This window comes from Mycobacterium sp., from assembly GCF_052143115.1.
Taxonomy (GTDB): Bacteria; Actinomycetota; Actinomycetes; order Mycobacteriales; family Mycobacteriaceae; genus Mycobacterium.
In genome coordinates this window covers 1-52098 of the sequence record NZ_JBKQTQ010000126.1, presented here as the reverse complement: position 1 = coordinate 52098, position 52098 = coordinate 1, and the positions used below count along the sequence as shown (strand labels likewise).

Sequence of the window (52098 nt, the reverse complement as noted above, 5' to 3'; positions counted from 1 at the left end):
AACCTGGTGCCTTCCACGCTGAACAAGCAGTGGAACGTGACGATCTACAACGCCTCGTCGACCCCGTACACCCTCAAGATCATGACCTGGGTGACGGCGCTGATGGCTCCGCTGACGGTGATATACCAGGGCTGGACGTATTGGGTTTTCCGGCAGCGGATTTCGGCTGACTGCATACCGCCGGCGACCGGCCTGGCGAGGCGGGCGTCCTGAGCAGGAGCAGCCGGGGGCCCCTGGATCCGCGACTGTGGCGGGCGTCAGCGGGGCTCCGCCGTTTCCTGGCCGCAACGACGGTTTGCGGTGTGGTGATCTCCGGTTGCGCGATCGGCTCGGCGATCCTGTTGGCGCACATCGCTTCCCGGGTCATCACCGACCCGGCTGCGCGCAATTTGGGCCAGTGGGTGCCGACGTTATCGAGCCTGTTGGCGGTGTGGGCGGTGCGCGCCGTGGCGCGCGGGCTGCAAGCCCGGCTGGGCCAACATGGGGCCAGCGCGGTGATCGCCGATCTCAGCGGTCAGGTGCTCGCGGCCGTCACCGCTCGACAACCCAGGCAGCTGGCAGTCGAGCGTGATGCCGCGGCGGCGGTGGTGACTCGCGGGCTCGACGCGTTGCGACCGTATTTCACCGCGTACCTGCCAGCATTGCTACTGGCTGCGATCCTGACTCCGGTGAGCGCGGCCGTGCTTGGGCTCTACGACCTGAAATCGGCCGTGATCGTGGTGATCACGCTGCCGTTGATCCCGATCTTCATGGTGCTGATCGGTCTGGCGACCGCTGACCGGTCCGCGACCACGCTGGCTGCCATGGCCACCCTGCAGGCTCGGTTGTTGGACCTGATCGCCGGGATTCCCACGCTGCGGGCGCTCGGCCGTGCCAGCGGGCCCGAGCGCCGCATTTCCGAGCTGGCCGCCGCCCACCGGCGCTCAGCCATGGCCACACTGCGGATCGCGTTCCTTTCGGCGCTGGTACTGGAGCTTCTCGCCACCCTCGGCGTCGCCATGGTCGCGGTCAGCATTGGCCTGCGTCTGGTGTTCGGCGAGATCAGCCTGACCGCGGGTTTGACCGTGCTGTTGCTCGCGCCCGACGTTTACTGGCCGCTGCGTCGCATCGGCGTGGAATTCCATGCCGCCCAGGATGGCCGGGCCGCCGCCGACAAGGCGTTTGCGCTGATCGAGAACTCCGCAAGCCCGGTGCCGGGTTCTCGGACGGTCTCGGCGCGGGGGGCTACGATCGTTCTCGACGGGCTCAGCGTTGCAGGTCGCGATGGGCTCTGCCCGCATGACCTCAGCGCTGTGATCCAGCCGGGTCAGGTAACGGTGCTCACCGGTGCGAACGGTTCGGGCAAAAGCACCACACTGCAAGTCATTGCCGGAATCACCGCAGCCACCGATGGTGGTGTCGCCGTCGCCGGAGTCGAGATCGTGGATCTCGAACCGACCGCGTGGTGGCGGCAGGTGTCCTGGCTGCCGCAGCGCCCGGTGCTCGTCCCCGGGACCGTCGCTGACAACCTGGCCCTGTTCGGCGCCCTCGCCGATCTTGAAAGCGCCTCTGCGGCATCTGGATTCGATCAAGTATTGGCAGAATTGCCGGACGGTATAAGCGCCATCATCGGAAGTGGCGGAGTGGGCCTGTCGCTCGGTCAGCGTCAACGCCTCGGCTTGGCCCGCGCGCTAGGCTCACCGGCGCCGGTGTTGCTGCTCGACGAGCCCACCGCCCACCTGGACACCGCAACCGAGGCCCGAGTGCTGCGGGCCATTGTCGACCGGGCCCGCGCCGGCGGCACCGTGGTGGTCGTCGGCCACCGCGAACAGGTCGTCGGAATCGGTGATCACGTCATCGAGATGGCCGGCGCGGGGAACGTCCACCATGCTCGGGTCTGATCCCCTGCCAGCCGCGGTGCGGCTGCTGCGCCCGCGGATCCCGCGCTTGCTGCTGGCGGTTGCGCTTGGGGTGTTATCGCTGGGCAGCGCTCTGGCGCTGGCCGGACTGTCGGCCTGGTTGATCACCCGCGCGTGGCAAATGCCACCGGTGTTGGATCTGTCGATCGCGGTGGTGGCGGTGCGCACCTTCGCGATTTCCCGTGGCGTACTGCATTACTGCGAACGGCTCGCCAGCCACGACACCGCGTTGCGGGCCGCTGGCACTGCCCGCGCGCTGATCTATTACCGCCTGGCGCACGGTCCTGCCGACATCGCCACTCGATTGCACAGCGGCGAACTGGTCTCACGAGTCGGCGCTGATGTCGATCAGCTGGCCGACGTACTGGTGCGCTCCCTGCTCCCATTCAGCGTCGCGGCCGTGCTTGCGGTGACGGCGGTGGTGGTCGTCGGGATTATCTCGCCGTCGGCTGCGGCGATCTTGGCGATCTGCCTCCTGGTCGCAGGCATTGTTGCGCCATGGCAGGCGTCGAGGGCTGCCACTGCCCAGGAAGTTGTTGCACGCCAACATCATTCCGATCGTGACGTGTCGGCGATGCTGGCCCTGGAGCATGCGCCCGAGCTGCGAGTTGGTGGTAGGTTGCGCGATGTCGTCACCGAGTCGCAGCGCCGGCAACGCGATTGGGGCGAGGCCATTGACGCCGCGGCCCGACCGGCCGCGTTTGCGGAGGCCATTCCCACGGCGGCGATCGGCGTCAGCGTGCTGGGGGCCGTGGTGGCGGCCATCGGGATGGCGGGCTCGGTTGCACCCACCACGCTGGCCGTCCTGATGCTGTTGCCGCTGTCAGCATTCGAGGCGACGACTCCGTTGTCCGCCGCTGCCATTCAGTTGACACGCTCACGGTTGGCGGCACGGCGCCTGCTCGACCTGACCCCGGCTGACCCAGCCGTGCCGGCCGCGCATCCCAGACCCATTTCCGCGTCCCCGCCATCCCATCCGTTGCCAGCCGGGCGGCTGCGCAGCGAGGACGTGGTTGCCGCACACCCGGGTTCTAGGGCGCCGGCCGCGGTGACGGTCGACCTGCCGCCGGGCGCCCGACTGGCCGTTACCGGCGCCAGCGGCTCGGGTAAGACGACGCTGCTGATGACCCTCGCAGGTCTGCTGGCGCCGTTGCGCGGCGACGTCACCGTTGACGGATCACCGCTGCGCCTATTTAGCGAAGACGAAATACGCCGCGCTATAGGCTTTTTCGCCGAAGACGCGCATATTTTTGCGACGACGGTTCGGGACAACCTGCTGGTGGCGCGGGGCGATTGCCCGGATCATGAGCTGGGCGTCGCGCTGCACCGGGTCGGCCTGGACGCCTGGCTGGGCGGTCTGCCGAATGGCTTGGACACGGTGCTGTCCGGCGGCGCTCAGGCATTGTCGGCGGGCCAACGCCGGAGACTGCTGCTCGCCCGAGCGATCATCTCACCTGCACGGATCGTGCTGCTCGACGAACCGACCGAGCACCTGGATGCCGCTGACGCCGAAACCATTCTGCGCAGCCTCCTGGATGCCGACGGTGGCCTGGTGGCCGCAGAGCGGACGGTGGTGGTGGCTACTCATCACCTGCCCAATGACATTTGCTGTCCCGAACTACGCATCGGCGCCGACGGGTACTCTGGCGAATAGTCGCCGAGGACGCCCGATCTAGAAAGCGAGCCATGACCGAACCTCCGGACAGGCCGACAGACAGACGCGAAAACCCCCAGGGAACACCGCAAACGGCGCCGCCATATCCATATCAGTACCCATATCAGAACCAGCACGGCCCATACCCCGGCGGCTATCTCCCGCCAGCGCCCTACTACGGTTACCCGCCACCGCCGGTGGGGCCCAAAAACGGACTGGGTATCGCCTCGCTGGTGCTGGCGATTATCGCGCTGCTGTGTGTCTGGTCGGTCTTCGTCGCCGTCGTCCTGGGACTCGTCGCGGTGGTGGTCGGGTTCTTCGGGCGCGGACGTGTCAAGCGTGGTACCGCCAACAATGGCGGTGTCGCGATCGCCGGCATTGTGCTGGGTGCGCTCGCGATCGTCGTCGGCTTGGCGTTCATTGCTATCTGGACGGCGGTCTGGAAGGACGTCGGTGGCGGCGACTACATCGACTGCATGCAGAATGCCGGCCCAGACCGCATCCAGCAGCAACGCTGCGCAGATCAGTTTCGGCAAAACGTCCAAGACCGGCTGAGCGTCACGCTGACGCCGACACCGGTGCCGTAGACCGTTAAAGGCCGCGTCGACGCGGCATGAACTCGAGCGACAGCAACACGTAGATCAACGGCAGCAGCTGAGTCAGCGATACCAGCGCATACCGCCGCTGGTCCGGCGAGCGGAATTTGCGCAGGTATCGATATAGCGACTCAAGCGCGATCAACGGATCCAGCAGATGGATCAGCCAATAGAACACGCTCTGCACCCGTCCACGCTGCTTCTCGTCGAAGATCTCCGGGAAGGCCGCGAATGCCAAGGAGACCCGTTGCGCGCCAGCATCTTTGGCCGCACTGATCATGTCGACGCTAAGGCGTTCATCGATCCCGTTGGGCGCACCACGGCGACGCCACGGCACGTCAAGGCTGATATCGCTACCGCCACCGGCGGTGGCGTAGCGGTGGAAGCCCTGCGCCCGCCCGGATCTGTCCCTGGCGATGATCAGCTGTACGCCCGGGTACCGGCCCTCCAGCACGCCGTCCAGATTCATGCAGAATCCGCGATCGGTGTGCGCCCCGCTGTCTGATACCCGCAGCACCTCGGTGAGCTCAGCGCGCAGCCGGCTGTCGAGTTTCTGCTCGGCGACGATCTCGGTGGTGATGCCGCAGTTGTGCGTGCGTTTGACTGCCTGACGCACGTTGCGGAACGTGCGCCCGACCATCTCAAAGCTGGACACGTCGATCACGACATCCCGACCGATCGGTATCGCTCGCAACGATTGGCCGAGCACCTTCGGGTCGTTCCAGAGGTGAAGCCGTCGCTCACTACAAGCGAGCACGACGATCCGCCAGCCGTGGGTGTGGCACATGTTGGCGAAGTCGGCGACCAGTTGAGGGAACTGCGCCCCGTCACCGACCGGATCCCCGCTGACCACCGCGTAGCCGAGTCGTGTCCGGTAAGCGAGCGCCGCGCTGCCGTCCGCGCTGAACAGGTAGCACTTGCCCGCCTGCATTGCGAACGGCGCCAGCGGATCGCCGCTGGTGGCTTTGATCAGGGCCCACACTCGAGACAGGTCGCCGGGATGCCGACGCGCTGACGTGGGCCACATCAGCGCGAGGCCGGACCCGGCGATCAGCACGTCACCGAAGAGATCGAAAGACAGCACGTGCGCGCCAATCCCGGCGAACAGGACCAGAGCAGCAACTGTTGCGTGCCGCGCCGTGACCGGGCGACCCAGGAAAATGCCCCGCGCGATCAGCGTCACTGCGGCCACTACCGTCAACGACCATTCCAGCCGGCCAGTCGCATGCCAGCCCGCGTGGTCGTGGCTGCGGGCGATCACCGCCATTAACCAACACGCGGCGCTGAGCAGAGCTAAGGCGCCGACCCAACGGGCCGCCGGCGAGTTGACGTCAACGACAACCCGTTCGCGCGCGCGGACGTCGGGCGCGACGCGGATCGACAATTCGTCCACAGCCCACCTCCGGCTGTTACCCCAAAGGTTACGCTTTCAACGGGTTATGCCGCTGTGGCGCGGGACTGCCGCAATCGAATCGTTGCCGCCGCGCCTATCCCCGTGAACCGGGGAAATACTTCACCACGCCTTCCTGCACCACGGTGGCGACCGGCCGCCCGGAGCGGTCGAAAAAATAGCCGGTCCCAAGCCCGCGTGAATCGGTGGCCACCGGCGAAGAGGTGGAATACAACACCCAGTCGTCGAAGCTGACCTGGCGATGAAACCAGACCGAGTGATTGACGGTCGCGGCGAAGATGCGGTCGAACCCCCAGGAGAGCCCGTGGGTGGTGATGATCGAGTCCAGCACGGTGGTGTCCGAGCAATAGAGCATCGTGGCGGTGTGCAGTGCGGGATCGTCGGGCATCACACCGTCGGCTTTGACCCAGACTCGGTTGTAGTCGAGCCGCTCGCCTTTATCCCGCATCACCCAGGATGGGTCGTTGGTGTAGCGCCATTCGATCGGTTGCAATGCGTTGACGAACAACGGAACGGTGTCCTCGTACCCGCTCAGCAGCTCCTTGATGGAAGGCAATGTCTCGGGATCGGCGACCTCGGGCGGTTCGACGTTGTGCTCGAGGCCGCGACCGCCGGACAGGTAGGAGATCATCACCGTCGCCAGCAGGGTGCCGTCCTGAGTGACCTCGATGCGCCGGTTCGCGAAGCGACGCTCGTCGCGCAACCGCACCACCTGGAATTCGATGTCCTTGGCGGTGTCCCCGCCATTGATGAAGTGCACGGACAGCGCGTTGGGCGGCAAGTCGCGGGTCAGCGTGCGGCTGCCCGCGACGAATGATTGCGCCATCATCAGTCCGCCGAATGTCCGAGGCGGGTTCTTACTGGGATGAGATCCGATGAAGACGTCGTCGCCCATGTGATGGAGGTCGAGTACCGCCATCAGTTCGTCGAAGTCAGACACCGGCTTAGCCTAATTGCCCTGCTCCTCAGCCCTCCGCTACGCGGAACGCATCGTCACCGCGCGGCCTAATTGCCCGGCTCCGCCTAATTTCCCGGCTAAACGTCTTCTTCGCCGATGCGGTGCACGTGGATCAGGTTGGTTGAGCCCACGGTGCCCGGAGGCGCGCCCGCGACAATCACCACCAGGTCGCCGCGTTTATAGCGGCCGAGCGCCAGCAGCGACTTGTCCACTTGGCGGATCATGCCATCGGTGGTCTGGATGATGGGGACGATGAACGTCTCGGTGCCCCACGTCATGGCCAGTTGGCTGCGCACTTCAGGCAGCGGGGTGAACGCCAGCAGCGGCAGCGGCGTATGCAGCCGCGCCAGTCGCCGCACGGTGTCTCCGGACTGGGTGAACGCGACCAGGGCCTTGGCGTCGAGCCGCTCACCGATATCACGGGCAGCGTAACTGATCACTCCGCGCTTGGTGCGCGGCACGTGGGTCAGTGGCGGGGCGGCGGTCGAATTCTCTTCCACCGCGCACACGATGCGGGCCATCGTCTGGACCGCGGCCAGCGGATGCTTGCCGACGGCGGTTTCCCCGGACAGCATCAGCGCGTCTGCGCCGTCGAGCACGGCGTTGGCGACGTCAGAGGCTTCGGCACGTGTCGGCCGCGAGTTTTCGATCATCGACTCGAGCATCTGCGTCGCCACGATGACGGGTTTTGCGTTCTCCCTGGCCATTTGGATGGCCCGCTTCTGGACCAACGGGACCTCTTCGAGCGGCAGCTCAACACCAAGGTCGCCGCGCGCGACCATCACGGCATCGAATGCCAACACAACGGCTTCGAGGTTGTCGATAGCTTCGGGCTTCTCAAGTTTGGCGATGACGGGCACCCGCCGGCCGACCCGATCCATCACCTCGTGAACCAGCTCGACATCGGATGGCGAGCGCACGAACGAGAGCGCCACCATGTCGACGCCCAAGAGCAGTGCGAACTCGAGATCGTCGACGTCCTTCCCGGACAGGGCGGGAGCCGACACGCTCATCCCGGGCAGCGACATTCCCTTGTTGTTGCTGACCGGGCCGCCTTCGGTAACCGTGCACACGACGTCGTCGCCGTCGATGTCGTCGACCACCAAGCCGACGTTGCCGTCATCGACCAGAACCCGGTCACCGGGCAGGGCGTCTTGGGCCAAGTGCTTGTACGTGGTCGAAACCCGGTCGTGGTTGCCCGGGCAGTCGGCGACAGTGATCCGCACGGTTTCGCCGTCGGCCCAGTACGTCGGTCCGTCAGCGAAACGGCCGAGCCTGATCTTCGGGCCTTGCAGGTCGGCGAGCACGCCGACCGCGCGCCCAGTGGCATCAGAGGCGGCGCGCACCCGGTCGTAGGAAGCTTTGTGATCACTGTAGTCGCCGTGGCTGAAGTTCATTCTGGCGACATCCATTCCGGCTTCAACCAGCGCTCTGACTGATTCGTCAGTACTGGTGGCCGGACCGAGGGTACAGACGATCTTGCCGCGTCTCGCCACGACGACACAGCATAGTCGCGTTAGCTGATCATCTCCCGACAGTTATCGATCCGGCAGCGGGCTAACTGGTGAGTAGCGTCGGAACCAATGGGAAACCCGGCAGGTTACGCAGCACTGTCCACGCCACCATCGCAACCAGGACACTCGCCACGGCCGGTACCGGTAACAGGGGTTTTCCAGAGCGGCGGCGCAGCAGAACCCATCCGGCCAACATCGGGATACCGATGAGCAGGAAGACGTTGTCGGTGATCGCAGCGGCCAGGTCGCCGTGCAGTACGTCGTGCATCATCCGTAGGCCTCCGCAGGCGGGGCAGTTCCACCCGGTGAGCAGCCGAAACGGGCAGACGGGGAAGATGGAGTCCGGCTTATGCGGGTCTACCAGGCCGATGTAACCGAGCGCGCCCGCCAGTACCGCACCCGAACCCACCGCGACCGACAGCCGGCCAACCCTCGGGTTACCGCGCCGAGCCGGATTGGTCACGCATGTCAGCATGCCATCCGGCGCCGCGCCGTGTTCGCTATCGCCGCGACCTGGGATTGAGCCGTCGTAGCCGCCAGCCCCACCGCGTCGCGGTCGAATCGGTCGGCTCCGGGTTCAGACTTGACACCGGCTCCTCCGCTGATGTGCTCTCGTCGCCGGCCGATTCTGTGAGTTCCACCGCTTCGGTGGCTTTCGGCGCGGGGCTTTCGGTGTCGGATACGTCGGCCGTTTCGGTTTTCTCGCCCTCGGCGCTCTCCGCGTCGGAGTCCACGACATCGCCAGCCGTCTCGTCGGTGTCGGATACATCAGCCGCTTCGGCCTTCTCCCCCTCGGCGCTCTCCGCGTCGGAGTCCACGACATCGCCAGCCGTCTCACCAGGTGTCGTCTGGTCACGGGCGTCCGTGACCTGGACCTCGGGTGCGTCGGGCTCTGCCGCCTCCGCCTCCTCCACGATCGCTGCAGCTTCAGGTTCGTCGACCGCGATCGTCTCCGCCTTTTCCATATGCGCTGCCGCGTCATCGACGGGTGCTGTCGCCACTGTCGACTCATCAGGCGCGTCAGCCGGGGCGGCGACGGGGCCGACGGACTCCGAAGAGACCGTGGCGGCCTCTTCAACCGAGTCCGGTACCAATCGATCAGCAGCTGAACCACTGAGCGTCGCCGGGTCCTCGCGGCCCTTGGGCGCCAGGATCAGATACACCACCGCGCCGATGAAGACAAAAGTCGCTGTGAAGGAGTTGATCCGGATTCCGGCGATATGGGTGGCCGCATCATCACGCAACAGCTCGACGCAGAAGCGTCCGATGCAATACCCGGCGACATACAGCGCGAACAGCCGACCATGCCCAATCGTGAAACGCCGATCCAGGTAAATCAGCACGGCGAACACCAGCAGGTTCCAGAGCAATTCGTAGAGGAACGTGGGCTGCACAACCATCGCAAGCTGTCCGGTAGACACGCCATCAAGCGAATGCACATCCACGAATCCGGCCGGGTCACGCCGGTAGAAAATCTCCAAACCCCACGGCATCGTGGTCTCGCGGCCGAAGAGCTCCTGGTTGAAGTAGTTTCCCAGCCGGCCGATCGCCTGGGCGAGAACGATACCGGGAGCGATCGCGTCGCCAAAGGCGGGAAGGGGAATGCCGCGACGCCGGCAGGCGATCCACGCGCCCACACCGCCCAGGGCGACCGCACCCCAGATTCCCAAACCGCCGTCCCAGATGCGTAGCGCCGCACCGAGTCCCGCGCCACCCTCACCGAAATACGTCCGCCAATCAGTGGCCAGGTGGTACAGCCGGCCTCCGATGAGTCCGAAAGGTACGGCCCATAGTGCGATGTCATAAATCACACCGCGCTCGCCGCCACGGGCCTCCCATCGCCGATCACCGATCAGCAGCGCGGCGACGATGCCGATGATGATGAACAATGCGTACGCGCGGATGGGCACCAGCCAGATGTGCCAGACTCCGCGCGGCGGGCTCGGGAAATACGCGATTACGGTCGTGGTCATAACCCGGAAATCCTTTGGCGCACACCGACCGCCAGCTCCTCCGTCAGCGCCCGTAACGTCGGCAAACCCTTAGTCAATGCAGAGACAAGCGCCGAACCCACGATGACACCGTCGGCATAGCCGGCGATTTGAGCCGCCTGTTCCCGCGACCGCACGCCCAGGCCGACGCCGACAGGGATGTCAGAGACCGCCTTGACTCGACCTACCAATTCAGGTGCTGCCTGCGATACCGCATCGCGGGCGCCGGTCACACCCATGATCGACGCCGCGTAAACGAATCCGCGCGATGCGTCGACCGTCGCCGCCAACCGCTGCGGCGTCGACGACGGCGCGACCAAAAAGATGCGATTCAGGTGGTGGTGGTCGGACGCCGCCAACCACTCGTCAGCCTCATCGGGAATCAGGTCCGGCGTAATCAAACCATGCCCGCCGGCCGCGGCGAGGTCGCGCGCGAATGCGTCAACCCCATAGCGCAACACCGGATTCCAGTACGTCATCACGACGGCACGACCTCCGGCTGCACTGATCGCCTCAACGGCGGTCAGCGTGTCGCGAACTCGTACACCTCCGCGCAACGCAACCTCTGACGCCGTCGCGATGGTCGGGCCGTCCATACCCGGGTCCGAATAGGGCACGCCGACCTCGATGAGGTCGCACCCGGATTCGATCAACGCCGTCATCGCATCGATCGACGTCCGCACATCCGGGTATCCGGTCGGCAGGTAGCCGATCAGCGCCGCTCGATTATCGCGCTGGCACGCCCCGAAAAGCGCAGTCAGACTGCTTGTTTCGCTCTGCTTGACGATCATGATCGGCTGCCACCCGCATCATCGCCGTCCTCCACCAGGCCGAACCACTTCGCGGCTGTCTCGACATCTTTGTCGCCGCGGCCAGACAAATTCACGACGATAACTGCCCCGCTGCCCATCTCGACGCCCAATTTGACCGCCCCGGCCACCGCGTGCGCCGATTCGATCGCCGGGATGATGCCTTCCGTCCGGCAGAGGAGCCGAAACGCGTCCATCGCCTCGCTGTCGGTGATTGGCCGGTATTCGGCACGCCCGTTGTCTCGCAGCCACGCGTGTTCGGGGCCCACACCCGGATAATCCAGGCCGGCCGAAATCGAATGCGATTCGATGGTCTGCCCGTCCTCGTCCTGCAGCAGAAACGAGAACGATCCCTGAAACGCCCCGGGCGACCCGCCGGTGAACGTCGCCGCGTGGCGGCCGGTCTCAACGCCGTCGCCGGCAGCCTCGAAGCCGACCAGCCGCACGCCCGGGTCGTCGAGGAAGGCGTGGAAGATCCCGATGGCGTTGGATCCACCACCGACGCACGCGGTGACGGCGTCGGGCAGTCGTCCGGCCTGATCCTGGATCTGCACACGCGTCTCGAGCCCGATGACCCGCTGGAAGTCGCGGACCATCGTCGGGAACGGATGCGGTCCGGCGGCTGTGCCGAAGCAGTAGTAGGTGCTGTCAGCGTTGGTGACCCAGTCGCGGAACGCCTCATTGATCGCGTCTTTGAGTGTCTGCGAGCCCGATTCGACCGAAACCACCTCGGCGCCCAGTAGTCGCATCCGTGCCACATTGAGTGCCTGCCGCGCGGTGTCGACGGCGCCCATGTAGATGACGCAGTCGAGGCCGAGCAGCGCGCAGGCGGTGGCGGTGGCCACCCCGTGCTGGCCCGCACCGGTCTCAGCGATCACCCGCGTCTTGCCCATCTGCCGGGCCAGCAGAGCCTGGCCCAGTACGTTGTTGATCTTGTGAGAACCGGTGTGGTTCAAGTCTTCTCGTTTGAGAAATATCCGTGCGCCGCCGGCGTGCGCGCTGAGCCGAACAGCCTCGTAGAGCGGTGACGGCCTGCCGGTGTAGTGCACCTGCAACTTATCGAGAGCGTCCAGGTATTCCTGGTCGGTGCGTGCCTTCTCGTAGGCGGCGGTAACCTCCTCGATCACCGCCATCAGGGCCTCGGCGACATACCGGCCCCCGTACACACCGAAATGACCCCGGGAGTCGGGATCGTGGTGGGTGGGCTCGGCGATCGCCGCGCTGGAACGCGGAAGTTCCGGGCGCAAAATGTCTGCCATCACGAAGGCTCAACGCGCAAGCGGCTCATAGGGTTCAACCATTTCCGTGCATGCGCCTCATGAACGCCTAGCCTAATTGCCCGGCTCCTCCTCATTGCGCTACGCGTCCCCCTCGCTGCTGCGCAGCTGAGGGTACCCCCACTGCATCGTCGCCGGGCTAGCGGGCCGGCTTCGGACACGACGGATGCCTTCCCGCGGTGACGAGGTCGGCAACGGCTGCACGGGGATCGCCGCTGGTGACGACGCCCTCGCCAACCAGGACAGCGTCCGCGCCCGCGCCCGCGTAGGCCAGCAGGTCGGCGGTGCCACGCACCCCGGATTCGGCGACCCTGATCACGTCGGTGGGCAGCCCGGGCGCGATGCGCGCGAAGGAGTCTCGATCCACTTTCAGCGTCTTGAGGTCTCGGGCGTTGACGCCGATCACCCGCGCCCCGGCCTGCAGCGCCCGGTCCGCTTCGTCCTCGGTGTGCACCTCGACCAGTGCGGTCATGCCTAGCGACTCGATGCGCTCCAACATCGACTCCAGCGCAGACTGGTTCAGCGCCGCGACGATCAGCAGCAGCATGTCGGCGCCGTGCGCGCGTGCCTCATGAATCTGGTAAGGGCCCACCACAAAGTCCTTGCGCAGCACGGGCACCGACACCGCCGCGCGCACCGCGTCGAGATCGTCCAGCGAACCGTTGAAGCGTCGTTGTTCGGTCAGCACGCTGATGATGCGCGCACCGCCGTCCTCGTACGCGCGCGCCAATTTGGCCGGATCGGAGATCGACGCAAGTTGTCCCGCCGACGGGCTGGCGCGCTTGACTTCTGCGATGACACCGATACCGGGCTCGCGCAACGCGGCTAGGACGTCCAGTGGCGACGGCATGGCCTCGGCGGCCGCCTTGATCTCGGACATGCTCACGACAGCCTCACGAGCGGCGACGTCTGCGCGGACTCCTTCAATGATGGAGTCGAGCACGTTTGCCGAACTCATGCTTGTCGGTTCCTTCCCCACGGCTGCCAGCAGATCGATGGCGTCCTTCGAAGGGTAGCGACCGTCGGCGCGCGGTCCGTCACCGACCCTCGGTGTCAGCTTCGTGTCGCGCTTCGCGATCCGGCCGCGCCGCCGACTCGTGCGGTTGATCGGCCGGGTCCTGGGTTGGGTCCTCGCCTTCGTCGAGCGCATCCCAGATCATTCGCTCCGACATGGTCTTCTCGTCGCGCTGCTGCGCCAGCGACCGGCGAGCAGCGGGCGTCACGTATTTCGTGTCTGCGCCGCGAGTCGAGGCCGCCGCTCGCATCAACAGGACGGCACCGACCAGCGTGCACACCACGGTCGCGAGGGTGATCGCCGGACCCGGGTAATGCCGCTGGCTGCCCACCAACCACAGCACCGGGATGTGTGCGAGGTCGGCTGCGCGCACGGCCACGTCGGGAATCACCAACAGGCTGATCGCCAGATATCCAGTCGCCAAGCTCGCGATGGCCACCAGCATCCCAAGTATCCGCAGCGGCCAGCCACGCACGGCCAACGCGGCGACGGCGGTAACCAGCAGCACCAGCGCCAACGGGACCAGCGCCGACGACCATGCTGCGCCGGACAGCGCGATGAGCTTCGGCGGGCCCAGCCCGTCGAATGTCCGCAGGTCGACCCAGGTCAGCCGCGATGCCGCCCACAATCCGGCGGCGGCGGCCACCAGCAGGGCCTGCGCTATCCGGATGGTCCGCCGGCCCGGGCGGTCGGGCTGGGCATCAGCCATCCTGGCTACGTTAATTGCCCGTCTCGCCCCCTCGCCGCTCCGCGGCTGGGAGGTACCCCCACCCCGGGCGTTCCACGGCCCCCATCGTCGACGGGCGCATCCGGGGCGGTCAAAGTCTCAGCCGCCGCGATCGCCTTCAGCACCGCCCGCGCCTTGTTCGTCGCCTCGGTGTGCTCGTAGGGCCCGTTGGAGTCCGCCACGACTCCGCCGCCGGCCTGAACGTAGGCGGTGCCGTCACGCATCAGAGCCGTGCGGATCGCGATCGCGAAGTCGGCGTTACCGGCGAAATCGAGGTAGCCGATCACGCCACCGTAGAGGCCACGACGGGTCTTTTCCACCTCTTCGATCAATTCCATGGCGCGCACCTTCGGGGCACCGGACAGCGTTCCGGCCGGGAAGCAGGCCGTCACGGCGTCCAGGGCGGTGCGACCCTCGGCAAGCATCCCGGTCACCGTGGACACCAGGTGCATGACGTGGCTGTAACGCTCGATGTGGCTGTAATCCTCGACGCGAACGGTGCCCGGCACGCAGACTCGACCCAGGTCGTTGCGGCCCAAATCGACCAGCATCAGGTGCTCGGCGCGTTCCTTCTCGTCGGCCAGCAGCTCCTTTCCGAGCAGCTGATCCTCTTCTTCGGTCTGCCCCCGCCACCGGGTTCCGGCGATCGGATGCGTCGTCGCCCACCGATCCTGCACGGTCACCAGCGCTTCTGGACTGGACCCCGCGATCGAAAACGCCGTTCCGCCAGCATCATTCGGTACGTGAAGGAGATACATGTACGGGCTGGGATTCGACACCCGCAGCATCCGGTACACGTCGATCGGCTCGACATCGGTGTCCATCTCGAAACGCTGCGAGGGCACGACCTGAAATGCCTCGCCGCATTCGATTTCATGGACGAGATGCTCGACGATCGCTCCGTATTCCTCGACAGTGCGCTGCGCGCGGTGCCGCGGCTCGGGTCGGGTGAACGTGGCTACGGTCGAGGGTAGCGGCTGACCCAGCGCGGCGGTCATCACGTCGAGTCGGGCGATCGCGTCGTCGTAGGCCTCGTCAACCCGCTCGTCGGTGCCGTTCCAGTTCACCGCATTGGCGATCAACGTGATGGTGCCCTCGTGGTGATCAACGGCTGCCACGTCGGTGGCCAGCAACAGCAGCATGTCCGGCAAGTTGAGGTCATCGACGGCCAACTCGGGCAATCGTTCCAGCCGTCGCACCAGGTCGTAGGCGAAGAAGCCCACCATCCCGCCGGACAACGGCGGCAGCCCCGGCAGCGCAGCGGTGGCCAGCAACTCCAGCGTGGCGTGCAGGGCTTGCAGCGGGTCTCCGCCGGTGGGGGCATCCCGGGGCACCGCGCCGAGCCACACCGCCTCGCCGTCACGCACCGTCAACGCCGACGGCGCACCCGCCCCGATGAATGACCACCGCGACCATGACCGGCCAGTCTCGGCTGACTCCAGCAGGAAGGTGCCCGGCCGGTTGGCGGCCAGCTTGCGGTACGCGGACAGCGGCGTCTCGGCATCGGCCAGGACCTTGCGGGTCACCGGCACCACACGATGCTCGGCCGCCAGCGCGCGGAAATCGTCCCGCGAGGTGGTGGCGACGGCGGGGTTGGCGTGCACCCTTCTATCTTCCAAGTGGCCTCCCCGGATGCCGCAGCGACCCCCGGCGTAACCTAACGGCCATGAAAACCGGTGACACCGTGGCCGACTTCGAGCTTCCCGACCAGACTGGCAACCCGCGCAAGCTCAGCGGCCTGCTGTCCGACGGGCCAGTGGTGCTGTTCTTCTACCCGGCCGCGATGACACCCGGCTGCACCAAGGAGGCCTGCCACTTCCGCGACTTGGCCGGAGAATTCGCTGCCGTCGGGGCCAACCGGGTCGGCATCAGCGTTGATCCCGTTGCAAAACAAGCCAAGTTCGCCGACACGCAGGGTTTCGACTACCCGTTGCTGTCCGATACCGACGGAGCGGTCGCTGCCCAGTTCGGCGTCAAGCGAGGACTGTTGGGCAAGTTGCTTCCGGTCAAACGCACCACCTTCGTCATCGACACCGATCGCAAGGTGCTCGACGTGATCTCCAGCGAATTGAGCATGGACACCCACGCCAACAAGGCGTTGCAGACGTTACGGGCACGCGGCTAACCGGCGCCTTTGTAGCATGCTGGCATGCCGCTGAACCAGGGAGATGTGTTCGCCGGGTACACGATCGTGCGGCGGCTGGGATCCGGCGGGATGGGCGAGGTATATCTGGCCCAACATCCGCGGCTGCCCCGCCGGGACGCCCTCAAGGTCCTCCCCGCCGCCCTGACCGCGGACCACGAGTACCGGCAGCGATTCAGCCGCGAAGCGGACCTCGCCGCGGAGTTGTGGCATCCCCACATTGTCGGCATCCACGACCGCGGCGAGTTCGAGGGACAGCTGTGGCTGTCGATGGACTATGTCGAGGGAACCGACACCGCCGAGTTGCTGCGCAGCCGGTACCCATCCGGGATGCCGAAAACCGAGGTATTCGAGATCGTCACCGCAGTCGCTGACGCGCTCGATTACGCCCATCTACGAGGATTGCTGCACCGGGACGTCAAGCCCGCCAATATCTTGCTGACTGATGCCGATGCTCGGGCGCGACGGATCCTGTTGGCCGACTTCGGAATCGCCCGAGAGATCGGTGATATCAGCGGTCTCACCGCCACCAACATGGTGGTCGGGACTACCGGCTACTCGGCGCCCGAACAACTCATGGGTTCAGACATCGACGGGCGGGCCGACCAATACGCGCTTGGTTGCACTGCTTTTCAGCTGCTGACCGGGGCAGGGCCGTACCAGAACTCCAATGCGGCGGTGGTCATCAGCCAACACTTGTCCGCGCCGCCCCCGCAGATCGGCGAACGACGGCCGGACCTAGCGGGACTCAACGACGTGATTACCACAGTGCTGGCAAAGGCGCCCGGTGATCGCTACCCCAGCTGTTCCGATTTCGCGACAGCACTCACCGGCCAACCGGGCGTCGGCGCAGCACAGACGATTGCCGGCCGCGCAGCCGCCGCCCCCACGACGCGCGTTACCGCGCCGCAGGAGTCCGCACCGCCGAAAGCGCGGCGCCGCGGATTGCGGTCGGCGGTAGTGATGTCCGCTATCGCCACGCTCTTGCTGCTCGTGGTGGCGGGGGTTGTGGGGGTAGAACTGCTGCGCCACCGCGCGAACGAGCCGGGCAGCGGCGCCACCATCGGCACAAGCCAGTCGGGCAACGGCGCCAACCCCGGCCCGAGCCAGCCAAGCAACGGGGCCCCCGCGGCGCCATCGTCGATCCAACTCACGAGGTACATCACCGATCCGTCAGGCGTGTTGACCCCCGCCGGCCGCACCGCGGTGGAGGGCGCCATCTCGAAGCTCTTCACCGAGCGCAACGTTCACCTTTGGGTGGCGTATGTCAACGATTTCTCCGGGCTCACCCCGTTCAGATGGGCTGAGGACACCATGCGCGCCAACGGATTCAGTGATACGGACGGTCTTCTGGCCATCGCCACCGCCAACCGAACCTTCGCGTTTCGACCGCCGGTCGCTATGACCAACGGGACCAACGGAACTCGCGTCAACGCTGAGCTCATTCGGAAGGATCGGATCGCGCCCGCTGTGCGAAGCGACGAATGGGCCCGCGCGGCGGTAGGGGCTGCCAACGGACTGGAGACCGCCGGCTAGCAGCGCGCTCACGGCACGCTATCCCACTCCTCGTCTGTCACATCGGGGATGCAGTGGTAGGCGATCACCGCAGTTCCCGGGTTCGCGACGCCGCCGTTGATGTTGAGGCAGGGACCGAGCGCACTCGTGACCTGGGCGTTGGGTTGGATGTTCCAAAGCTGGTTGTTCGAATTGGTCTGACAGGTCGAGAGGATTACCGGGGTGGTATCTGCCGCGTTACTGATACTCAGGCAAGCCCCGGGGAAGGCAACGCTCTCGATCTGACCGGCAGAGTTGAAGTTCCAGAGCTGGGATTTCGACCCATCGCATGGATTGACCATCGTCGCAGTGTTGTTCCCACTCGGGGCGTCTAAACACCAATTGCCCAATCGGCTCTTCAACTGGACCGGGTCGGCGGCACCCGCCACACCAGCGCTCAACAGGGCGATACCGAACACTGCGCCGCCCACGACAAGGGCCCTGTGCACACCGCCCATCAACCGCGATTCACGCATCTCCGCTCCATCCACTCGCCTTGGTCCATCGTCACGCCCCAAAACGGCGAAGGCTAGCCCTCGCTGGGCCGCTGACGTTGCCGTCAATACAGGGCGGCCGCACAGCAGCTAGTAGTCGCATTCGCGTAGCAACTACCCCGTCAGGCCTTGTCCGACTCCAGCAGCACGTCGGCGTCGAAGCAGCTGTGATCGCCGGTGTGGCAGGCGCCGCCCACCTGGTCGACCACCAGTAGCACCGCGTCGCCATCACAATCCAGCTGCACCGAGTGCACGTGCTGGGTGTGGCCGGAGGTCGCTCCTTTGACCCACTGCGCGCCGCGGGACCGCGAAAAGTACGTCCCTTTGCGGGTTTCCAGCGTCCGGGCCAGCGCCTCGTCGTCCATCCAGGCGACCATCAACACGTCGCCGCTGCTGCGCTCCTGGACGACGGCGGTGAACAGTCCGTCGGCGTTGCGCTTGAGACGCGCGGCGATAGCGGGGTCGAGCGTCATCGCACGGTGATCCCTTCTGCGGCCATGGCCGCCTTCACCTGTCCGATCGTCAACTGCCGGAAGTGAAAGACACTGGCGGCCAACACCGCATCAGCACCCGCGGCGACGGCCGGGGCGAAATGCTCGGCTGCACCCGCGCCTCCGCTGGCGATCACCGGCACCGTCACCGCCGCCCGAACCGCCCGCAGCATCGCCAAGTCGAAGCCGGCCTGGGTGCCATCGGCATCCATCGAATTGAGCAGGATCTCCCCCACCCCGAGCTGAGCACCCCGGGCCGCCCATTCGACGGCGTCGATCCCGGTGCCGCGGCGCCCACCGTGGGTGGTGACCTCCCAACCCGATGGTGTCGGGGCCGAGCCGTTAGGCACGGTACGGGCGTCGACCGACAACACGATGCACTGCGAGCCGAACTGATTCGCCATCTCGGCCAGGAGCTCGGGCCGTGCGATGGCAGCGGTGTTGATCGAAACCTTGTCCGCTCCCGCCCGCAGCAGCACGTCGACGTCGGCGACCGTACGCACCCCGCCACCCACGGTGAGCGGGATGAACACCTGCTCGGCGGTGCGGCGCACCACCTCGAGCATGGTGGCCCGTCCCGACGACGACGCGGTCACGTCGAGGAAGGTCAGCTCGTCGGCGCCCTCGGCGTCGTAGGCCGCGGCGAGTTCCACGGGATCACCTGCGTCGCGCAGGTTCTCGAAGTTGACGCCTTTGACCACCCGACCGTCGTCGACATCCAGGCAGGGAATCACCCGCACCGCCAGGCTGCTGCCGCAATACGCTTCAGTACTCATCCGGTCGTCCGATCTTGCGCAGAATCTCGAGTATCTGGGCGTGCGCACCGGGGGCGGCGGCCAACGCGGACCGTGAATCGGGGGTCCACTCGTCGCCGGCCAGGTTCGTGACGACGCCACCGGCGGCCCGTACCAGCGCCACGCCCGCGGCGTGATCCCACACGTGGTGGCCGAAACTGATTGCACCGCCCAGAATCCCGTCGGCGACATAAGCGAGGTCGATGCCGGTGGCGCCATGCATGCGCAGCCGCGACGACACCCGGCTGAGCTTTTCGAGCACCGCCAGCCGGTAGCGGCCCGGGAACCGGCCACGTGAATCGGCATTGAAGGTTCCGACGCCGATGACCGAATCCGTCAGCTCGACCTTGGCCAACGGGTCTTGCGGCACACCGTTTTTCATCAGCGGACCGCCCGCGATCGCGACGTAGCGCTCGCCGGTGAACGGCAACCACGTCAGGCCGGCGACCGGATCTCCGTCGTGCAGCAGACCCAGCAGAATCGCGGCCATCGGCGACCCGGCGGCGTAGTTGAACGTTCCGTCAATCGGGTCGAGAATCCACACCCACGGCGAGTCGATCTCGGCTCCGCCGAACTCCTCGCCGTGCACGTCGATTCCGGTGGTCTTCACCAGCGCGTCGACGACCTGGCGTTCAATCTCCAGATCGACCTTGGTCGCGAAATCGTCACCGCGCTTGCTGACCGCGGAATCCGCGCGGTGACCGGCTATGAACGGCTCCACGGCGAGGTCCAGGATCGCCGACGCCTCGGCAACCAGCGCGTCGAGATCCATTGCGCCGCTACCTTGCCACCGCTGCCAGCGCCTGCGGCAGAGTGAATCGTCCGGCGTAGAGCGCCTTGCCCACAATCGCGCCCTCCACCCCGCTGCCCGTCAGCGTGGCGATGGCGCGCAAATCATCGAGGCTGGACACGCCGCCCGAGGCGATCACCGGAGCGTCGGTGCACTCGGCGACCTCGCGAAGCAGATCGAGGTTGGGCCCGGTCAACGTGCCGTCCTTGGTGACATCCGTGACGACGAACCGCGAACAGCCTTCGCTGTCAAGGCGTTCCAGCACGTCCCAGAGATCGCCGCCATCGGTCTCCCAGCCGCGGCCGCGTAGCCGATGATTGCCGTCGACGATTTGCACGTCCAGACCAACCGCCACCTTGTCGCCGTGCTCGGCGATCACCTGGGCGCACCACCGCGGGTTCTCCAACGCAGCGGTGCCCAGGTTCACCCGAGCGCATCCGGTCGCCAGCGCGGCCGTCAGCGACTGGTCGTCACGGATACCACCGGACAGTTCGACCTGCACGTCGAGCTTGCCCACCACCTCGGCCAGCAGTTCACGATTGGAGCCGCGGCCGAACGCCGCGTCCAAGTCGACCAGGTGAACCCATTCGGCGCCGTCGCGTTGCCAGCCCAGCGCGGCGTCCAACGCTGAGCCGTACTCAGTTTCGCTGCCGGCCCGGCCCTGTACCAGGCGCACCGCCTGACCCTCGACCACGTCGACCGCGGGTAACAAAATCAACGGCACGTCTATAACCCCTCAACCCAATTGCTCAATATTGCCGCCCCGGCGTCTCCGCTCTTCTCCGGATGGAACTGAGTGGCGGCCAGCGGGCCATCCTCGACCGCTGCCAGGAACGGCACCCCGTGGGTGGCCCAGGTCAGCAGCGCCTCGGGCTGGCCGTCCCACCGCTGAGCCGCATAGGAGTGCACGAAGTAAAAACGGGCATCGGCGTCAAGGCCTTTGAACAGCGCGGTGCCCGGCGCCCCGGCCACCACGTTCCAACCCATGTGCGGGATCACCGGTGCGTCCAATCGAGTCACGACGCCGGGCCACTGCCCGCAGCCGTTGGTCTGCACGCCGAACTCAACACCGCGGGCGAACAAAATCTGCATGCCGACACACACACCCAGCACCGGTCGCCCGCCGGACACTCGCTCGGCGATGACTCGCTCGCCGCCTATGCCGCGCAGCCCGGTCATGCACGCCTCGAAAGCGCCGACGCCCGGCACCACCAGTCCGTCGGCGGCCGCGGCGGCCTCGAGGTCGGCCGTCACCTCCACTGAGGCGCCCACGCGCTGCAGCGCACGCTGCGCAGAACGCAGATTGCCTGAGCCATAGTCCAAAACCACAACGGATTTGGGCTTCACAGGGTCCCTTTGGTGGATGGCACACCCGATACCCGCGGGTCGGTCTCGACCGCCTGACGCAAGGCGCGGGCGACGGCCTTGTACTGCGCCTCGGTGATGTGGTGCGGGTCGCGTCCGTAGAGGACGCGAACATGCAGCGCTATGCGGGCATTGTTCGCTAGTGTTTCGAACACGTGCCGGTTGACGACGGTGTGGTAGGGCACCCCGCTGCCTGCAACGGTGAAGTGCCGCAGGTGATCCGGTTCGCCGGTGTGCACGCAATAGGGCCGACCGGACACGTCGACAATGGCGTGAGCGAGCGCCTCGTCCATTGGGATGAAGGCGTCGCCGAACCGGCGGATGCCCGTTTTGTCGCCCAGGGCCTGAGCCAGCGCCTGACCCAGCACAATCGCGGTGTCCTCGATGGTGTGGTGCGCCTCGATATCGACATCACCCTTGGCACGCACCGTCAAGTCGAAGCTGGCGTGACTGCCCAGTGCGGTCAGCATGTGGTCGTAGAACGGGATTCCGGTGTCGACGTGGACTTCCCCGGTGCCGTCCAGGTTGAGTTCGACGACGATGTCGCACTCCTTAGTGGTGCGTTCAACCCGGGCGTGGCGCTGCAGGCTCATGACGCTCCTAACGGCTGGGCCAATTCGGTGGCGCCGATCTGGGCGCTCGTCTGCAGGAAGGCGTCGTTCTCTTCGGCTAGCCCGGTGGTGACGCGCAAGTATCCCGTGATACCGACGTCGCGAATCAGGACGCCGGCATCCAGATAGTGCTGCCAGGCCGTCGGCGCGTCGGCGAACTGCCCGAACAGCACGAAGTTGGCGTCACTGGGGACGACACGAAATCCCATGCCGCTCAACGCTGCGCTCACCCGCTCGCGTTCGGCGATCAGCGTCGCGACGCTGCCCAAGGTGTCATCGGCGTGCCGCAGCGCGGCCCGGGCGGCGGCCTGGGTAACCGAGGACAGGTGATATGGCAGCCGCACCAGCAGCATCGCGTCGATCACCGCCGGGGTGGCGATCAAGTAGCCCAGCCGGCCTCCGGCGAAGGCGAACGCCTTGCTCATGGTGCGGGTCACGACGAGCTTCGTCGGGTACTCAGCGACCAGCGCCACCGCACTGGGTTGAGAGGAGAATTCACCGTAGGCTTCGTCGACGATCAGGATCCCGGGCGTCGCGTCCAGCAATTGCCGCAGATCGGGCAGCGAAACACTCTGCCCCGAGGGGTTATTGGGGCTGGCGACGAACACCACATCGGGGCGGCGGTCGGCGGTCGCCGCGACGGCGGCCTCCACGTCAAGACTGAAATCCGCGGCACGCAACGTCTCGATCCATTCGGTGTGGGTGCCGTCGGAGATGATCGGGTGCATCGAATACGAGGGGACGAATCCGATCGCCGTCCGCCCTGGTCCACCGAACGCCTGCAGTAGCTGCTGCAGAATCTCATTGGAACCGTTTGCGGCCCAGAGGTTTTCCACCCCGAGCTGGATACCGGTCTGCGTGCTGAGATAAGCGGCGAGGTCACGGCGCAGCGCCACCGCGTCGCGATCGGGGTAGCGGTGCAGGTCGACGGCCGCTTCGCGCACGGATGCGACGACGTCGTCGACCAATGCCTGGGTGGGCGGGTGTGGGTTCTCGTTGGTGTTCAGCCGCACCGGAACCGCCAGCTGCGGCGCGCCGTAGGGCGATTTGCCGCGCAAGTCGTCGCGCAGCGGCAACGCGTCGAGCGCCGGGTGTCTGCTCATCGCTCGAACCTCCGCCGTACCGCCTCACCGTGCGCGGGCAGATCCTCGGCCTTGGCTAACGTAACCACATGCCCCGAAACGTCTTTCAAGGCCGCCTCGGTGTAGTCGACGACATGGATACCGCGCAGAAAGGTCTGCACCGACAGGCCGCTGGAATGCCGAGCACTGCCCGCCGTGGGCAACACGTGGTTGGAGCCGGCGCAGTAGTCGCCGAGGCTGACCGGCGAGTACGCGCCGACGAAGATGGCGCCGGCCGAGTGAATCTGCGCGGCAACCCGATCCGCGTCGACGGTCTGGATCTCCAGGTGTTCGGCGGCGTAGGCGTTGACGGTGCGGATTCCAGCGTCGATGTCGTCGACCAAGATGATCGCCGACTGGCGCCCGGCAAGTGCGGTTGTCACCCGCTGACGGTGCACGGTGGTCTCCAGCTGAGCGGCCAGCTCTTTGTCGGTGGCATCGGCGAGGTCGGCGCTCGGTGTCACCAGGACGCTGGCGGCCATTTCGTCGTGTTCGGCCTGGCTGATCAAATCGGCGACCACAAGCGCGGGGTCTGCGGTGTCATCGGCCAGGATGGCAATCTCGGTTGGGCCTGCTTCGGCGTCGATACCGACTCGCGAGCGGCAAAGCCGTTTGGCCGCGGTGACGTAGATGTTGCCGGGCCCGGTGATCATGTCGACCGGTGAGAGCTCGGCGCCGTCGGTGTCGACGCCGCCGTAGGCCAGCAGCGCCACTGCCTGCGCGCCGCCGACCGCCCACACCTCGTCGACACCGAGCATGCGGGCAGCGGCCAGGATCGTCGGGTGCGGTAGGCCCTGAAACCGGCCCTGCGACTGTGCCTGCGGCGGGCTGACCACCACCAGCGACCCGACACCAGCAGCCTGCGCCGGCACCACGTTCATCACCAAGCTGGACGGGTAGACGGCGTTGCCGCCCGGCACATACAGCCCGACCCGCTCGACGGGGACCCACCGCTCGGTGACGGTGGCGCCCGGGCCCAGCGTCGTCGTGGAGTCGGCGCGGCGCTGGTCGGCATGCACGGCACGGGTGCGTTCGATCGCGACTTCCAGTGCGACCCGGACGTCGGGGTCGAGGCCGGCCAGCGCGGCATCCAACTCGGCGGCGGGCACCCGGACGGTCGGCGGCCGCACTCCGTCAAACGATTCGCCGAACTCCAGTGCGGCTTCCGCGCCCCGCGCAGCAACCGCCTCCACGATCGGGCGCACCGACGGCAGCGCGGCATCTACGTCCACTCCGCCGCGCGGCATCGCCGCCCGCAGCCGGGCAGCCGAGAGCTCCTCGCCCCGCAGGTCGATGCGCGCCATCACGTTCACATGGACCATTGTCCCAGAGAATGGCAACTGCATATTGGGCCGGTACGCTGACCGCAAACCACGAAAAACGGAGCCGCCATGTCCCGAAAGGACCATCCAAACAACGCCCCGGGCATCCCGATGATCTTTCCGCCCTGGTTTGAGAGCTTTCAAACCAGATACTTCAACCCGGCGGTAAAGCCGATCGCGCGCTATCTTCCGACGTTCTCGGTCATCAAGCACCGTGGCCGCACATCCGGCAAGGAGTACGAAACCATCGTCGCCGCGTACCGCAAAGGCAACGTGCTGGCCATCGGGCTGGCCCACGGCAAAACGGATTGGGTGAAGAACGTGCTGGCCGCCGGTGAAGCCGACGTGCACTTCATCCGCAAGGACGTCCACATCACCAACCCCCGAGTACTGCCCGCCGGAAGCGACGGCAAGGGGCTGCCCTTCTTGGCCCGCCAGCAGATCGGGCGCGTCGGGGTCTTCGTCGCCGATATCGCCTAGGCCGGGAGCCTGCAGCGCGACGAGATTGCGCCCAGGGTCGTGGATTTTGAGAGATCACAGCCCTGAGTGCGATCTCGACGATGGACTCGCTCTTAGTCCGAAAAGTGAGCGCCTAAAGGCGCGTAAACACGGTCTTTCCGGCCATCGTCGGCCAGACCGATGGCGCGTCGTCCCACGCCACGACGCGGTCGACGACCGGCGACAGATCGCAGCCGCCCGCCAATAGCTCCAGGATTTCCGGGATGACGGCGCGCGCGCTGACCCGCCCGGTGATGAATCGCACACCGCGGGTGTACATCGGCAGCAGCGGCATCTCGACGTTGTATTCGGGGTAAATCCCGGTGTCGGTGCACACGCCATCAGGCCACGTCGCACGCAGCGATGCGGCAAGCAGCGCCGCATCGCCGCTGGTGTGCACGGTGACGGGATAGGGATCCCAAGACTCGTCGGGTTTGGCTACCTCATGAACCACTGCCCCGAGCTTCTCGGCGGCCGCCAGCCGGTCCGAATCGGTATCGACGTAGTCGACATGGAAGCCGAGTGCTGCCGCGAACGCCGTCGCGTACAGCCCGATCGAGAGTCGGCCGACGACGAGGACGCGGCGATCGGCCTGATCGAGCCCGGCCAGCTCCGCGCGGTAAGGCCCGACCGCGCGCCAGCCGTCAGGAATGTTGTCCGACAGTGAGGCGATGGCAACCGGATCGACGCCGCCGGGTATCGGGATGAGCATCGCGTCGGCGTAGGGCACGAGCACCAGATCGCTCATGAATCCGCCGCCGTCCAGACCGGCAAGCGGCGCCATTCCGTACATCGCCATCATCGGCAGTGACGCGCATGAACCCGTGACGCCGCGGCGGCATTCGCGGCAGTCTCCGCAACTGATCTGAAACGGCACGACCACGCGGTCGCCCACTCGGACGCCGGATACGTCGTCGCCCACCGCGACCACCTCGCCGAGTCCCTCATGGCCGACTGCATGTCCGGGCGGCATCGGCAGTCGGCCGTGCGCGACCGCGACGTCGAGGTCGCAACAGGCCACCGCCAAGGGCCTGATCAGGGCCTGCTCCGGCGCGGTGATCGTCAGATCGGGCACGTCGCGCCACATGTATTGCCCGACATCTTCGAACGTCAACTGCTTCATCTCAGCATTCTTGAGTGATTACTCAAGTATTGTCAATAGCGTGCCGAGACCTGACCGCAGCCGGGCCGCGTTGATCGACACCGCGGCCACGCTGTTTCGCCGCCAGGGCTACGCCGCGACCGGACTCACCCAGATCCTCGCCGAGGCAGGCGTCAAGCCCGGTTCGCTGTATCACCACTTTCCGCAGGGCAAGCAGCAGCTGGCCGCTGCCGTCGTCGATGGCACCGGGGCCGCGATCGAGCAGCTGCTGCGCAGATTCCTGGCCGGCGGTCTGCCGGTGGCGGACATCGTCGATCGGTGGGTTGACTTGCTGGTCGACGGGCTGACCGCCGATCGGCGCGACGGCTGCCCGATCGAGCCGATCGCCACCGAATCGGTGAATGCCAGTCCACTGGTGCGCGCCGCGTCGGCACGTGCCTTCACCGGCTGGTGCAGGGCGATCGAAGAGCGGCTGGTCGCCGAAGGCTGGTCCGCGGCGGACGCGGAAAGCGTTGCGGTTGCCGTCATCTCATTGATCGAGGGAGCGTTGATCCTGTCCCGCATCGCGGGCGATGCGGGTGCACTCGTCGCCGCCAAACCGGCAGCACGCCGCTTGCTTCGCCGCTAGATCGCGGCCGCCGGCGCGCCTATGCTGGATAAACGGGGCGCCGCATGACACGGGATGAACTGTTCGCCTCGATCGTGGCGATACGCCCCGGTCGCGATGACCTCGTGTACCTCGAGCGCTGCGGCGATGCCTACAACTGGCGGATGCTGACGGGCACTGAAACGCCGTCAATCCCCTCTCCGGCAACCACTCCCGACGTGTGGATGTCGTTTTCGGCCAGTTGGCCCCTCGACGAACCGGAGCGGCTGCGCGCGTTCTTCGACGATCTGCTCGCCGAACTCGAGTCGATGGCCAACAGCGCGGACCGGTGTCGGTGGCCGGTCGACGAGCCCTGGCCGCAGCAGCACGTGCACCATCACTGAGGGCTGAACCCATGGTCGACTATCGGATCACCGCGCACGAGCGCACCTGGTTCAAGCGCTGCCGCCGGCAGTGGGATTTCGCCTCACCGCATCGCCGCAACCTGCGATCGGTCGCGTTCGTCCAGCCGGCCCTGCCCGCCGCGCTCAAGGATGCGTTGGCGGTGTACTACTACCCCGGTACCTGGGACTGGCAACACGAGGTGACCCAGCCGCTGGTGCACAAGGCGCTCGAACGGTCATTGGAGGATGCCGACGCGACCGACGTCCTCGACATGGCGGCAGCGTTGCTGGACTGCTATGACGCCTGGGCAAGCGCTATCGATGACTTCGCACCGGTCAAGATCAACCTCGATGTCGACGCACTGGTCCCCGATCCCGACGACCCCCAGCGGGGATTGTTGGTGCACGACGGATCTCCAGTCATCTACCCGTGCCGAATCGATTTGGTGGCCGTAGACGCTGCCGATGATTACTGGGTGGTCTGCCATCACATCGTCGACGAGTGGCAGGACATCGACGCGCTGGTCCGCGACGAGCAGGCAGTGGCGGCCTGCTGGGCGTTCGAGCACGACTACATCGGCGTACAGATCGCCGGAACCATCCACAACGAGGTCCGCATCGCCGGCCCACTCAAATTCCCGCCCGCCGGGTCCGCGACGAAGCGGCTGCCGAAAGCGGTGGCCCAACACGAGCCCAGCGGCGGTGGTCGATCGCTCCCACAGCACCGACGGATGTCGGCGCAGGCGTCACGCCCCGCTGCAACCGACCGCACCGAGCAGCGCACCGCGGGTGTGCTGCGTCGCACTCGCATCCGTCGGAGCCGCCACGAGATCACCTCGGTGGGGCCGGCGATCGCTGCCGAGGCGGTCGATATGACCGGTTGGCCAACCATTTACCCGACGTTCGCCGCACATTGTCGTGACTGCGAATTCAACGCGCCGTGTTCTGCGATCACCGAGGGTGCTGATCCGGAACCGTTGCTGGAGGAGAACTTTCAGCGACCGCCCGACGAACCGCGTAAGCCGAGATTGGGTCAGTCGACGTGGGGCTTCGGCCGGGGCGCCGCGCCACCACGGTGGTGAGTTCCCCGGTCGTCCCACGACCTATAGCTCGGGCATGGCTAGTCTGAGTCTTCATGGTCACCGATTACAACGAAAATCGGTTTGCCGAGCAGTATCAACGGGCCAGGTCTCAGCCCTTCCATTTACGTGTCGAAGCCTATTCATTCATGAAGCTGATCGGCGATGTCGAAGGCAAAAGAGTGCTCGATGTCGCCTGTGGTGAAGGGCATTTCACCCGAATGCTGCGCAACGCCGGTGCCGCAGAGGTGGTCGGAATCGACATTTCCGAGCGCATGATCGACTTGGCCCGTGCACAGGAGGCGCGCCGACCGCTCGGTGTCGAGTACCGCGTCGAAGACGCCCGGGCCGTGGTGGGGCAAGCGGATTTCGACCTGGTGGTCGGTGCCTGGCTGCTGGTGTACGCGCAAACCGCAGCCGAACTCGTGCAGATGTGCCGGGGGCTGGCGAGCCGGCTCAATTCGGGCGGGCGCTTTGTCACCCTGGTCAGCAACCCCTCGGTGTACGATTTCGACCCGCTGCCCGACTACCGCAGGTACGGCTTCACGTTGTCGCTCGCCGATCGCGCGTTCGAGGGTGCGCCGACCAAAGTGATCCTGCTGCTGGAGGATTCGACGCTGGAGATCGAGAATTACTACATGCCGATCGCAGCCTACGAGTCCGCGTTGACCCAGGCGGGTTTTCGGGACTTTGCAGTGCACATGCCCGAAGTGTCACCCACCCCAGATGACGAACCCGGCTATTGGCAGGACTTCCTGACGTATCCGAGTTTCATCCTGTTGGACTGCGTCAAGCCCTGACGGTCAGATGTCCAAGCCGATGTCGAGCACCCGCACCGAGTGGGTGAGCGCGCCGACCGCCAGGTAATCCACGCCCGTCCCGGCGTATTCTGCAGCCGTATCCAGCGAAAGCCCGCCGGACGACTCCAGTTTGGTTGCCGGCGCCCGGGCATCGCGGCGTTGCACCGCGATCTGGGTCTGCCAGACCGGAAAGTTGTCGAGCAGCACCAACTCGGCGCTCTCGTCCAACACCTCGTCGAGCTGCTCGAGCGAGTCGACTTCGACCTCGCACGGCAGTTCGGGTGCGGCCGCGCGCACCGCGCGTAGCGCCGCGACCACCGATCCCGCCGCCGCGACGTGGTTGTCCTTGATCAGTGCCGCATCGCCCAAGCCGAGCCGATGGTTGACGCCACCGCCGACCCGGACCGCGTACTTCTGCAGTGCCCGCAGGCCCGGCAGCGTCTTACGAGTGTCGCGGATCTTCGCGTTGGTGCCGTGCACGGCGTCGACCCATGCCGCCGTTGCGCTGGCAATCCCGGACAAGTGGCAGACCAGGTTGAGCAGGGTGCGCTCGGCGGTCAACAGGCCGAGCATCGGTGCCTCCACCGTCAGCGCGGACGCCCCCGGCTGCAGCCGCGCGCCGTCCTCGACGCGGTCAAGCACCCGGTAGCCGCCGGCGCCGAGCACCTCGTCGAGCACCAGCAGTGCGATGTCCACACCGGCGATGACACCCGGCTCACGGGTGATCAGCGATGCGGTGGTGGCGGCGCCGTCGGGCACCGTCGCCAGCGTGGTGACATCCGGCCCATAACGCAGGTCCTCGTCGAGCGCGCGGCTGATCGTGGCGCGAGCCTCGGCGAGCTCACATTCCGACAAAATCAGTCCAGCCATCAGCAGACTGCCACCGGCTCCTCGACCCGCACGCTGTCGTCATCGGCCAGCCGGACGACGATGCTGCGGGCCTGGACGACGGTGGTGTCGGGGTATTCGGCGCGGTGGTGACAGCCCCGGCTCTCGTCGCGGGCCAGCGCGGCGGCCGCCACGGCGCGGGCGGTCACGGTCAACGCCGCGTCTTCGAGGTCGACATTGGTGAACATGACGCGCACCGGCGCGGCCGACAGCGTGCCGGTCAGCCGGCGCAGACCATCGGCGTCGCGAACCACCGACGCATCGCGGCTCATCGCGCGCTGCAGGTCGGCCCGGGCCAGCGCGGTGCGGCCGGTCGGCTCCGGCACGCTCGCGCGCGGACGGCCGACCAGCGCCGCGTGTCCCGCCGCGGCCCTTCCCGCCCGGCCCCCGACGACCAGCCCCTCCAGCAGGCTGTTGGAGGCCAGCCGGTTGGCGCCGTGCATGCCGGTTCGAGCGACCTCGCCCGCGGCGAATAGGCCGGGCAGCTCGGTTTGTCCATGCACATCGGTGACCACGCCGCCGCAGCTGTAGTGCGCACCCGGAACCACCGGGATGGGCTGGCGGACCGGGTCGACGCCGACTTTGCGGCACGCGGCGGTGACGGTCGGGAAACGGTTCTCGAAATCGACGATGCTGCGGGCGTCGAGGTAAACACACGGGTCTCCGGTTGCGCGCAGCCGGGCGTCGACGGCGGCCGCCACCACATCGCGCGGCGCCAGGTCGCCCATCGGATGCACGCCTACGGTGACCGAATTGCCTTGACTGTCAACCAAAACCGCGCCTTCACCGCGGATCGCCTCGGTGACCAGCGGTCGTCGGCCGCCGCGGTGGCCGTTGAACAGCATGGTGGGGTGGAACTGGATGAACTCGACGTCGCTCACCGCGACACCGGCCCACAGCGCCAGCGCGATCCCGTCACCGGTCGAGCCATCGGGATTGGTGGTCGCGCCGTAGAGGTGCCCCAGCCCGCCGGTGGCCAAGATCACCGACGCCGCGTGAAAGATGCCGACGCCATCCGGATTGGCCACCAGCACCCCGGTGACGGAATCCGTCCCCGCGCCCGCATCGTGCAACAGGCGCAGGGCGACGTGGTTGCTGCGGATGTCCAGCGCCGCCGCCGCATGGTCGAGTGCGCGCTGGACCTCGGCGCCGGTGGCATCGCCGCCGGCGTGCACGATGCGCCGCCGTGAATGCCCGCCTTCGCGACTCAGCGCCCATCCGCCGGCCGCCGCCTCGTCGAATCGTGCTCCCGCGCCGACCAATTCGGTCACCGCCTGGTAGCCGTCAGCAACTATCGACGTCACGGCGTCGGCATCGCAAAGGCCGGCACCGGCAGCAAGCGTGTCGGCGACGTGTGCGTCGATTGAGTCGTCGGTATCCGGCAGCACCACCGCGATGCCGCCCTGGGCGTAGTGCGTGGTCGTCACGCCCAACCTCCGGCCCGCCTTGCTGAGCACGACAACCCGGCGCCCGGCACGATGGGCAGCCAGCGCGGCGGCCAGGCCGCCGACCCCGGTGCCGATGACGACGACGTCGGCCCGCTGCTCCCAGGCCGGCCGAATCCTCATTCGCCGCCGCCGGGCTGGCCGATCGCGATCATCCGCTGCACGCTTTGCCGCGCCAGGCGGGCGATCTGGGCATCGACGTCGACTTCGTCGGCGCCCTCGATCAGGCAGCGCAGCAGCGCCGCGGGGGTGATCATCTTCATGTACTTGCACGACGCTCGATCGTTGACCGCGCGGAAGTCGACGTCAGGTGCGGCATTGCGCAGCTGATACAACATCCCGACCTCGGTGGCGACCAGCACCTGACGGGCGTGGGTGGCACGCGCGGCTTCGAGCATGCCGCCCGTCGACAAGATCTTCACCCGGTCCTGTGGGAAGGCGCCCTCGCCGGCGAGATACAGCGCCGACGTCGCACAGCCACACTCCGGGTGGACGAACAATTCGGCGTCCGGATGCATACGGGCCTGAGCGGTGAGCTCGTCGCCGTTGATCCCTGCGTGCACGTGGCACTCGCCGGCCCACACGTGCAGGTTCTCCCGTTCCGTCTCCCGGCGCACATGCGCCCCGAGGAACTGGTCGGGGCAGAACAGCACCTCGCGGTCCGCGTCGATGGAGGCGACCACGTCGACGGCGTTCGACGACGTGCAGCAGATGTCGGTGAGCGCCTTGACCGCCGCGGTGGTGTTCACGTACGAGACGACGACGGCGCCCGGGTGTTCGTCCTTCCAGGCCTGCAGATCCTCGGCGGTGATCGAGTCGGCCAGCGAGCAGCCCGCCCGCTGGTCGGGGATCAGCACGGTCTTCTCCGGGCTGAGGATTTTCGCGGTCTCCGCCATGAAGTGCACGCCGCAGAACACGATGGTTTCCTCGGGCGCCTCGGCGGCAATACGCGACAGCGCCAACGAGTCACCGACGTGATCGGCGACGTCCTGGATGGCCGGCAGCTGGTAGTTATGCGCCAGAATCGTCGCGTTGCGCAGCTCGGCCAGCCGCCGGATCTCGGCCGCCCACCGTTCGTCGCCGTCGACGCCGGCGTAACCGGTGGGAGAACTGGTGATAGCTGCGGCCAGGTCTTTTACCAACCCATTTGCCACCGGGTCTGAGCGATTCAGGACCGTCATGGCCGTTCCTTTCGCACCCGACCCGGTTTTCGACTTATAATCGAAAACATGGCCCATGGTAGCACTGCCCACGAAGTGCTCGCTGTCGTATTCCAGGTTCGCGGTCTCGGGCCCGGGCCGAAGGCCCAAAAGCCGCAGCTCAGCGTCCTGCTGTGGCAACGCGCCCGCGACCCGCAGCGAGGTGCGTGGTCGTTGCCGGGCGGACGGCTGCGCCACGATGAGGACATGACGACGTCGGTGCGACGTCAACTGGCCGAGAAGGTCGACCTGCGGGAAGTCGCTCATCTGGAGCAGCTCGCGGTGTTCTCCGATCCCGAGCGGGTGCCCGGCACCCGCACGATCGCGTCGACATTTCTGGGTCTGGTGCCCTCCCCCGCCACCCCGGAATTGCCGCCCGACACCTGCTGGCACCCGGTCACCGCACTGCCGACGATGGCGTTTGACCACGGCCCGATGATCGCCCACGCCCGCACCCGGCTGGCCGCCAAGATGTCCTACACGAACATCGGATTCGCTTTAGCTCCAACCGAATTCGCGCTGTCGACGCTGCGTGACATTTACGGTGCCGCGCTGGATTACCAGGTCGATACGACGAACCTGCAGCGCGTGCTGGCCCGTCGCGGCGTCATCACCGCGACCGGCACCGTCGCGCAATCCGGGCGCAGCGGCGGCCGCCCTGCGGCGCTGTACCGCTTCACCGATTCACAGCTGCGGGTAACCGACGAGTTCGCCGCCCTGCGACCTCCCGGCGGGCCGACTGGATTCTTAATGCCTTCTTAAGCAACAATGCCTGGATGGACATTGGCAGCCTTGCGACCACAACCGGCGCGGAATGGATCGGTCGCGCACCACACGAGGAATTGCGGCCCAAGGCCCGCCCGCTGCTGCCGCCGGACGACCCGTTCTACCAGCCGCCACCCGGTTACCAGCACGCCGTGCCCGGCACCGTGCTGCGTTCGCGCGACGTCGAGCTGGCCTTTCTGGGGCTAGTAGCGCAACGGACCATGGGTACCCAGCTGTTGTATCGCACGACGGACATGAACGGGTTGCCGGTGGCGGCGGCGACCACGGTGATCGTCCCTGCAGGCATCACGCCCGAGCGGCCCTGCCCGGTGTTGTCGTATCAGTGCGCGATCGACGCGGTGACATCCCGCTGCTTTCCCTCTTACGCGCTGCGACGACATGCGAAGGCCGTGGGCTCGCTGGCGCAGTTGGAGTTTCTGTTGATCAACGCCGCCCTCGCTGAGGGCTGGGCGGTGTCGGTGCCTGACCATGAGGGTCCCGACGGAATTTGGGGCGCGCCGTACGAACCCGGGTATTGCATTCTCGACGGGATCCGGGCGGCCTTGCACTCGGAGCGCCTGGGGTTGTCCCCGTCCGCGCCTGTGGCGTTGTGGGGGTACTCCGGCGGCGGACTGGCGAGCGCGTGGGCCGCTGAACTCTGCGCCGACTATGCACCCGAGTTAGACATCGTCGGCGCGGTGCTCGGATCACCAGTCGGCGATCTCGGCCACACCTTCCGTCGACTCAACGGCAGCTTGCTGGCCGGTCTGCCGGCCATGGTGATCGCGGCGCTGTCGCACCTCTACCCCGATTTGGACCGGGTGATCGAGGAGCACACCAACTCCGAGGGGCGGGCTGTGCTGGAACGGTTGGAACGGATGACCACGGTGGGGGCCTGCATCCGGATGGCGAAGAAGGACGTCAATATCTACCTCGACTGGCCGCTCGACGAGATCCTGGCGATGCCGGAGGTGCAATACGTCTTCGACAACATCAAATTGGGTAAGGCCACGCCCAAACCGCCGGTGTTGCTGGTGCAGGCCGTGCACGACTACCTGATCGCTGTCGAGGACATCGACGAGCTGGCCCACACCTACATGGCCGGCGGCACGAAAGTCACCTACCACCGCGACGCGTTCAACGAACACCTGCTGCTTCATCCGCTGTCTGCGCCAATGACACTGCGCTGGCTGCGGGACCGGTTTGCCGGCCGACCGCTGACCGATCATCTGGTCCGCACGAAATGGCCGACGTTGTTCAACCCGGCGACCTACGTCGGCATGGCGCGACTGGCCGCGATCGCGGCCAAGGTGATCACCGGAAAGGCGATCCACCGCCGCCCGCTATGAGCGCGCGGACGTCGGCGCATCCGCGGGCTGCGGACAAGACGGGTCGACGGCCGGATAGCCGCCGAGATCATCGCGCGCGGTTGCCGCGACCGGTACCGCATATACCAGGGCGGCGGTGCTCGCGGGTAACAGCAGCGTGCAGGCGATCTGCCACGGCGTGCGACCGAAGAACACCGGCGGCGCCTCGGTGAAGTAGTAGAACGGGTGGTCGTGACTCACCGGCGCCGCGGCGACATCCACGACGCCGTAGCGCAGATGCACCAGCAGCACGCCGACTCCGGCGGCGGCCGCGGCGGCGATCACCACACCGGTGCACAGCCCGACGACCATTCCCGGGCCGCGGTGTGCCCGCCACTGCCACGCGAGCACAGCCGCCACCGCGGCGACGACGCTCACCAGCCCGAGCATCAGAAATGGCGCGACGAAAAACTTCTCGGATTCATCGCCCAGGTAGTCCTGCAACCGATCACCCTCGTGGGTCAACGCCACCACTCCGTGGATCGGCGGGGCGATCCACGACCAAAGCACGCCGACGAGCACGCCCGCGGGCAGCAACCCCGCCGCAGTCGCGACGACCGCCCGCCGCCGCGACGTGCGCGGGGCGTCGGACGGCTGCGGCCCAGTCATCGGCGCGCTTCCAGGTCGGCCGAGTCCACCAACCCGTGCCGCGAACACTTGGCCCACCAGCCGTCGGGTCGGACCTGCACCACCATCCGGCGGCCGCACTCGGCGCAGAATCGGGGCGGCTCAAGGCCGAGCTGGGCCGCCGTCGGCACGGTACGACCGGTCGGGTCGTCGCGGCACGACAAGCCGGTATAGACGTTGTAGACACCCGCACCGATCGGTGCAGGCAGATCGCGAACCATCAACTTCTCGTTCTACAGGCTGGCGTTGAGCGCCTTGATCGGCATCTGCAGATCGTCGAGCAGCGCGAGATCGGCCTCAGCGGGGCGGCCCAGTGTGGTCAGGTAATTGCCGACGATTACGGCGTTGATCCCGCCCAGAATGCCTTGTTTGGCGCCAAGGTCGCCAAGGGTGATCTCGCGACCGCCGGCGAAGCGCAGCATGGTGCGCGGCAATGCCAGCCGGAATGCGGCCACCGCCTTGAGCGCTTCGCCGGCCGGCAGCACCTCCAGGTCGCCGAACGGCGTGCCGGGACGCGGGTTGAGGAAGTTCAGCGGCACCTCGTCGGGGTCCAGCTCGGCTAGGTTGGCGGCGAACTCGGCGCGCTGCTCCACCGTCTCGCCCATGCCGAGAATGCCGCCGCAGCACACCTCCATGCCTGCCTCGCGCACCATCGACAGCGTCTGCCAGCGCTCTTCCCAGGTGTGGGTCGTCACGACATTGGTAAAGAACGAGCGGGCGGTCTCCAGGTTGTGGTTGTAGCGATGCACCCCCATCGCCGACAGCCGGTCCACCTGCTCGGCGGTCAGCATCCCCAACGAGCAGGCGATCTGGATGTCGACGGCATCGCGGATCGCCTCGATACCTGCGGCCACCTGGGCCAGCAACCGCTCGTCGGGTCCGCGCACCGCCGCGACGATGCAGAACTCCGTGGCACCCGTCTTCGCGGTCTGCTTCGCCGCCTCCACCAGGCTGGGAATGTCGAGCCAGGCGCTGCGCACCGGCGAGGCGAAGAGCCCCGACTGCGAGCAGAAATGACAATCCTCCGGGCAGCCACCGGTTTTCAGGCTGATAATGCCTTCGACCTCGACCTCGGGTCCGCACCAGGCCATTCGCACCTCGTGGGCCAGGGCCAAGAGTTCCTCGAGTCGGTCGTCGGGCAGTTGCAGCACCTGCAGCACCTGCTCCTGGCTCAGTCCCTCACCGCGCTCGAGCGCCTGCTGACGGGCCACGGTCAGGATGTCGGTGCTGTCGGTGCCGGGGGTTGGCCGAGTCGCCGCCTGAGTCACCCGCTACTCCTTATGTCTGTTGAACCACGTCCACGTCGTGTGCGAGCACGCGGGACGGTAGCGCCCCGGCTCATCACGGCCTGCGTTGAACGGTGCCCACGCTAGGCTAGCGGTGTGCACCCGCACAAACGTGATGTGGTTGCAGCGGCCGCCGCGGGTACCTGGATGGGTACAAGGTAGAGCCCCCGAAATGAACGCAAGTGACTGATCAGCACGTCGAGTACCTGGCCCATCATTGGATCCTGCTGGCCGGGCCGGCGTTCCTGGGCCTCTTCGCCTTTGTGTGGATGGAATTGGCCAGCCCGAACCCGGCCTCGCTGCCGTGGGTCAAATGCTGGCTGCTGATCTATGCCGTGGTGCTGTTGGGCGGGGCTTGGCTGTGGGGACAACGATGGTTCGCCCGGGTCGACCCGTTTGGGGTTTACAGCATGGCGATTTCGCGGCTGTCGCCGTTTCGACGCAACCCGGAAACCGGGAGAATCGCGATCGGCAACCCGTTCGACCATCTGTTGTCCTTGCCGATTCGCCCAGGTGTGGTCGCGATTTTGGCGGTGCTGCTTGGCTCGACCGCGTTCGACAGCTTCTCGTCGTCGGTGACGTGGCGCAACTCCGCCGACCGGCTTGCGAAAGCTGTCGGCGATGTACCGGTGACGGTGTCGTTGTCGGCGCTGCGGACCGTCGGGTTGGTCATCTTCATTTCGGTTGTGGCGCTGACTTTTTCGTTGGCCGCCCGCGCCACTGGAGGGATCAACCCCGAGCAGCGTCGCGCATTACCGGGCCAGATGGCGCACTCGCTGATCCCCATCGTGGTGGGCTACATCTTCGCTCACTACCTGTCCTATCTGGTGGAGCGCGGTCAACAGGCCGTGTTCGCCCTCGCCGATCCGTTCGGCCGGGGATGGAACCCGCTCGGGCTGGCGCACCTGCACGCCGCTTATGTGCTGTCCCTGCATCCGACCGTGCTTGCGGTGATCAAGGTGTCATGCGTGGTCACCGGACACATCGTGGCGGTGATTGCGGCCCATGACAAAGCGCTGCGTCTCCTGCCGGCCGGCCATCAGCTCACCGGCCAGCTCACCATGATGCTGGTGATGGTCGGCTATACCTTTACCGGGCTGTACTTGCTTTTCAGCGCATAGCACCCGTGTTACGCGGTGACGTCTATTCCACAGCGTCCTCGTGCAGCTCCGCGAACAGTTCGGTGTTGCGGCTGTAGTCGACGAGTACGTCGATGATGGTGATTCCTGGTTCGTTCAGAGATTGTTTGAGCGCAGCCTCGAACTCGGTCATGCCACCGACGCGGATGCCTTTGGCGCCGAACGCTGCGGCGTAGTGCCCGATGTCATAGTCGCCCAGCTGCACCCCTGACGTGCGGCCGTACTTGAGCTCCTCCTGGAACGCGACCATGTTGTAGGTGTTGTCGCGCATGATGACGTGAGTGAAACTGAGTCCCAAACGAGTCGCGGTCTCCAATTCTTGTGCACTGAAAAGGAATCCACCGTCGCCAGACACCGACACCACCTGGGTATCCGGGCGGACCATTGCGGCGGCCATGGCCCACGGCAACGCGACACCAAGGGTCTGTTGGCCATCGGAGAACAACAATCGCCGTGGTTGGTATACGCGAAAATGCCTGGCCATATAAATGTAGTGCGAACCCACATCGCAGGCGATGGTGGCGTCGTCGTCGATCAGGTCGCGGATCTTGAGAACGAGCGCCGCCGGGTTGACACCGACATCGGTCTGCGGGCGGTTGTGTGCTTCCGCGTCGATCTTGCGCAGCGCGGCACGTTGTTCCGCGATGCCGGCGTTCACGCTGTCGCTCAGCCGCAACCCTGATAGCGGCGGGATCAGCGCGGTCAGCGTCGCGGCGATGTCGCCGCGCAACTCGCAGGTGGGCTGATAGTGGTTGTCAATGTCGGCGGGAATCTCGTCGATGTGGATCACCGTCCGGGCTGGATCGGAGTTCCACAGCCGCGGCTCGTATTCGACCGGGTCGTACCCGACGGTGACCAAAACATCGGCGTGGCTGATGAGGATGTCGCCGGGCTGGTTGCGGAACAGACCAACGCGGCCGACGAAGTGATCCTCGAGTTCGCGCGACACCACACCGGCAGCCTGGAATGTCTCCACGACCGGCAGGTCGGTGACCGCAAGCAACTCACGCAGCGCCGCACATGGCTCCGGATCGCCAACGCGAACACCGACAAATAGGACCGGGCGCTGCGCTGCCCGAATCAGGTTGGCGGCCTCGATGATTCGGTCTGCGGGTGCCGGGCCTAGCGCTGGCACCGGCGACGGCTCCACGATTGCCGCCGAGGTGGCAGTCGTCAATACATCGGCCGGGAGTACCACCGCCGCGGCGCCGCGAGGTGCGGCAACTGCGGCGCGGATGGCGTTGGCGATCGCTTCCGGCACGTTGTCGGGATCGTTGACCTCCCCGGTGTATTTCGTGAAGGGTTTGAGCGCCGCGACAGCGTCCATCGATTGGTGGGTGCGCTTGAGTCGATCGGCTCGGGCGACGGCCCCGCAGATGGCGACCATGGGGTCCTGCTCGGTGGTAGCAGTGATCAGACCGGTGGCCAAGTTGGTGGTGCCCGGTCCTGATGTCACCAGCGCGACACCGGGCGTACCGGTAAGCCGGCCGACCGCGGCGGCCATGAACGCCGCGTTCTGCTCGTGGCGGCAAACCACCAATTCGGGGCCGTCGTCAAGCAGAGCGTCGAAGACGGCGTCAACCTTGGCCCCCGGCACCCCGAAGATGAATTGGACGCCGTACGCGGACAGCGTCTCGACCACGCGTTGGGCTGATCGCGCGTCGCTTTTACTCACCTCATTCTCCCTCGGTGCGGCGGATTTGGGCGTCGAGATCGGCTTTGTTCAACTCGGCGGCGAGGAATTCCGGCGTGCGCGGCAGACTCAAGTGCAGATCGGAACGGACGCCGATCTCGACGGTGCCCCGGCTTAACCGGTAATCGAGGGCGTGGCCGCCGTGGTGACGCTCGGTGTCGACGAAGTGGGAGTGGTAGCCCGCCACCGAGATACCTTGCTCATAGTCGGGCATCCGGAATCCAGCCAGCGTGCCGGTCACGTCGGTGAAGGCCAGCTCCTGTTGATCTTCGGTGGCCTCGGTGAACGGTCGGTAGGGCCGGTGCTGCTCGGTTACCGTGCGGGTGCGAATCACGCTGAAATCACCGGTGACACGGACAGCGACGATGAGGTTGGTACTGGGCAGCGACTCATCGATGCGTGCTTTGAGCTCGGCACGGTCGACGGGCGCGGACACCTCGAATGTGCGGTCGGCGGCGAACCAGGTGACAACGGCAAAGGGGGTGCGTTGCTCCGGATCGGCGACCTGTGCACTACCGTCGCCGCGCAATTGATAGCAGACTCCGTCGAGCACCAGCATCTCGCCGTCGAGACCATTGAACGTGCCCAGGCCGAAGTCCCCGTGCCGCAACAGCTCCCGGATTGTGACATCGCCGTCGTAGACGCCGTCGAGCAAAGCGCCCATCGTCGAGGTCTGGTAAACCTCACTGCCGTGGCGATGCGCGAGCATCGCGTGCGCCCAACCCCGCAGGACGCTCGCTGCGGACTCAGCCGGATCAAAGGCCACCTTGGATCTCCCCGGTCGGCATGGATTGTCGTCGACACCCTGTGATGCTGTGCACGAGAATCGTTGCGCTGATTCCCAAAGCCGTCAACCGCTGTCGCGCGACTTCGCGGCAGCCCTACCACCCGTTCATGCTGATCCGGATTGCGCGGCTCCGCGAAAACGTCGGCGGTTGCGCAGCAAGGCACACCGACGCTGGTGCCTACGCGTTGGCAGATTCTCGGCCTGAGCTGCAGACTATCTGACAGCATGGGATAACTGTCGAATCGGAGACAGATGCCATAACTACCGGGATCCGTCGCGTTACGAGAGGGTGTACCCGTGAACGCTGTGGGGCGCCGGTGGCAGCAGACCGATCACTTTGACTGGTTAAGTCTTTATTTGAACAACCCGGGGTATCCGGCTGAATATGGCGGGCGATGGTTGCCGCTGTTATCGCCTCGATTGCCATGGTTCCGGTTGTGGTGTTGGGCAGAGCGATCGTGACGCACTACCAGGCGCGGTCGTCGTGGCACCGATTGCCAGCGGCTTCGGCGTTATCGTGGCGCTGTTTTGGTTGATCTGCTGCGTTTCTGCTCGTCCGGGTGCTCAATGTGGCGTTTCCGTTTGCGGTGTATTGGCTGGTGCGTGCGCTGGGCAGCGACTTGCGACATTCCAGCCGCGACACACTCACGGGTCTGTTGATCCGCCGGGCCTTTTACCAGTCGGCATACGGGTTGCTGCTGCGCCGCAGGGAAGGGCCGAGCTATTTGAGCGTGGCGATGATCGACTTAGACAACTTCAAGCGCCTCAACGATACTCACGGCCATTCCATCGGGGACCAGGCCCTGGTCGCGGTCGGCGGTGCCCTGCGCCTCGCCTGTCCACCCACATCATTGGTAGCCCGCTTCGGCGGTGAAGAATTCGTCGTCGCGGACACCTACCGCAGCGACGACCTGCTCGACATCGCCGAGCAGTTGCGCATGGCCATCGCCGCCATCGACTTTCCGGTTACGGCCAGCATCCGTATCGCGACCGCGCCGCTGGCCGCGAGCTTCGCCCCCGCCGAGCGTGAACTCATCGACGACCTGGTGAACCTCGCCGACACAGCCATGTACGCCGCGAAACACGCCTGCGGAAACCAGAGCCGCTCCGCCCACCTTCCGCACGCCGACCTAAAAGGCAGCCGCGCTTAACACGCCTACTTCGCACCCGGTCTCGGAAATCTCGCGAAGACAGCCGGAAGTTCCCAGTTCCCGCGGGAGAATTTTTGACTGTGGCGCGTAGCCGTTAAGCCAATACGAGCACGGGAGGGATCTATGGGCGGCATGAAATTAGACCGGCGATCGCTGCTGGCCGCGGCACCACTCTTGATGGCGGCGATGGCCGCCGGTGACAAGACGGCCAAGCTCGACAACATCAAGTTGGCGCCGGCACCTGAAGTCGGCCCGGATCCAAGCGAAACGTTCGTCCAGCCCTACCAGGACATCACTTTCGAGCCATGGGGCAATTTGCCACCGCACAGCGGCGAGCTGGCCAAGCTGTATGGAGATTTCGACAGCCCAGGTCCGTATCTGGTTCTGATGAAATGGAATCCGGGTTGGTTCAGCGCGCCGCATACCTATGCGACCGACCGGATTCAGGTGGTGGTGTTCGGCACCTGGTTTGTCAACAGCGGCAATGATTTCCAACCGCACGATGCGGTTCCGGTCGGAGCAGGTGGCTATGTGAAGCGCACCGCGCGTACCCCGCACTACGACGGCGTACCAGCCGGCCAGCCCGACCCGGCGGTTATTGCCATCTTCGGCCTTGGCCCTGTCGACGTGCAGCTGGTCGACCCGAGCCAGCCATCATGGCGTCAGGTGTGAGACCGCGGAGATCAGTCGGTGCACTAGGCCGGATGCTCGACAGTTAGACCAAGCGTGCGCATCGTGCTCGCCAGGTGCGTCCGCAGGACCTCCTCGGTGCGTTCGAGATCCCCGTCGCGCACTGCTTCGGCGAAGAGGCGATGCTCTTCCAGGATCGTCGTGATCCGCTCCTCGTGCATCACCAATTCACGGTTCATCCGCATCTGACGGTCGCGCAGTGATGAGTAGAAACCGGCCACGATGGCGTTTCCTGACTCTTGAAGGGTGACGTCGTGAAAGGCGCGGTCGGCGTCTGAGAATTCTTCCCAGTCAGATTCAGCGACGGCGTCGCGCTGCTGTTGCAGCTCCGCCGATAGCCGTTCGAATACCGCTGCGCGCACTGCCGCGCCACGTCCGATGACTTTGCGTGCGGCGAACTGTTCGAGAACAAGCCTGGCCTCGATGACCGCGCGGGCCTCCCCCGAGGAAACCGGCACCACGAGCGCACCGCGCTGCGGGTACAGCCGGAGTAGCCCTTCCGCCTCCAACCGCAGGAAGGCTTCACGCACCGGTGTGCGCGACATCCCCAGGGCGGCCGCGACCTCGCCCTCACTGATCAGTTCCCCACCCGGAAACCCTCCGGTCAGCACCTGGCGCTTCACGTAGTCATGCGCGCGGTCCTTGGCAGCAACCCGGCCACCACCATTTGCCTTGGTCGCCACCACGCGCCTCCCCTGCAGCTAAGCCGTATCCCACATGTGTACATCACCGTACACCAGCGTGTCGCCGCCGCTCGGTAGGCGCGGCTGTGATCGATTTCGCAGGTCGGACAACTAAAATACGAGATAAACTGCAGTCATATCTAGAAAATATTTAAGAGGTGCACAAGTAAGGAGGCCGCAATGTCTACTGCGGTAACTCACATGGATCTCGACCGCATCACCCACCCACTCAGGTTGGCCAGAGGATCCCACCAGCCGGGATCAGGTAAAGGCTGCGCCATGAACGTCATCTCCTACACCAACGGCGATGACCGCATCACGGACTTCCCCACCTGCTCAGCCCGTCCCCTGGCTGTCGTCGTCCAGGCCTGCAACGACCTGCTGGCCGGACCTAGTGGCTACCTGTCACCGGAACACAGCGTGCTCGCGATCGAACTCGCCTGGCAGACGGTGGGAACGGCCGGCGTCGCCGACGCCGTTGTCCACGCCTGGCTGGCCGAACTGCTGACCAACCCCGTCTGGGGCGTTCTCCAGTACGCCAAAATCACCGAGGTGAAGGCGATCCTCGACATCGCCGAGCTGCACCGCCAAGCCGCGCGTGGCGACATGCCCGCGAGTACCGCCTGGGATGCCGCCGACCGTGCCGCACGCGCCGCCGCCTGCGCGATGAGCCCCAAGTCCAACGCCGCCGGCGCATTCGCCATCCGGGCCGCATACGAGTCGACCACACTCGTCAACGTGCACCACTACCAGTCGACGCTGGACGCCGCGACCGCATTCGCCATGCGCGCCCACGCGCGGGCCGTCGCGGACACCGCAGCCAGCCGCACGGTCGAACTGGCCAGGCAGGCGATCGCCTCGTGGCGTCAACTCGCCGGGCTGGAGAACTCCCCCAACGAGGCGGCATCGGTGAACAATCGACGCGAAGTGGCGTCCCAGGCCGAGTTTGTTCTGGCGCGGTGACGGGCAGCCACATTCACGATCGCAGCACGACCGCAACCACCGGGATCGCCAGGAGGTCAAGCAGATGAGTTCTATCCCATCGATCACGCTCAACGACGGCAACACCATCCCGCAATTAGGTTTCGGCGTCTTCCAGATAAAACCTGATCAGACTGTCGCCGCGGTGCGTTCGGCGCTGGAGGTCGGGTACCGGCACATCGACACCGCCGAGATGTACGGCAATGAAAAAGAAGTCGGGCAAGGCATCCGCGATGCCGGGCTGGATCGCGGTGAGGTATTCATTACCAGCAAGCTCAACAACGGGTATCACGGGCCGGACGACGCGCGCCGCGCGTTCGACGCCACATTGAGCGCGCTGGATTCTGATTACGTTGACCTCTTCCTGATCCATTGGCCGCTGCCGACGCTTTATGACGGTGATTTCGTCTCGACGTGGAACGTGCTGGAGGAGTTCGCCAGGGACGGCCGCGCACGCAGCATTGGCGTGTCCAACTTCCAGGTCGCGCATCTCGACCGGCTCGCCGAGGGATCGCAGACCGTGCCCGCCGTCAATCAGATCGAGGTACACCCGTACTTCGGCAACGAGCAGGTGCGCGGCTACGACCGCGAGCACCAGATCGCAACCGAGGCCTGGTCACCAATCGCGCAAGGCAAGGTGCTCGGCGACCCGGTCATTACCGGCATCGCCGATGCGCACGGCAAAACTCCTGCGCACGTGGTACTGCGCTGGCACATCCAGCGCGGCGACATCGTGTTCCCGAAGTCGGTGCACGGTGAGCGGATGAAGTCGAACTTCGACATCTTCGACTTCAGCCTCGCCAGCGACGAGATGGACGCCGTCACCGGCTTGGACCGCGGCGAATCGGGACGCACCGGTCCCAACCCCGACAGTTTCGACTACATCCCCGACTGACGACATCGCCACAGGCCTCTCAGGTAAGGCGGCAGCCAGCGACGCTTGACAACTAAGATACAAGATAAATACTATCGGAGTACAAGCGCTACGGAGCATTACTAGGAGGCCCGCGATGTCCACCGCGAATCCAGAAGCGTCAGTCAATCTGGATCCGACAATTCCGGCGCCGATGACGAATGTCGCCGAGTATGGGTTCGAAGGACGGTTTGAAGAGTGGGCCCACGACGCCTGCTATTTCGAATACTCCAAGGCCGCCAACCCCATTGGCTCGGGGCACGCGCCGCAGGTGCCGATCGTTCGGTTCGACCCCGAGATCTATGCCGGCCAGCCGACCGGCATAGTGCCGCTGGATTTGTCCAAGAAGCTGGGAGTCACGACCGGTGAGGCGACCAGCCCGGCGCTGCTGGCCAACTTCGTGAGCATTCGCGCCGGTGAGCAGATCGACACCAGCCCGAACGCCACCAGCCAGCTGTACTACATGCTGTACGGGCGGGGCTTCGCGGCAATCAACGGCCACCTGGTCAAGTGGGAAAAAGGCGACTTTTTGACGCTCCCCGCCGGATGCCACGCGGTGTTCTACGCCGACGCCGAGACAGCCATGTACTGGGTGCACGACGAACCGCTGTTGCGTTACCTGGGTGCCGACGCGGCCCAGCCCAGGTTTCGGCCCACCAAGTTCCGCCGCGCCGACGCCGTCGCCAAGCTCGAGGACATCGCCGCGCGGCCCGGTGCCAACGACAAGAGCCGGGTCAGCGTTTTGCTGGCCAACGCCGATCAGGAGCAGACGCTGACCATCACCCATGTGCTGTGGGCCATGTTCGGTGTGCTGCCGGCCGCCCAGGAGCAGCGTCCGCACCGGCACCAGTCGGTCGCCCTGGACCTGATCCTCGACGCGCCAGCCAGCGGCTGCTACACCCTGCTGGGCACGCGGCTCGACGAGCGCGGGGAAATCGTCGACCCGATCCGGGTGGACTGGCAGGCCGGCGGCGCGTTCACCACGCCGCCCGGCATGTGGCACGCCCACTACAACGAGACCGATACCCCGGCCCACCTGATCCCCGTCCAGGACGCCGGGCTGCAGACCTACCTGCGCAGCCTCGACATCAAGTTCACCCAGCGCCGCGATTTGGTCGCTGGCTGATCCGCGGGCCTAAAGAATACGAGTCGCATGATGATCTACTGGGCTGCAATGATTTTGGGCATTTACTGCGTCTTCGTGATCGAGACAATGAAGTCTAGGTTGAATCCCAGGAGATAGGTCCGCTGAGCTTCAACTAAAGAGAAGAACGCGATGGCGAAAGTACTGCTCGTTTTGTATCCAGATCCGGTCACTGGATATCCGCCGGTGTATGCCCGCGACAGCATTCCGGTGCTACACGGTTACCCGGGTGGCCAGACCTTGCCGACCCCGTCGAAAATCGATTTCACTCCCGGCGAGCTGTTGGGATGCGTGTCCGGTGCACTGGGCTTGCGGAAATTCCTCGAAGAAGGCCACCACCAGCTAGTCGTGACGTCGGACAAGGAAGGCCCGGACTCGGAATTCGAACGCGAGCTGCCCGACGCTGATGTTGTTATCTCCCAACCATTTTGGCCGGCATATTTGACCGCCGAAAGGATCGCCAAGGCTCCCAATCTGAAGCTGGCCCTCACCGCCGGGATCGGTTCGGACCACGTCGATCTCGACGCGGCCATTGCCCGCGGGATCACCGTCGCCGAGGTCACCTTCTGCAACAGCATCAGCGTCGCCGAGCACGCCGTCATGCAGATCTTGACGCTGGTGCGCAACTTTGTCCCCTCACACCAATGGGCCGCCGACGGCGGCTGGAATATCGCCGATTGCGTCGCGCAGGCCTACGACGTCGAGGGCATGGATGTCGGGGTGATCGCCGCCGGCCGCATCGGCCAGGCGGTGTTGCGCCGGCTGATCCCCTTTGATGTCACGTTGCACTACACCGACACTCGCCGACTCCCCGAAGATGTCGAACACGAACTGGGCGTCACCTACCATCCCGATGCCGCGTCGCTGGTGCGCGCGGTTGACGTCGTTTCTATCCACGCTCCGCTGCACCCGCAGACCTATCACCTGTTCGACGAGAAGCTGCTGGCGTCGATGCGGCGCGGCTCCTACATCGTCAACACCGCTCGCGCCGAAATTTGCGTGCGCGACGCGATCGTGTCGGCGTTGAAGAGCGGTCAGCTCGCCGGCTACGCCGGGGATGTGTGGTACCCGCAACCACCGCCGCCCGACCACCCGTGGCGCACCATGCCGCACAATGCGATGACACCGCACACCTCGGGCACCACGCTGTCGGCCCAGGCTCGCTACGCGGCAGGGACGCGCGAGATTCTCGAAGACTGGTTCGCCGACCGTCCCATCCGCGACGAATACCTGATCGTGGCCGGCGGAGCGCTGGCCGGTACCGGAAAGGCGTCTTACACCGCAGGCAGTGGCGCCAGCCCAGGCAGCGGTCAGCCGGTCAGCTGATCAGGTGCTCAACGCGTTTGTTGCCGTCCCAGCGGCGCAAACCGGCCATGTCGGCGTGAATCTCTGACGGTCGACCCGCAAGACGCAAGGCCCGCCCGAGTTGGGCTCCCCCAACTCGGCGGGCCAGCGTGACATGCGCCGTCCACTGACCGGGCAGGCTGTTCGGCATCGGGCCGGGCGCCAAATACGGCCAACAGATTCGGTGCACCTCAGCGTGCACCGCGAGCAGCTCGGCCGTCGGCACGATAAGGCGGGCCAGCACGGCGTTCGATCTGCCGAACAGCAGCGACGCCCCGACGGCGCACCCCAGCGGCAGTCGCTGCGCCACCGGCCGCAGCAGCGCGTCGACGTCCGGCGCGATCCGCTCGGCCACCACCAGCGTCACGTGCGGACGACTGGCCGGCGCCTGGCTGGGTATGCCCGCCGCGGCCAGGTCCCCCCAGATGCGACGGATCGCCGCCTCGGTGTCGCGGTCGAAGACCAGCTCGATCGAATGGACCATCAGCCGACCAGCGCGGTGACCCATTCCCGGTCGAAGGCCTGCGCGCTCATCGCGGCGAACTCGGCAGCTTCCATGAACGCCGCACCGGCAGGCAGCGCGGCGCGCAGCGGCGCCAGGCGTGCCAGTGCAGATCGGTTGGAGGTCTCCACCACACCCGGCCGCATCGGCCATGTGCCGATCACCAGTCCAGCACACGGAATTCCATGTGAAGCAAGCGATTCCACGGTCAGCGCGGTGTGATTGAGGGTGCCGAGCTCGGCGGTGGCCACCACCAGCACCGCGGCACCCAGGTCGACCGCAAGATCCCGCAACGTCACGCCCGCGTCGGCGAGTTCGACCAGCAAGCCTCCGGCGCCCTCGACCAGCGTCAGCTGTCCCGGGCGGTCTAGTGCGCGGACGAGTTTCAGCACGTTGCTGCGGGTGGGCAATGACGTTCCGGCCTGCTCGGCGGCCGCCAACGGCGCCAGCGGTTGCGGGAAACGCGCCAGTCCGACCACCTTGGTCAGCCCCGACAACCGGGTCACCTCGGCGAGGTCGTCGTCACCGGCCTCGGTGCCGGTCTGGACCGGTTTGCATACCGTGACGTCGACCCCGTCCTGCCGCGCGGCCGATGTCAGGGCCGCGGTCACGACGGTCTTGCCGACCCCGGTCCCCGTCCCGGTGACGATCAGGACCGTCAAAGCCGTGCCGCGCGGAGCACGTCGGTCAGCACCGTGCGGGCTACCTCGAGGTCGTCGGCATCCAGCGACGCGCGCGCGGTGAGCCGCAACCGCGACGTACCGGCCGGCACGGTCGGTGGCCGAAAGCAGCCCACCCGAACCCCGGCGTCCAGGCAGGCCGTGGCGGCGGCCAATGCCGCCTCCGGCGCGCCGAGGATCACCGAGACCACCGCCGATTGCGGCGCCTGGGAAACCTCGCAGATCTGCGCCAACGTGCCCGCGTGCCGCAGCACCGCCTCGGGTCGCCACGGCTCGGCGCTCAGGACGCGCAGCGCGGCCAGCGCGGCGCCCACGGCCGCCGGCGCCAGACCGGTGTCGAAGATAAACGGCCGGGCGGCGTCGATCAGGTGGTCACGCACCGGCGAAGTCGCAAGCACCGCGCCGCCCTGGCTGCCGAGCGCCTTGGACAGCGTCGTGGTCATCACGACATCTGGCGCGCCGGCCAGTCCCAGCTCGTGCAGCAGCCCGCGCCCGCCTGCGCCGCGCACACCCAGACCGTGAGCCTCGTCGACCATCAGCAGCGCGCGATGCCGGCGGCACACCTCGTGCAGCTGCCGCACCGGAGCCAGCGCACCATCAGCGGAAAACACCGACTCGGTGATGACGACCGCCCGCTCTTCGTCCCGCGCCGCCAATGCCGCGTCCACGGCGTCGACGTCGCGATGCGGCGTCACCACCACCCGGGCCCGCGACAGCCGGCAGGCGTCGACCAGCGAGGCGTGCGAGTAGGCGTCTGACACCAGCAGTGCACCCGGGCCGGACAATCCGACCACCGCCCCCAGGTTGGCGGCGTATCCGGAGGAGAACACCAAACCCGTCGCGGCGCCGACAAATTCGGCGAGAGCAGACTCGAGTTCCCCGTGCAGCAGGGTGTCACCGGTGACCAGACGCGAACCGGTGGCGCCGGCACCCCAGGTGCGCAGCGCGTCTACTCCGCCTTCGATGACGTCGGGGTGCTGGGAAAGACCCAAATAGTCGTTGGACGCCAGGTCGAGTTCGGTGGCCACTGCCGGGCGCGGGCGCAACGCGCGTCGCAGCCCGGCCTCCCGGCGCTGCTGCTCCACCGCCTCCAGCCACGCGAGCGGTGACGTATCGATCTGCGTCATCGCACTAGAGCCTACGAGAGCCGGTCAGCCGCGCCACCTCGACCATCGCCGAAGTGATCTGCGCGATCTCGTCGGGCGTACAGATGAACGGCGGCATCGCGTAGATCAGGTTGCGGAACGGCCGTAGCCATACCCCGCGGTCCAAGGCCGCCGGGGTGGTGATCGCCAGGTCGACGGGGCGGTCGCATTCGATGACGCCGATGGCCCCGCACACCCGGACGTCGGTCACCGACGGCAATGCCCGCGCCGCTTCCAGGCCTGCCGTCAGCCCGGCGCTGATCGCGGCAACTGACGACCGCCAGTCTTGGCCGAGCAGCAGCTCCACGCTGGCCACCGACACGGCGCAGGCCAGCGGGTTGGCCATGAAGGTAGGCCCGTGCATCAGCGCCCCGGCCTCACCGGAGCTGATGGTGTGCGCGACGTCGGTGGTGCACAGAGTCGCGGCCAGGCTGAGGTATCCGCCGGTGAGCGCCTTGCCGACGCACATGATGTCGGGGCTGACGCCGGCCTGGTCGGCGGCGAACAGCTCGCCTGTGCGGCCGAATCCGGTGGCGATCTCGTCGAACACCAGCAGCGCGTCCTGCCGCCGGCAGATCTCCCGCAGGTCCGCCAGGTAACGCGGATCGTGGAAGCGCATCCCGCCGGCGCCCTGCACCACCGGCTCGACGACGACGGCCGCCACTTCGTCGGCGTGATCGGCCAGCTGCGCCTCGAACGCCGCGCTGTAGGCAGCGTCGTAGTCGCGGGGCACCTGCGGGGCGAACACCTGCCGCGCCAGCACGTCGGTCCACAGCGAATGCATGCCGCCCTCGGGGTCGCAGATGCTCATCGGGGTGAAGGTGTCGCCGTGATAGCCGCCGCGCCAGGTCATCAGCCGCCGCTTGCCGGGCCGGCCGCGACCGCGCCAGTACTGCAGCGCCATCTTCACCGCGACCTCCACCGACACCGATCCGGAGTCGCAGAAGAAAACCGTCTCAAGCCCCGACGGCGTGATGTCGACAAGCAGTTGGGCCAACCGCGCGGCGGGTTCATGGGTCAGCCCGCCGAACATGACGTGGTTCATCGTCGCCAGCTGCGCCGCAAGCGCCGCGTCCAGGGCCGGGTGACCGTGCCCATGGATGGCCGTCCACCAGGAGCTCATCGCGTCGAGCGCTTCGATCGGCCTGCCGTCGCGGATAAGCGTCAGCCGGGTGCCGTGGGCGCCGACCGCGACCACCGGCGGCACCGCTTCGGCGCCGATCGTGCTGTAGGGATGCCATAAATGGGCCGCGTCGATCGCGCTGATCTGCTCGGGTGTGAGCCCGGGAGTCGTCGCGACCATAGAGAACGAGGGTAAAGCAGTCGATCGATTTGCCCGCGACCTGAGCCTTCGGTCAGCATTGAACGACCATGGCTTCGACGCAACAGCCCGTTGACCCGTCCGCGGGCCACGATGCTCACTCTTCAGCCCCCTCCCCGCCACCGGTACTGCGGCTGCGACTGGTCCGGTGGGACGTCACCTGCGCCGTCGCGACGCTGGCCACACTGGTGGTCCTGGCCATTACGACGGATTGGTACTCACGGCTTTTCGGCTTCCTCAGCGACGTGTGCACGGGTGACGATTGCCCGCCGGTGCCCTACGGCGTCGATTTCTACATTTACCCGGTGGTGTGGGGCGGTATCGGCGCCGCGATTTCCGCGGCTCTCATCGGACCGGTGGTTTCCCTGTTGAAGGGCTGGTACCTGTCCTTCTGGCCGCTCTTGGCGTTCGGCATCGTCCTATTGACCTCGGTGGCGGGCTCCGCCCTGACCGCCTTCAGCGAGCCGTACTGGCACTGGCAAGGTTGATCCGGCGACACGCTTGGTGAAAGTCCGGATGAGAGCGAAATCACAACTGCCCGCAGCAGATTGGGCGTCGGTCCAATAAGCGGTCACCGTTCGGTCACGTTACGACAAAAAATCCCTCGGGAAGCACCTGCACTATGGCCCTCGCGGCTATTTGTTGCCAAAGTGTCTGTAGTGACTGTTGTGAATTCAACGGTTCACCGAGGGTCGACGTCTTCTTCCATGTCCTCACGGACATTGGGTGGCGGCGTGCGGCCCCCAACGGGGCGGGCCAGCACACGAGTCTCTGTGGTGAACCGGCATGGAATGACGGCGGATGCGCGAAGTCACCGCGCTGAAGCCACAGAGAGGTGATCCACATGAGACGCAGCTACGCAGTCCCGATCAGTCTGGCCCTGTTGCTGACGCTACCGATGCTCAGCCCCAACTTCGCGACCGCTGACCCGGGCCCGTCGCTGGTGGGCTACCAGCAATCGACCAGCTACGTGATTCAACGCGCGCTTGCGCAGCGCGGTGTGCCGTTCCTGTACGGCGGCGGCAACGTCGCAGGCCCAACCCGCGGCACCGGGCTGAAGGCCAACGTGGTCGGGTTCGACGCTTCAGGTCTGATCCAGTACGCCTATGCCGGCGCCGGGCTCAAGATGCCGCGGACCTCGGGCGAGCAGTGCAACGTCGGCCGCAAAGTTGCTCCCGCACAAGCACGCCCCGGTGACCTGCTCTGCTACGGCCCCGGTGGCACTCAGAGCGTCGCGATGTACCTCGGCAACGGTCAGATGATCGAGGCCACCGAGCCTGCCGTCACGGTCTCGCCGGCCCGCACCAACGGCATGACTCCGTATCTGACCCGAATAATCGAGTC

The 52098-nt window shown here is 66.3% G+C and carries 54 protein-coding genes and 1 pseudogene; 22 read left to right on the top strand and 33 right to left on the bottom strand.

The annotated features are described in order from the left end of the window. The 4 genes from ACLQI9_RS13965 to ACLQI9_RS13950 all read left to right on the top strand — a co-directional run. Positions 1-213: cytochrome d ubiquinol oxidase subunit II (locus ACLQI9_RS13965; protein WP_442391782.1), on the top strand; the 213-nt coding region annotated here is incomplete at its 5' end. Between the two features lie 32 nt (positions 214-245). Then, on the top strand, positions 246-1880 hold the full coding sequence (gene cydD, locus ACLQI9_RS13960; RefSeq protein WP_442376126.1) for a thiol reductant ABC exporter subunit CydD: 1635 nt from the start codon (positions 246-248) through the stop codon (positions 1878-1880). Next, the gene (gene cydC / locus ACLQI9_RS13955; protein WP_442391781.1) at positions 1867-3552 is read left to right on the top strand and encodes a thiol reductant ABC exporter subunit CydC; all 1686 of its coding nucleotides are present in this window, start codon (positions 1867-1869) and stop codon (positions 3550-3552) included. The genes cydD and cydC overlap by 14 nt, the downstream gene beginning before the upstream one ends. A 32-nt stretch (positions 3553-3584) precedes the next feature. After that, positions 3585-4139 carry a DUF4190 domain-containing protein gene (locus tag ACLQI9_RS13950; protein WP_442376120.1) on the top strand — a complete coding sequence of 185 codons (555 nt, stop codon included), beginning with the start codon at positions 3585-3587 and terminating at the stop codon, positions 4137-4139. A gap of 4 nt (positions 4140-4143) precedes the next feature. Here ACLQI9_RS13950 and ACLQI9_RS13945 read toward each other — a convergent pair whose 3' ends face one another. The 10 genes from ACLQI9_RS13945 to ACLQI9_RS13900 form a co-directional block, all read right to left on the bottom strand. Then, on the bottom strand, positions 4144-5541 hold the full coding sequence (locus tag ACLQI9_RS13945; RefSeq protein WP_442391780.1) for a bifunctional lysylphosphatidylglycerol flippase/synthetase MprF: 1398 nt from the start codon (positions 5539-5541) through the stop codon (positions 4144-4146). A 94-nt stretch (positions 5542-5635) separates the two neighbouring features. After that, positions 5636-6478: an acyl-CoA thioesterase II gene (locus ACLQI9_RS13940; protein WP_442376125.1), complete on the bottom strand. Its 843-nt coding sequence runs from the start codon at positions 6476-6478 to the stop codon at positions 5636-5638. Positions 6479-6594: 116 nt separating this feature from the next. After that, positions 6595-8013, bottom strand: a complete 1419-nt coding sequence (gene pyk, locus ACLQI9_RS13935; RefSeq protein WP_442376118.1) for a pyruvate kinase — start codon at positions 8011-8013, stop codon at positions 6595-6597. A 61-nt stretch (positions 8014-8074) separates the two neighbouring features. Next, positions 8075-8452 (bottom strand): DUF2752 domain-containing protein, encoded by a 378-nt coding sequence (locus tag ACLQI9_RS13930; protein ID WP_442376124.1) that lies wholly within the window; start codon positions 8450-8452, stop codon positions 8075-8077. Between the two features lie 79 nt (positions 8453-8531). Then, a complete protein-coding gene (locus ACLQI9_RS13925; RefSeq protein WP_442376117.1) occupies positions 8532-10004 on the bottom strand; it encodes a prolipoprotein diacylglyceryl transferase in 1473 nt (490 codons plus the stop codon). After that, complete coding sequence (gene trpA / locus ACLQI9_RS13920) at positions 10001-10816, bottom strand: tryptophan synthase subunit alpha (protein ID WP_442376123.1); 816 nt, start codon at positions 10814-10816, stop codon at positions 10001-10003. The genes ACLQI9_RS13925 and trpA overlap by 4 nt, the downstream gene beginning before the upstream one ends. Continuing rightward, positions 10810-12090: a tryptophan synthase subunit beta gene (gene trpB / locus ACLQI9_RS13915; protein WP_442376116.1), complete on the bottom strand. Its 1281-nt coding sequence runs from the start codon at positions 12088-12090 to the stop codon at positions 10810-10812. The genes trpA and trpB overlap by 7 nt, the downstream gene beginning before the upstream one ends. 157 nt (positions 12091-12247) lie before the next feature. Continuing rightward, positions 12248-13066, bottom strand: a complete 819-nt coding sequence (trpC, locus tag ACLQI9_RS13910; protein WP_442376115.1) for an indole-3-glycerol phosphate synthase TrpC — start codon at positions 13064-13066, stop codon at positions 12248-12250. 79 nt (positions 13067-13145) lie between these two features. Further along, positions 13146-13832, bottom strand: a complete 687-nt coding sequence (locus ACLQI9_RS13905) for a TIGR02234 family membrane protein (RefSeq protein WP_442376114.1) — start codon at positions 13830-13832, stop codon at positions 13146-13148. A gap of 5 nt (positions 13833-13837) precedes the next feature. Continuing rightward, positions 13838-15454 (bottom strand): anthranilate synthase component I, encoded by a 1617-nt coding sequence (locus ACLQI9_RS13900; RefSeq protein WP_442391779.1) that lies wholly within the window; start codon positions 15452-15454, stop codon positions 13838-13840. A 62-nt stretch (positions 15455-15516) separates the two neighbouring features. On the opposite strand from ACLQI9_RS13900, the gene ACLQI9_RS13895 reads away from it, so the two are divergent. Both ACLQI9_RS13895 and ACLQI9_RS13890 read left to right on the top strand, forming a co-directional pair. Then, on the top strand, positions 15517-15975 hold the full coding sequence (locus ACLQI9_RS13895) for a peroxiredoxin (RefSeq protein ID WP_442391778.1): 459 nt from the start codon (positions 15517-15519) through the stop codon (positions 15973-15975). A gap of 24 nt (positions 15976-15999) precedes the next feature. Continuing rightward, positions 16000-17529 carry a serine/threonine-protein kinase gene (locus tag ACLQI9_RS13890; protein ID WP_442381764.1) on the top strand — a complete coding sequence of 510 codons (1530 nt, stop codon included), beginning with the start codon at positions 16000-16002 and terminating at the stop codon, positions 17527-17529. 8 nt (positions 17530-17537) lie between these two features. On the opposite strand, the gene ACLQI9_RS13885 is transcribed toward ACLQI9_RS13890, so the two are convergent. The 9 genes from ACLQI9_RS13885 to hisD form a co-directional block, all read right to left on the bottom strand. Continuing rightward, entirely contained in the window at positions 17538-18023 is a 486-nt protein-coding gene (locus tag ACLQI9_RS13885) for an RICIN domain-containing protein (protein WP_442381762.1), read from the bottom strand. Between the two features lie 140 nt (positions 18024-18163). After that, positions 18164-18514 carry a phosphoribosyl-AMP cyclohydrolase gene (gene hisI, locus ACLQI9_RS13880; RefSeq protein ID WP_442381760.1) on the bottom strand — a complete coding sequence of 117 codons (351 nt, stop codon included), beginning with the start codon at positions 18512-18514 and terminating at the stop codon, positions 18164-18166. Beyond that, the gene (hisF, locus tag ACLQI9_RS13875; protein WP_442381758.1) at positions 18511-19308 is read right to left on the bottom strand and encodes an imidazole glycerol phosphate synthase subunit HisF; all 798 of its coding nucleotides are present in this window, start codon (positions 19306-19308) and stop codon (positions 18511-18513) included. Before hisF ends, hisI begins: the two co-directional genes overlap by 4 nt. Beyond that, entirely contained in the window at positions 19298-20098 is an 801-nt protein-coding gene (locus tag ACLQI9_RS13870) for an inositol monophosphatase family protein (protein ID WP_442381756.1), read from the bottom strand. The genes hisF and ACLQI9_RS13870 overlap by 11 nt, the downstream gene beginning before the upstream one ends. Before the next feature lie 7 nt (positions 20099-20105). Further along, positions 20106-20840, bottom strand: a complete 735-nt coding sequence (priA, locus tag ACLQI9_RS13865) for a bifunctional 1-(5-phosphoribosyl)-5-((5-phosphoribosylamino)methylideneamino)imidazole-4-carboxamide isomerase/phosphoribosylanthranilate isomerase PriA (RefSeq protein WP_442381754.1) — start codon at positions 20838-20840, stop codon at positions 20106-20108. A 2-nt stretch (positions 20841-20842) separates the two neighbouring features. After that, positions 20843-21463, bottom strand: coding sequence for an imidazole glycerol phosphate synthase subunit HisH (gene hisH / locus ACLQI9_RS13860; protein ID WP_442381752.1), 621 nt, complete (start codon positions 21461-21463; stop codon positions 20843-20845). Then, a complete protein-coding gene (gene hisB / locus ACLQI9_RS13855; protein WP_442381750.1) occupies positions 21460-22074 on the bottom strand; it encodes an imidazoleglycerol-phosphate dehydratase HisB in 615 nt (204 codons plus the stop codon). The genes hisH and hisB overlap by 4 nt, the downstream gene beginning before the upstream one ends. Continuing rightward, positions 22071-23195, bottom strand: a complete 1125-nt coding sequence (locus tag ACLQI9_RS13850) for a histidinol-phosphate transaminase (RefSeq protein WP_442381748.1) — start codon at positions 23193-23195, stop codon at positions 22071-22073. The genes hisB and ACLQI9_RS13850 overlap by 4 nt, the downstream gene beginning before the upstream one ends. Then, complete coding sequence (gene hisD, locus ACLQI9_RS13845) at positions 23192-24520, bottom strand: histidinol dehydrogenase (RefSeq protein WP_442391783.1); 1329 nt, start codon at positions 24518-24520, stop codon at positions 23192-23194. Before hisD ends, ACLQI9_RS13850 begins: the two co-directional genes overlap by 4 nt. An 84-nt stretch (positions 24521-24604) precedes the next feature. Here hisD and ACLQI9_RS13840 point away from each other — a divergent pair, with 84 nt between their 5' ends. Continuing rightward, on the top strand, positions 24605-25015 hold the full coding sequence (locus tag ACLQI9_RS13840; RefSeq protein WP_442381746.1) for a nitroreductase family deazaflavin-dependent oxidoreductase: 411 nt from the start codon (positions 24605-24607) through the stop codon (positions 25013-25015). 112 nt (positions 25016-25127) lie between these two features. Here ACLQI9_RS13840 and ACLQI9_RS13835 read toward each other — a convergent pair whose 3' ends face one another. Beyond that, positions 25128-26156 carry an alcohol dehydrogenase catalytic domain-containing protein gene (locus ACLQI9_RS13835; protein ID WP_442381745.1) on the bottom strand — a complete coding sequence of 343 codons (1029 nt, stop codon included), beginning with the start codon at positions 26154-26156 and terminating at the stop codon, positions 25128-25130. Positions 26157-26196: 40 nt separating this feature from the next. Here ACLQI9_RS13835 and ACLQI9_RS13830 point away from each other — a divergent pair, with 40 nt between their 5' ends. From ACLQI9_RS13830 to ACLQI9_RS13815, 4 genes are read left to right on the top strand one after another with little or no spacing between them, the layout of a single operon-like run. Then, the gene (locus ACLQI9_RS13830; RefSeq protein ID WP_442381743.1) at positions 26197-26763 is read left to right on the top strand and encodes a TetR/AcrR family transcriptional regulator; all 567 of its coding nucleotides are present in this window, start codon (positions 26197-26199) and stop codon (positions 26761-26763) included. Positions 26764-26807: 44 nt separating this feature from the next. Further along, positions 26808-27125, top strand: a complete 318-nt coding sequence (locus tag ACLQI9_RS13825; protein WP_442381741.1) for a hypothetical protein — start codon at positions 26808-26810, stop codon at positions 27123-27125. An 11-nt stretch (positions 27126-27136) separates the two neighbouring features. Beyond that, positions 27137-28207: a hypothetical protein gene (locus tag ACLQI9_RS13820; RefSeq protein ID WP_442381739.1), complete on the top strand. Its 1071-nt coding sequence runs from the start codon at positions 27137-27139 to the stop codon at positions 28205-28207. Positions 28208-28260: 53 nt separating this feature from the next. Then, a complete protein-coding gene (locus tag ACLQI9_RS13815; RefSeq protein WP_442391777.1) occupies positions 28261-29004 on the top strand; it encodes a class I SAM-dependent methyltransferase in 744 nt (247 codons plus the stop codon). 3 nt (positions 29005-29007) lie between these two features. On the opposite strand, the gene nadC is transcribed toward ACLQI9_RS13815, so the two are convergent. The 3 genes from nadC to nadA are packed head-to-tail and all read right to left on the bottom strand — an operon-like array spanning position 29008 to position 32518. Then, complete coding sequence (gene nadC / locus ACLQI9_RS13810) at positions 29008-29865, bottom strand: carboxylating nicotinate-nucleotide diphosphorylase (RefSeq protein ID WP_442381770.1); 858 nt, start codon at positions 29863-29865, stop codon at positions 29008-29010. Between the two features lie 8 nt (positions 29866-29873). Next, positions 29874-31460: an L-aspartate oxidase gene (locus ACLQI9_RS13805; protein WP_442381735.1), complete on the bottom strand. Its 1587-nt coding sequence runs from the start codon at positions 31458-31460 to the stop codon at positions 29874-29876. Then, positions 31457-32518, bottom strand: a complete 1062-nt coding sequence (nadA, locus tag ACLQI9_RS13800) for a quinolinate synthase NadA (RefSeq protein ID WP_442381733.1) — start codon at positions 32516-32518, stop codon at positions 31457-31459. Before nadA ends, ACLQI9_RS13805 begins: the two co-directional genes overlap by 4 nt. A gap of 48 nt (positions 32519-32566) precedes the next feature. Here nadA and ACLQI9_RS13795 point away from each other — a divergent pair, with 48 nt between their 5' ends. Beyond that, on the top strand, positions 32567-33298 hold the full coding sequence (locus ACLQI9_RS13795; RefSeq protein ID WP_442391776.1) for an NUDIX hydrolase: 732 nt from the start codon (positions 32567-32569) through the stop codon (positions 33296-33298). Between the two features lie 14 nt (positions 33299-33312). Continuing rightward, positions 33313-34650: a lipase family protein gene (locus ACLQI9_RS13790; protein ID WP_442391775.1), complete on the top strand. Its 1338-nt coding sequence runs from the start codon at positions 33313-33315 to the stop codon at positions 34648-34650. On the opposite strand, the gene ACLQI9_RS13785 is transcribed toward ACLQI9_RS13790, so the two are convergent. The 3 genes from ACLQI9_RS13785 to bioB are packed head-to-tail and all read right to left on the bottom strand — an operon-like array spanning position 34645 to position 36563. Beyond that, positions 34645-35277 (bottom strand): DUF2567 domain-containing protein, encoded by a 633-nt coding sequence (locus tag ACLQI9_RS13785; RefSeq protein ID WP_442381727.1) that lies wholly within the window; start codon positions 35275-35277, stop codon positions 34645-34647. The genes ACLQI9_RS13790 and ACLQI9_RS13785 overlap by 6 nt on opposite strands. Further along, positions 35274-35516 carry a biotin synthase auxiliary protein BsaP gene (gene bsaP, locus ACLQI9_RS13780; protein ID WP_442381725.1) on the bottom strand — a complete coding sequence of 81 codons (243 nt, stop codon included), beginning with the start codon at positions 35514-35516 and terminating at the stop codon, positions 35274-35276. The genes ACLQI9_RS13785 and bsaP overlap by 4 nt, the downstream gene beginning before the upstream one ends. Positions 35517-35528: 12 nt before the next feature. Continuing rightward, positions 35529-36563, bottom strand: a complete 1035-nt coding sequence (bioB, locus tag ACLQI9_RS13775; protein WP_442381724.1) for a biotin synthase BioB — start codon at positions 36561-36563, stop codon at positions 35529-35531. 254 nt (positions 36564-36817) lie between these two features. On the opposite strand from bioB, the pseudogene ACLQI9_RS13770 reads away from it, so the two are divergent. Next, positions 36818-37702, top strand: a pseudogene (locus ACLQI9_RS13770) (hypothetical protein); the annotation flags it as partial. Positions 37703-37724: 22 nt separating this feature from the next. Here ACLQI9_RS13770 and alsS read toward each other — a convergent pair. Together alsS and budA are read right to left on the bottom strand one after the other, a co-directional pair. Beyond that, a complete protein-coding gene (alsS, locus tag ACLQI9_RS13765; RefSeq protein WP_442381723.1) occupies positions 37725-39395 on the bottom strand; it encodes an acetolactate synthase AlsS in 1671 nt (556 codons plus the stop codon). A gap of 1 nt (position 39396) precedes the next feature. Continuing rightward, the gene (budA, locus tag ACLQI9_RS13760) at positions 39397-40122 is read right to left on the bottom strand and encodes an acetolactate decarboxylase (protein ID WP_442381768.1); all 726 of its coding nucleotides are present in this window, start codon (positions 40120-40122) and stop codon (positions 39397-39399) included. Positions 40123-40769: 647 nt separating this feature from the next. Between budA and ACLQI9_RS13755 the strand changes: the two genes are divergently transcribed. Together ACLQI9_RS13755 and ACLQI9_RS13750 are read left to right on the top strand one after the other, a co-directional pair. Continuing rightward, the gene (locus tag ACLQI9_RS13755; RefSeq protein ID WP_442381721.1) at positions 40770-41351 is read left to right on the top strand and encodes a GGDEF domain-containing protein; all 582 of its coding nucleotides are present in this window, start codon (positions 40770-40772) and stop codon (positions 41349-41351) included. A gap of 132 nt (positions 41352-41483) precedes the next feature. Next, complete coding sequence (locus ACLQI9_RS13750) at positions 41484-42023, top strand: tat pathway signal sequence (RefSeq protein ID WP_442391774.1); 540 nt, start codon at positions 41484-41486, stop codon at positions 42021-42023. A 23-nt stretch (positions 42024-42046) separates the two neighbouring features. Here the strand turns inward: ACLQI9_RS13750 and ACLQI9_RS13745 are convergent, their stop codons facing one another. After that, a complete protein-coding gene (locus ACLQI9_RS13745; protein ID WP_442381717.1) occupies positions 42047-42724 on the bottom strand; it encodes a GntR family transcriptional regulator in 678 nt (225 codons plus the stop codon). A 180-nt stretch (positions 42725-42904) separates the two neighbouring features. Between ACLQI9_RS13745 and ACLQI9_RS13740 the strand changes: the two genes are divergently transcribed. From ACLQI9_RS13740 to ACLQI9_RS13725, 4 genes are all read left to right on the top strand, one after another. Beyond that, on the top strand, positions 42905-43687 hold the full coding sequence (locus ACLQI9_RS13740) for a hypothetical protein (RefSeq protein ID WP_442381715.1): 783 nt from the start codon (positions 42905-42907) through the stop codon (positions 43685-43687). A gap of 64 nt (positions 43688-43751) precedes the next feature. Then, complete coding sequence (locus tag ACLQI9_RS13735) at positions 43752-44600, top strand: aldo/keto reductase (protein WP_442381713.1); 849 nt, start codon at positions 43752-43754, stop codon at positions 44598-44600. A 115-nt stretch (positions 44601-44715) separates the two neighbouring features. Next, positions 44716-45744 (top strand): cupin, encoded by a 1029-nt coding sequence (locus tag ACLQI9_RS13730; RefSeq protein ID WP_442381712.1) that lies wholly within the window; start codon positions 44716-44718, stop codon positions 45742-45744. A gap of 150 nt (positions 45745-45894) precedes the next feature. Then, entirely contained in the window at positions 45895-47088 is a 1194-nt protein-coding gene (locus ACLQI9_RS13725) for an NAD-dependent formate dehydrogenase (RefSeq protein WP_442381710.1), read from the top strand. Here ACLQI9_RS13725 and ACLQI9_RS13720 read toward each other — a convergent pair. Genes ACLQI9_RS13720 through ACLQI9_RS13705 form a run of 4 tightly spaced genes read right to left on the bottom strand, consistent with a single transcriptional unit; the run spans position 47081 to position 50736 of the window. Continuing rightward, entirely contained in the window at positions 47081-47590 is a 510-nt protein-coding gene (locus tag ACLQI9_RS13720) for a 2'-5' RNA ligase family protein (protein ID WP_442381708.1), read from the bottom strand. The genes ACLQI9_RS13725 and ACLQI9_RS13720 overlap by 8 nt on opposite strands. After that, a complete protein-coding gene (gene bioD / locus ACLQI9_RS13715) occupies positions 47590-48270 on the bottom strand; it encodes a dethiobiotin synthase (protein WP_442381706.1) in 681 nt (226 codons plus the stop codon). Before bioD ends, ACLQI9_RS13720 begins: the two co-directional genes overlap by 1 nt. Next, a complete protein-coding gene (locus ACLQI9_RS13710; protein WP_442381704.1) occupies positions 48267-49415 on the bottom strand; it encodes an 8-amino-7-oxononanoate synthase in 1149 nt (382 codons plus the stop codon). The genes bioD and ACLQI9_RS13710 overlap by 4 nt, the downstream gene beginning before the upstream one ends. A 4-nt stretch (positions 49416-49419) precedes the next feature. After that, on the bottom strand, positions 49420-50736 hold the full coding sequence (locus tag ACLQI9_RS13705; RefSeq protein WP_442391773.1) for an adenosylmethionine--8-amino-7-oxononanoate transaminase: 1317 nt from the start codon (positions 50734-50736) through the stop codon (positions 49420-49422). Between the two features lie 68 nt (positions 50737-50804). Here ACLQI9_RS13705 and ACLQI9_RS13700 point away from each other — a divergent pair, with 68 nt between their 5' ends. After that, positions 50805-51242, top strand: a complete 438-nt coding sequence (locus tag ACLQI9_RS13700) for a hypothetical protein (protein WP_442380772.1) — start codon at positions 50805-50807, stop codon at positions 51240-51242. A gap of 356 nt (positions 51243-51598) precedes the next feature. Continuing rightward, positions 51599-52098, top strand: a 500-nt coding sequence (gene ripD / locus ACLQI9_RS13695) for an NlpC/P60 family peptidoglycan-binding protein RipD (protein ID WP_442391772.1), incomplete at its 3' end; no start/stop codon positions are given.

Excerpts from the sequence above, each read along its gene's own strand:
- cydC (WP_442391781.1), top strand. The coding sequence starts at position 1,867 with ATGCTCGGGTCTGATCCCCTGCCAGCCGCGGTGCGGCTGCTGCGCCCG.
- ACLQI9_RS13950 (WP_442376120.1), top strand. The coding sequence starts at position 3,585 with ATGACCGAACCTCCGGACAGGCCGACAGACAGACGCGAAAACCCCCAG.
- ACLQI9_RS13940 (WP_442376125.1), bottom strand. The coding sequence starts at position 6,478 with ATGGCGGTACTCGACCTCCATCACATGGGCGACGACGTCTTCATCGGA.
- ACLQI9_RS13925 (WP_442376117.1), bottom strand. The coding sequence starts at position 10,004 with ATGACCACGACCGTAATCGCGTATTTCCCGAGCCCGCCGCGCGGAGTC.
- trpB (WP_442376116.1), bottom strand. The coding sequence starts at position 12,090 with ATGGCAGACATTTTGCGCCCGGAACTTCCGCGTTCCAGCGCGGCGATC.
- trpC (WP_442376115.1), bottom strand. The coding sequence starts at position 13,066 with ATGAGTTCGGCAAACGTGCTCGACTCCATCATTGAAGGAGTCCGCGCA.
- ACLQI9_RS13905 (WP_442376114.1), bottom strand. The coding sequence starts at position 13,832 with ATGGCTGATGCCCAGCCCGACCGCCCGGGCCGGCGGACCATCCGGATA.
- ACLQI9_RS13895 (WP_442391778.1), top strand. The coding sequence starts at position 15,517 with ATGAAAACCGGTGACACCGTGGCCGACTTCGAGCTTCCCGACCAGACT.
- ACLQI9_RS13890 (WP_442381764.1), top strand. The coding sequence starts at position 16,000 with ATGCCGCTGAACCAGGGAGATGTGTTCGCCGGGTACACGATCGTGCGG.
- ACLQI9_RS13885 (WP_442381762.1), bottom strand. The coding sequence starts at position 18,023 with ATGCGTGAATCGCGGTTGATGGGCGGTGTGCACAGGGCCCTTGTCGTG.
- hisI (WP_442381760.1), bottom strand. The coding sequence starts at position 18,514 with ATGACGCTCGACCCCGCTATCGCCGCGCGTCTCAAGCGCAACGCCGAC.
- hisF (WP_442381758.1), bottom strand. The coding sequence starts at position 19,308 with ATGAGTACTGAAGCGTATTGCGGCAGCAGCCTGGCGGTGCGGGTGATT.
- ACLQI9_RS13870 (WP_442381756.1), bottom strand. The coding sequence starts at position 20,098 with ATGGATCTCGACGCGCTGGTTGCCGAGGCGTCGGCGATCCTGGACCTC.
- hisB (WP_442381750.1), bottom strand. The coding sequence starts at position 22,074 with ATGAGCCTGCAGCGCCACGCCCGGGTTGAACGCACCACTAAGGAGTGC.
- ACLQI9_RS13850 (WP_442381748.1), bottom strand. The coding sequence starts at position 23,195 with ATGAGCAGACACCCGGCGCTCGACGCGTTGCCGCTGCGCGACGACTTG.
- ACLQI9_RS13840 (WP_442381746.1), top strand. The coding sequence starts at position 24,605 with ATGTCCCGAAAGGACCATCCAAACAACGCCCCGGGCATCCCGATGATC.
- ACLQI9_RS13835 (WP_442381745.1), bottom strand. The coding sequence starts at position 26,156 with ATGAAGCAGTTGACGTTCGAAGATGTCGGGCAATACATGTGGCGCGAC.
- ACLQI9_RS13825 (WP_442381741.1), top strand. The coding sequence starts at position 26,808 with ATGACACGGGATGAACTGTTCGCCTCGATCGTGGCGATACGCCCCGGT.
- ACLQI9_RS13820 (WP_442381739.1), top strand. The coding sequence starts at position 27,137 with ATGGTCGACTATCGGATCACCGCGCACGAGCGCACCTGGTTCAAGCGC.
- ACLQI9_RS13815 (WP_442391777.1), top strand. The coding sequence starts at position 28,261 with ATGGTCACCGATTACAACGAAAATCGGTTTGCCGAGCAGTATCAACGG.
- ACLQI9_RS13805 (WP_442381735.1), bottom strand. The coding sequence starts at position 31,460 with ATGAGGATTCGGCCGGCCTGGGAGCAGCGGGCCGACGTCGTCGTCATC.
- nadA (WP_442381733.1), bottom strand. The coding sequence starts at position 32,518 with ATGACGGTCCTGAATCGCTCAGACCCGGTGGCAAATGGGTTGGTAAAA.
- ACLQI9_RS13795 (WP_442391776.1), top strand. The coding sequence starts at position 32,567 with ATGGCCCATGGTAGCACTGCCCACGAAGTGCTCGCTGTCGTATTCCAG.
- ACLQI9_RS13790 (WP_442391775.1), top strand. The coding sequence starts at position 33,313 with ATGGACATTGGCAGCCTTGCGACCACAACCGGCGCGGAATGGATCGGT.
- ACLQI9_RS13785 (WP_442381727.1), bottom strand. The coding sequence starts at position 35,277 with ATGACTGGGCCGCAGCCGTCCGACGCCCCGCGCACGTCGCGGCGGCGG.
- bsaP (WP_442381725.1), bottom strand. The coding sequence starts at position 35,516 with ATGGTTCGCGATCTGCCTGCACCGATCGGTGCGGGTGTCTACAACGTC.
- budA (WP_442381768.1), bottom strand. The coding sequence starts at position 40,122 with ATGCTCGCGCATCGCCACGGCAGTGAGGTTTACCAGACCTCGACGATG.
- ACLQI9_RS13750 (WP_442391774.1), top strand. The coding sequence starts at position 41,484 with ATGAAATTAGACCGGCGATCGCTGCTGGCCGCGGCACCACTCTTGATG.
- ACLQI9_RS13740 (WP_442381715.1), top strand. The coding sequence starts at position 42,905 with ATGTCTACTGCGGTAACTCACATGGATCTCGACCGCATCACCCACCCA.
- ACLQI9_RS13735 (WP_442381713.1), top strand. The coding sequence starts at position 43,752 with ATGAGTTCTATCCCATCGATCACGCTCAACGACGGCAACACCATCCCG.
- ACLQI9_RS13730 (WP_442381712.1), top strand. The coding sequence starts at position 44,716 with ATGTCCACCGCGAATCCAGAAGCGTCAGTCAATCTGGATCCGACAATT.
- ACLQI9_RS13725 (WP_442381710.1), top strand. The coding sequence starts at position 45,895 with ATGGCGAAAGTACTGCTCGTTTTGTATCCAGATCCGGTCACTGGATAT.
- ACLQI9_RS13720 (WP_442381708.1), bottom strand. The coding sequence starts at position 47,590 with ATGGTCCATTCGATCGAGCTGGTCTTCGACCGCGACACCGAGGCGGCG.
- ACLQI9_RS13710 (WP_442381704.1), bottom strand. The coding sequence starts at position 49,415 with ATGACGCAGATCGATACGTCACCGCTCGCGTGGCTGGAGGCGGTGGAG.
- ACLQI9_RS13705 (WP_442391773.1), bottom strand. The coding sequence starts at position 50,736 with ATGGTCGCGACGACTCCCGGGCTCACACCCGAGCAGATCAGCGCGATC.
- ACLQI9_RS13700 (WP_442380772.1), top strand. The coding sequence starts at position 50,805 with ATGGCTTCGACGCAACAGCCCGTTGACCCGTCCGCGGGCCACGATGCT.